We start from the raw sequence: 40,592 nt of genomic DNA on the forward strand, positions 1-40,592 counted from the left end.
TTCGCCTTGCCGAAGGAGTTGCGGTTGCAGTTGATCGTTTGAGCCGCGGGACGGTCGGATGTCCCGACCGTCCATGTTCCGCCGTCCGCATTGCCGCCTGGATGATCGTCGTCGATACGATCGCTTCGGCTTGCTTGGTCGCCTGCGCCATGCATTCGCCCGCGCCGCGCTCGCTGCGAGCGCGGCGCGGGCGCTTTCACCAGCGGTAGCCGATGCTGAGGTCGGCGCTATGCGCTTCGACCCGGCCGGCATGCTGGTAGTCGTAACCGATTGCCAGTTCCAGTCCGCCTTCGCGGCTGGCCTTGAAACCCAGGCGGGCCTGGCCGCGGTCGGGCGAGGCCGACAGTCCGTCGATCCGGCTCCAGGCATCGGGCGTGCCCGCCAGCGCCATTTCGCCGAAAGCCGTGGTGTCTCCGCTGTCGTGCAGCCAGCGCAGTTCGGCGGCCGGTGCGAAACGCCAGGCGCCTTCGCCGTATTGGCCGCTCCAGCGCAGGCCAGCGCCGACGGTGGTGCGATCCAGGCGCTGCGCGCGCGCGACCAGATCCAGGTCCTGCGCGCCGCGCTCGCGGAAGCCGTCGCTGTTCAAGCGCACATGCTCGGCGCTGAGCAGCGGCTGTAGGGTCGAGGCGCCCACGGCGAAGTTCAGTCCGGCCTCCGCATACAATGCGGTACGGTCGCTGTCGTATTCGGCGTGGGTCTGGCGACGGATCGAGCCGACCGAAATCTCGCGATCGACCTTGTTCTTGGCGCGGGCGAAATCCAGGACACCGCGGACGTAAGCGCGTTCGTTCTGGAACGCCGAGTACAGGCTCGCGCTCTTGATCTCCGATTTGGCGCGATCGGGACCTTCGAAATCCAGCGTGTTGCGACCGGTGCCGAGGCTGCCGCCGAGCAGCCAGCGCTCGCCCAGCCACGAGTCTGCGCCGAAGGTCGCGCCGCTCGCGCTGAGGTCGTAGCCGCGTGCGTTGCCATCGCCGTCGTATCGGGCGTCGGCATCGCGCGCCTGCAGCCACACACCGCTGCGACCGTCCTCGCGCGAGTTCAGGCCGCTGAGGTGGCGCGCGATTGCCGAGGTCGCGCCGCCGAGATTGCCGAGTGCGGCGCCGGCGAGGCTGGCGTGAGCTTCGCCGGTCATCGTGTCCAGGCCGGCCATGGCCTGAGCTGCGCTGAGTGTGGTCATCTCGTCGACCACGGTCTTCATGTCGTCGCTGAGCGCACCCGAATCGCTGGCGCCGTCGATGTTGCGGGCGAGCTGGCACTGATTGAAGCCGGTGCAGACATCGGCAAAGCGGGTGCGGCTGCGAAGAATGTCGAGGTAAACGTGGTTGCTGTCGTAGGCCAGGTGCAGGTTGAGGAACGGCAGGTCCTGGGTCAGCGCGGCGAACTCGCCGGTCACCCCCTGGGCGGCGTTGATCAGGGTATAGCGTGCGCTGTTGGCGTACTGCCCCGGGACTTTGCGGATGTCCACGGTGCCGCCGAGCAGGATCGCGCGGCCCTGGGTCTGGATCAGGTCGACGCTGGTGGGCGTCAGCGCGGCCGACAGCGTCGCGCCGTTGCGATGGGTGTAGTCGCCGACCAGAAAAATCGCGCTCGTCGACGGCGGTAGGTTGGGGTCGTTGATCGCCAAGGTACCGTAGTTGTCCAAGTCGACGGCGCGCCCGATGCTGCCGAACAACAGCGCGCCGGGACGAATGAGCACCGAACCGTCGGTGTTGGCCGACAGACGGACCCTCCCGGACTCGGCCACGACGGTGCCGGTGAAACGCTCGCCTCGACCGAGGATATAGTCGAGCAGGCTCAAATCGAACCCGTCGCTGCTGCCCGCGGCGACTTGCACCTGGCCGGCGCCGTAGATCTGCGAGGCATGGCCGCTGCCCTCGAAGCGAAGCACCGCATTGGCGGCGACTTGGGCCGGCCCGGTCAGTTCGCGGGCGATCAGGGTGCCGGAGTCGACGGACCAGTAGGACGATGAGGACGAGAGCAGGCGCAAGGTGCCGGCGCCGCTCTTGGTCGCATAGGCGGTGATGACGGCGCCGTCGAACGCAGCGTCGGTCGCCTGCGCGAACTCCACCCGTTGACCAGCGACTCTGCCGCGAATCGAATCGGCATTGCCGACCACCGAGCCTGAACTGATCGACAGGCCGTCGTAGCTGTTCTTGCCGGTCAGAATGAGCGTTCCGTTGCCGCCGACCGTCAGCCGGCCGCCGGAAATCGCAGCGTCGATGCGCGCGGAGCCCGAGGCGACGTCGATGATGGTGCCGAGCGGATCGGCCGAGGTCAGGCGCAGGCTGCCGCCGCCGTTCGAGCCCAGCGTCGTCGCCGATTGCAGCCTGAGCCCGCCGATGGCCTGTTCGCCGACGATGTCGACCGTGGCCGGACCGCTGAACACGGCCACTGCGCCGGACTGCCAGGCCTGGTTGGTCGCGCCGGTTGCGGTCCAGTTACGGCCCGAGCTGTCCCATACGCCGTTGCCGCCATCGACGACGCCGTTGTCGTACTTGCCCGGATCTGCGCCATCCCAGGACAACTGCTGCGCCGAGGCGGCTTGCGGCAACGCAAGCGCCGCGCTCAACAGCAGGGCGGCGTGGAGTGCGTGATCTATCGCGCGGGCCAGGTGGGTCGGGCGGGGTGAGGGGATAACTGCCATTCCTTTGATCCTTGGTAATGCTTGGTGATCGTGTCGGCGCGATGTTGAACGCGGCGCCGGTCGCTTCTATGGAGGCTAAGGACGGCGGCGTCCATGCGCCCCGGCAATGGTAGCGGAGGCGGCAACGGTTCGTGCGGCCGAGCCATGATCGCGCAAGCCGGATGCGTAGGTTGAGACGGTGCGACGCGCTCGACAGACCGTAAATCCGTCTGCCGCCATCGTCGATGCGCGTATCCGAAGCGCGCGCATCCACCGAGCCGACAACAGTGCGCGCAGCGATGCGCACCAGCGCACCTCTTTACCCGATGCCGGACGGTCGGGCCGGTACGCGCCGCGTACCTCTGCTGCGCGGCGAATCCGATTGTGCTCAGGCGGTCGCGAACCAGCGGTTCCCACCGAAGCCGAAACAGCAGAGGGGATCGATGCGATCGCAGCGGCGTCGGGGCTGTCGGATCGCAGGCATGCGTTCGCTCTTTCGGGAGCGCACACAGCCCGAGCGCGAGTACAGCGCGACGCAGCGAGTCGGAGCGCGCACGACCGGAGATGCGTGGCGGCGGCCGGACCCGAAACCCGGCCGCTGCACGTTAGATGGTCGAAACGCTCAGCGCCCCGGCAAGATCTTGCAGGCCGGATCGTTCATGCGCGCGTCCACCAGGCCGTACGTCGCCGGCGCGCTGCCGAGCTTGCTGACGTTGGCGAAGCCGAAGCCGCGCACGTCGCCGGTGACGGCGAAGGCGTCGACGCGATACGCCGCCGGCGCCGGCCCGCCGGCGCTGAGCGCGCGCCCGGCCGGTTGGCCCTGCGGCTGCACCGAGCGCAGCCGCCCCTTCGCCAGCAGGCCCTGGCCGCTGCCGCCGATGCCGCTGTCGATGGTCGCGAACCAGCCGCTTTCGCTGAAACCGATCCAACGGCCCGGGTTGACCGGGTCGGCCAGGCAATAGGTGGTCGCCGCGACCCGCGCCAGGCCGATGCGGTTTTCCTCGCTGAGCCACGCGGCCACCACCATGCGGCCGCCGCCGGGCACGGCGAGGTCGATGAAGTAGTCGTCGTTGCCGCCGAAGTCGATCGGCGCGACCGCGAAGGTGGTATCGACCGAACCGTCCGGGTTGACCCGCTGCAGGCGGCCGGGCTTGGGCGCGGCGCCGGCGAGGTTGCCGACCACCAGCACGCGGCCGTCGGACTGCGGCGCCAGGCGGCCGGAGATGTCCAGGTCGGGGCGGTGGTAAGTGGTATCGAGGCGGCCGTCGGCGTTGTGACGCAGCAAGGTGCCGCGCACGCCGCTGCCGGCCACGATCGGATGGCTGGACAGGAACTTGCCGTCGGTCTGCAACACCAGCCCCTGCGCGCCGGCGTTGAGGCCGGTGATGCGGTCGACGGTGCTGCCGTTGTTGCCGAAGCCAGGATCGGGGCGGCCGTCGGCGAGATAACGCGCGATCAGGTTCCAGCGCCCGCCGCCGCCGGCGACGACGATCTTGCCGTCGCTCTGCAGCAGCACATGCTGGGCGCCGGCGCCCAGCGCCTGTTCGGGATGCGGCGTCACCACCACGCCCTTGCGGCCGAAGCCCGGATCCAGGCTGCCGTCGCTGCGGTAGCGCGCCAACACCACCGCGTCCTGGCCGGTATCGGCGTCGAAGCGCTTGCCCGCGGCGACGATGCGGCCGTCGGCTTGCTGCGCCAGGCCGTAGAACTCGTCCAGGCCGCCGACATCGAGCGTCTGCACGCCGTCGCGCGAGAAGCGGCGGTCGGGCTTGCCGTCGGCGAGGAAACGCAGCAGCAGGGCATCGCCCTTGTTGCCGCCGGCGACCAGGATGCGGCCGTCGGCCTGCACCGCCAGCGCGCGGCAGGCAGCCGGCTTGGCGTCGGAGCGCAGCTTGATCCGCACTTCGCCGCCGTTGCCGAAGCCGGCATCGAGCTTGCCGTCGGCGCCGAAGCGCAGCAGCCGGCAATGCAGGTAATCGCGGTGCAGCGGATCCTCGCCGCCGCCTTCGCCGATGGTGAGGATCTTGCCGTCGGCCTGGATGGCCACGGCGCGGACGAAATCGTCGTTGACCGGGAAATCGGTGACGACCAGGCCGCGGCGGCCGAAGGCCGGGTCGAGCGCGCCGTCGGGCAGCTTGGCCAGCGCCGACGGCGCGAGCGCGGCGAGCGACAGACCGCAGGCGATGGCGAACGGCAGCGTGCGCGGGATTAGGGACGAACGGATCATGGGGGCTCCTGCTGCGAGAGATGGGCAGCGGTCGGCGGCCCCCTGCATCCCCGACCGCGCGGCGAGACTCGGCCATCGCCCCGGCGCGCGCAACCGGATCCGGCCGCAAAACTGCACATTCGGGTGGGGCAATGTGCCGAAGCGGCAAGGCGGTCGCGGAACCGGCGTGCCCGCCGAAGCGCCCCTGCGCGGGCATGGGCGCGACGTGGCGTGACCGCTTAAGCGCTGTGGCCCGGGGCAGGACAGGCGAGCGCCGGATCCGATGCGGGCGGCAGGCGGGCAGGGCCTGCCACGGTTGGGTCCGAGCCGTTTGACAACGTTGTCAATTTTGCGCGAGATTGGCCCGTTGCTTCAGTCGCGCACGATTGGCCACGAACAAAGGACGGCACCATGGGACGGCAGCGTATTTTTCTAGTCAGCGTTCTCGCAGCCGCGGCGGCCGCCGCCGGCTGCGCGGCGAAAACCGAAACCGAAACCGCCAGCGACAAGACCGCGGCGGCCGCGCCCGCCGAGGCGGCCGCGCCGGCCGCGGCGCAGGCGCCGGTGTTCTTCGACGATTTCAGCTACCCCGACCTGGCCGCGTTCCAGGCCAACGGCTGGAAGGTGCGGACCGAAACCGGCCATCCCGGCATCAAGGGCGCGGCCTGGTCGGCCGAGGGCGTGTCCTTCCACGCCGACATCGCCGACACCCAGGGCGGCGCGGTGCGGATGAGCTCGGTCACCAACGGCAAGGCCGACAAGACCCGCCAGACCCAGTTCTGCCACGCGCGCAAATACCGCGAAGGCACCTACGCCGCGCGCATCTTCTTCCGCGACCAGCCCAGCTACGGCCCGGACGGCGACGAAGTCATCCAGACCTTCTACGCCATCAGCCCGCTCAAGGCGCCGATGGACAAGAACTACAGCGAGACCGACTTCGAATACCTGCCCAACGGCGGCTGGGGCGAAAACGCCAAGCCGGCGATGTGGACCACCACCTGGGACACCTTCCAGCTGGAGCCGTGGACCAAGGTCAACGAGTTCTCGCGCACGGAAGGCAGCTACGCCGGCTGGCACACGCTGGTGCTGACCGTCGCCGACAAGAAGGTGAGCTACTACGTCGACGGCAAGCCGTTCTCGGTGCACAGCAGCGCCGTGTACCCGGAAGACTTCATGTCGATCAACTTCAACCTGTGGTTCATGCCCAAGGGCGCGGACGGATCGCTGGGCCCGGTGGATTCGCCGGAGCTGCGCGAGTACCAGGAAGACATCGACTGGGTGTTCTTCCAGGAGGGCACGGCCCTGGCCACCGCCGACGTGGAAGCGCAGGTGGCGGCGCTGCGCGGCAAGAAGCTGGCGCATGTCGATACCGTGAAAGAACAGAACCCGCCGCTGGCGTCGCCGTGCGGGCTTTGATCGGCGCCGGGGCGCGCGCTGCGATTCAGGCGTGCCCGAGCCTGGCTGCGGCGTGCGCTGCCGGCCCGGCGCGGCCCGCGCCCGTGGCGCACCCGTAGCGCGCCGCGGCAGGCCCAACGCCGGGCGCGGCGGCGAATACCGCCACGACGCCCGGCGCGATCGGGTGCCGCCGGCGCAGGCCCCAGAATTGACCGCTCAGGCCCCGGCCGCCTAGAATTGCCGTCCTCGCCGGAATAGCTCAGTTGGTAGAGCGGCGCATTCGTAATGCGTAGGTCGCAGGTTCGACTCCTGTTTCCGGCACCAGAGATATCGATACGAGAACGCCCGGCCTGCGCCGGGCGTTCTTGTTTTGCGTGTGGGAGGTTCTCAGGGCGAGGGCGTCGGGATCGGTTCGTAGCCGGGTTGGTAATAGCCGCGCGCGCCGGATTCGCCGCTCAGCTCGCCGCCTTGGCAGCGGTAGCTGTTCTCGTCGTAGGAAAAGGTGGTGACGATCGCCGAGCGCGTTTCGTCGCGGCGGCGGAATTGCGCGCCGATCTGCGCCCGGTACGCGGCCTGCTCGCGGCCGGATTCGGTTACGCCGTCGCTGATCACCAGCATCTGCCGGGTGACGCCGGGCTCGGTCTCGCGCGGCTGCGCTTCGGCCCGGGCGCGGTCGTCGCGCGCGGTTTGTTCGAGGAAGGCTTTGCACGCGGCGTAGTCGGGGAAGCTGCGCGGCGGGATCGGGAAGCCGGGCAGGTGGCCGCTGGCGAAGGCGCCGGGCGCGGCGGCGAGCGACAGCGCGAGCAACGCGGCCAGCGGCCGGCCCAGACGGCGGCGATGAGATCCGCAAGAACGCGCGGCGACGGCTTCTTCCATGAGCGTGGACTCCCGATGCGGCGCGTGCGGGAGCACGCGGCGTCCGCGCAGTATCGCAGCACCGCGGCCGCACGCCACCCGCAGGCGCGCGATTCGGCAATCGCCCGCGCGCCGCAGTGCGGCGCGCGGGCGGGACGCTCACGGCGTCGGCATCGGCTCCAGCAGCACCGTGGTCTGCAAGCCGGGCCAACCGATCGCGGCGGTCTCCAGGAGGTACTCGCCGGTGGCCGGTAGCGGCGGCAGTTCCCAGGTGCCGTTCGGCGCGGTGCTGAAGGCGTCGAAGTCGGACAGGCGTTCGCCCGGGCGGCGCACGCCGTAGTACGCCTGATAGCCCGCCGGCAGGGTGGCTTGTCCCGATACCGTCAGGCGCAGACGTTGCCGGTAGGTGCCTTGGAAACTCAGCAACACGTTCTGGCCGCTGCGCAGGTTCAAGGTTTGCGGCGTGCCCAGTTGCAAGGCGGCCTGGTAGGTGGTGCTCAGGGTCGCGCGCACGCGGAACTGCATCGGCCGGATCACCGACTTCTGGCTCACGCTGATTTCGTAGCGGCCGGCCTGCTGCGTTTGCACCGAGTGGGCGCAGCCTTGCTCGCTGTCGCTGATGTAGCACGAACCGCCGTCGACGGCGAAGCCGCCTTCCGGCGCCGGGCCGTCCGGGGCGATGCCGAAACGCAGCTTGGCGCCGGCCGGAGCCTGGAAGCTCACGCGCATCGGCGCGCCCGGCTGCGGCGAGGCGAACACCACCGCATCGCCGTCGATCTCGATGCCGTCGAGCGGCTGGTTGCGGCCGAGCCAGATCTGCGCGCCCAAGGCGTCGCCGAGCGGCGGATCGATGGACAGGGTGTATTCGCCGCTCTGGGTCAGATCGGCAATGCGCATCGACACGCCGTCGGAGTGGCTATAGTCGCGGATCGTCTCGCCATCGGGCCCGCGCAGCGTGTACTCGATGTAGCGGAACATCGGCCCCGGCGGCGGCGGCGCCAGCCGCTGCACGTCGGCGACGGCGAGATACAGATCGTCGCCGGGTCCCGCGTTGAAGCGCAGGCGTACGTTGCGGCCCCAGCGGTCCTGCTGCAGCGCCAGCGTCTGGCCCAGCGTCAGCGGCAGTTCCAGGTCGGAGCTCAGCGTCGCGCGGAAACTGTAAGGCCCTTGCTCGCTGGGCGGATCGATCTTGAGCGTGTAGCGGCCGCCGGCCAGTCCGTCGAGGTTGAACGCGCAGCTCTTGTCCATCTCGCGGCACAGCTCGCGGCGCACCACGCTGCCGTCGGCGGCGGACAGGGTCAAGTCGAGCGGGAACGATTGCAGGCCGACGAGCCGGTCCATGCCCAGGCCCAGGCGCGCGCCGGGTTCGACCTGGAACGACAGCCGCACGGTCTGGTCGAGCAACTGCGTGGCGATCTCGCGCGGCGGTCCGTCGACGACCAACTCGTCGGCGAAGTCGTCGATCATCGCCACGCGCGCGGACATGGTCGCGCCGTACTCGGGATCGATGCGCACGCGGTGGCGGCCGGCGGCGACGCTTTCCCGGCTGATGCCGCCGCTGCCGTTGGGGCCGATCGAATTCCTGGCGATCTCGTAGCCGGCCGGAACCTGCAGGGCGTAGCGAACGAAGCGGCCGATCGGCGCGGTGATCTGGCCGCTGACGGCGACGTTGAGGTTCTCGCCGGCGGCGGCGTCGTACTCCAGCGTGGCGTTCTGGCCGATCCGCGCGATCTGCAGCTCCAGCGGCTGCGAACGCGACAGCGGCAGCACCAGATCCTCGCTGACCGCCGCGCGCAGGCTCAGCGTGCCCTGGCCGTCGTGCGGGACGATCTCGACCGTGTACACATCGGCAGCGAGATCGCGCAGGTCGATATCGCAGCCGCCGCGCGCGGCGTCGGCGTGGCATTGCTCGCTGGCGACGACGGCGTTGCGCGAGTTGCGCACGGTGGCGTCGGCGTACGACGCGCTGCCGGTCAGTTGCAGCTCGGCGATGCCGATGCCGAGATCGCTGCGGCGCGGATTGGCGAAGCTGAAACTCGCGCGCGCGCCGGAGGCCTGGGTGGACAGCGCCACCGGTTCGGCGCCGATCGCGGTGGAACCGCTGGCCTGGGTCAGGGTGGCCTGCACGGTCGCGAGTTCGCCTTGTTGCGGATCCACGTACCAGGCGTAGCGCCCGGCCTTGGTCGCGGCGGCCACCAGCGTCTGCGCGCCGGCGGCGGGCGGCTTGACTAAGTAGGTCGTGCCGTCCGGGCCGACCAGGCTGTAGCCGATCGGGCGCTGCGCCGGGGTCGTGTCCGGCGACACATTGAGCTGCAGCACTTCGTTGGCGGCGAGATCGAACGCGAAGCGGCCGTTGCGGCCGTAGCGGTCCAGGCTCAGGGTGGCGCTGCCGCCGACGGCGATATCGGCCGTGCGTTCGCTGCTCAGCGCGGCGCTGAAGCGGGCGGTGGCGCCGGCCGGCGGCGTGAGCACGGCGGTGTAGATGCCGGGCGGCAGGTAACTGGCGTACACCGCCAGCGATTGATCGCAGCCGCCGTTGGCCGGCAGACACGGTTTCGACGGCAGTGCCGAGCTGCCGTTGGGCTTGAACACCTGCAAGCTGGCCGGCTGGGCGCTGCCGGCGATGCTGAGGTTGCCGATGCCCAGGCCGAGCGGACGCCCGGTTTCTAGCGCGAACTGCATGCGCAGCGGCAGGCCCGGTTCGGAGACGAAGTCGCGCACTGCGCCGTCGGCGACCAGGATGTTGGCGGCGCCGTATCCGGCCGCGAGCGTGGCGGTGTAGGTCGCGCCGTGGTCAGGATCGATGCGCAGGCGGTAGGTTCCGCGCTCCAACATGACTAGGTCGACCACTCCATGCGCGTCGGCGAAGGCGAAGCTTTGCGCGATGCTGCCGCTGGGTGAGTACAGCGCGTAGCGCACCTCGCGCCCGGCCGGTTGCGTGGTTTGCGCGCTCAATTGCAGATGTCTGGGGACGGCGATGCTGATGGTTGCCGTCGCGTTGCGCCCACGGCGGTCGAGGGTGATGGGGATGCCGTAGCCCGAGCTCAGGTTGGTGGACAGGTCGCGGCTCAGGGTCGCGGCGAAGCGCAGCGTCGCGCCGGACGGCGGCTGCACGCGCGCGGTGTAGCGGCCGGCGGCGAGCGCCGGCAGGTTGGCGCCGCAGCCGTCGTCGGCGGCCGCGCAGGACAGGCTCGCGACGCTGCCGCCGCTGCCTTGCACGGTCAGCGTCGCCGGCGCCGCGGAGCCGGGCGTGGTCAGGCCGGATAGGCCCAGTCCGTAGTCGCCGGCTTGGGCGATGTCGAAGCCGAATTCGATCGCCTCGTCGGCGCTGTCGGTTTGCACCGACAGCGAGGCGCCGTCGACGACGACATCGGCCGCGACCAGCGCCGCGCGTGCGCTGGCGTTTTTGGGCTTGGCCGGCGCCATCGCGCGCGTGGCGACGGACGATGCCGGCTGCGATGCGCGCACCGCGGCCGCGACGCGCGCCGGCTTCGGCTGCGCGCCGTCTTGCTCGCGCTGCGCGTTGTTCGCGCCGGCCGTTGCCGGCGCCGGTGGCAGCGCCGGCGCCGTATCGGCGCGCGCCGCGCCGGTGGCGAAGTCGATCAGGGTCGGCGCCAGCGGTCGGCCGCTGCGCGCATGCGCGCCGTCGACCAGCAGCGAGTAATCGGCGTTGGTTTGCAAGCGCTGGCGCGGCGTCACGAACAGCAGGCGCCCGGCTTCGGCCGGCGTCACCTGCACCGCGGCGTAGCCGTCGGGACCAAGCAGGGTGACGCTGGCGGCGTTGAGCTCGCCTGCGCGCAGCGGTTCGCTGAAGCGCAGCGACAAGCGCGCGTCGGTGGCGACGCCGGATTGTCCGTGGCGCGGCGAGGAGTCGCTCAATCGCGGTGCGCTCGCGCCCGTCGCCGCTTCGCCCGCGGCGGCGCTGGCGGCGCCGCGCGCCGGGTCGTAGAGCTGGTCCTGCGTCAGCGCGCGGCCGTGCGCGTCGACGCCTTCGAACAGGCGCACGCGGCCGTCGGCTTCGACCCGGGCGCGGTGCGCCAGGCGCATCGGTGCCGGTGCCGCGGGCGCCGCGCGGCCGCCGCGCTCATCCCAGACTTCGGCGCGCGCGCCGGCATCGGCGGCTGCGGTCCAGCCGCCGGTGAGCAGCAGGCGTCCGTCGCTGAGCACGCTGGCGGCATGGCCGGCGCGCGCGGACAGCGGCACCTCGAACGCGGGCGTCAGCGTGTAGGCGGCCGGATCGAACCACAGCCCGCCGGCTTGCAGGCGATTGTCCGCATCCACGCCGCCCCACAGCAGCGCGCGCCCGCTCGGCAGCAGGCTCAGGCTGGCGTAGCGGCGCGGCGAGGGCAGCGGCCAGCGCCGCAGAGTGCGGCCGTCGGTGCGGTCTTGCACGCGCTTGAGCGCGCGGCCGTCGCGTTCGAGCACCAGCCAGCTGCCGTCGGGCAATTGGGTGCGCGCTTCGCGCGGATGCAGCGCGAGCGTGCGCGCCAGTTCGGGCGGCAGCGCCTGCAACGCCGCGTCGGCGTCGCCGGCGTGCAGCGCGGCCACGGTTACGCCCAGGCCCAGCGCCGCGAGGGCGCCGCACCAGGTCCACGGACCGGATGAGGGTTGCGATGACGATGGCATGTCGTTTCCTTCCTTAGAAAATGCCGTTGAAGCGGTGCCGCGCGCGAGCCGATGCGCCGTCGCCTGGTGGCGACGGCGCGCTCGTTGCGGCTCAGGGCGTGGGGTCCACGCGCAGCTGAGTCTGCACGGAGATACCCGGTGCGGTTGTGACTTCGACCCGGTAATCGCCGTCGGCCGGCAACGCCGGCAGCGGCCGAGCGAAGGCCGCCTCAAGGGACTGGAACGCGTCCAGCACGCTGCCGTCTGGCTTGCGCAGCAGGTAGGCGACGTTCGCATTCGCCGGCGTGGTGGCCTGGCCGCTCGCCGATACGGTCAGGCGCTGGCCGGCGCTGCCGGACAGGCGCAACTGCGCGGGCTGGCCGCTGCGCAGTTGCAGCGGGTAGGGCTGTTGCAGGACCAGGTCGCCGCGGTGCAGCGCGCTCAGCGTCGCATCGATGGCGAACTGCTGCGGCGCGCCGGGATCGGTGCTGCTGACCGCCGCTTCGTAACGTCCGGGCGCCAGCGCGTTCAACGGCAGCGTGCAGCCCAGCGCTTGCTCGCCGCATTCGATCTCGATGCTCGGCATGCCGGCGCGCATCACCCGCAGTTCGAAACCCGGGCCCTGCACCGGCGCGACCGCGGCCACGTCCAGCGACAGCGCGCTGTCGGCGGCGCCGACATCGAAGGCGAAGCGCAGCTTCTGGCCCGGATATTGGGTGCTCATGCGCAGCGCCGCGCCGTCGATTTCGAGCAGGCCGAAGTCGGGGTTGAGGTCCAGCCGCACCTGCGCGCTCATTGCATCGCCCAGCAGCGGGTCGACCCGCAGGTAGTGGGCGCCGGTTTGCGCGAGCGGGCCGAAGTTGAGGAACTGATCGCCCTCGCTCTCGCCCATCGACACGATGCCGCCGTCGGGCCCGTAGACGGTGTAGCGGAAGCGATGCGCGGGCAACGGCCCCGGCGGCTGGCCTTGGTGGCTGTGGCCGGAGATCGCCAGGCTCATGTGCTGCCCGGTCTCGCCCTGGAACCACAGCCGCGCGTTCTGGCCCCAGCGTTCGAGGTTCAACGCCAGCGGTTGGGCGAACGCGAGCGAGTGTTCCTGATCCGAACTCAGGGTGACGCGCGCGCTGTAGGGCGGCTGGCTGGCCGCCGGTTCGATTTCGACCGCGTAGGCGCCCGCGTCGATGCCGTCGAGGTCCAAAGCGCAACTGCCGTACAGCGTGTCGCAGCTTTTCGCGGCGATCAGCGCGCCGGTGGCGTTGCGCACGCGCACCATCGGCGGGATCGTCACGCCGTCGAGCTGGTCGATGCCCAGGCCCAGCCGCGCGCCTTGCGCTGCCTGGAAATTCAGCCGCACCACTTGCCCGGTCAACTGCGTGCGCAGCGCGAACGGATCGGCGTCGGCGACCAGGTCGGCGCTGAAGTCGTCGATGATCGCCAACTGCGCCGACACCGCTGCGGCCTGGGCCGGATCGACGAACACTTCATAGCGGCCGCTGGCGGGCAGGTTGCGCACGCTGATGCCGCCGACGCCGTTGGCGCCGACCGAGTTCTGCGCCAGCACGTTGCCGTTGGGCGCGCGCACGGCGTAGGCGACCAGTTGCCCGGCCGGGTCGGTGAGCTGGCCGGACACGCCCAGGTTGAGCGTGGCGCCGGCCTGCGCGTCGACCGCGATGCGCGCGTTCTGGCCGCGGCGCGGGATCTGCAGGTTCAGCGGCTGCGCGGGCGAGAGCGTGGCGGCGACGTCTTTGCTGAAGCTCAGCAGCGCGCGCATCGCGGTGGCCGCGGCGGGCGGCGTCGCTTCCAGGTCGTACTCGCCGCGGGCGAGCGCGGGCAGGTCGAGTTCGCAGGCGTCCGCGCCGGCGCTGGGCGTGCAGTCCAGCGCCGCCACCTGCTGGCCTTGCGCGTTCTTGAGCTTGAACTGGATCGGCCCGGCGGCGCCGCTGAGGCTGACGCCGGTAATGCCCAGGCCGATGTCGGCCAGGCTCGGATTGGCGAAGTGCAGCGTGGCCTTCATGCCGGCGGCCTGGGTGCGCAGTTCGACCTCGCCCGAATCGATCGGCGAGTTCGTGTAAGGATCGCCGAGGCTGGCGCGGCTGCTCCAGGTTTCGCCGTAGGGCGCGTCGATGGTCAGGGCGTAGCGGCCGGCCGCCGCGTTGTCCACGGTGAAGCTCTGCGCGCCGTTGGCGGCGACGGTGCGCACGATGGCGCCGGTCGGCGAGTACAGCGTGTAGATCAGCGCGCCGGCCCACTGCGGAGCCACCACCGGCGCGGCGATGTCCAAGCGCACGGCTTGCGCCGCGGTCGCGTCGAATTCCAGGCGCGCGACCTGGCCGGGCCGGTCGATGGCGATGTCGGTGGCCTGGTCTTGGCTCAGCAGCACGGTCTTGGGCCGGCTCAGGGTCGCGGTGTAGCCGTAGGGGCCGCGGCCGCCGCTGGACAGGCGCACATCGGCCACGTGCACGCCGGCCGGCGGCTTGGGCAGGTTGAGGTCGCAACTGCCGCGCGAGACGTAACAGGTGGTCGCCTGGACCAGTCCGTTGACGCTCAAGACCAGGCTCGCGCCGTCGAGCACGCTCAGCCCGCTCAGGCCCAGGCCGAGGTCGCTGCGGCCGTCGCTTTCGAAGGTCAGGATCGACGGGCTGATGAGGTTGGCGCGGACCAGCGCATCGCCGTCGGCTTCGATCATGTTGCTGGGGCCGAGCGTAACCGTCGCGTTGGCGAGTTCGCCGTAGCGCGGGTCGACCAGCACGCTGTAGCGGCCGGCCGCGGGCAGGGTCTGGCGCATCAGGCCGTCGCGCAGGCTCACGGTTTTACGCTGCAGCACGCTGCCGTTGGGGGCGATCACGCTGTAGTTCACTTCGCGCCCGGGCGGTTCGACCGATTGCGCGGACACGCGCACGCCCAGCACCGTGTTGGCGGCGGCGTCGAAGGAGACGCGCGCGTTCTGGCCGCGGCGGACGATGGACACGGCAGTGTTGGAGCCGGAGATCTGCGCCGAGTAGGCGCGGTCGCGGCTGAGCCCGGCCTTGAAGCTCACGCTCGCGCCGGCCGGCGGTTGCAGGGTGACGGTGTAGCTGCCGCGGGTCAGGCCCGCCAGGTCGATGCTGCAACCGCCGTTGGCCGGCGCGCAGGACACCGCCACCGGCGGGCGGCCGGGCAGCGGCGGCGTGGTCGCGATCAGCGGCTCGCTCGAACCGGTAATGCTCAGGTTGCTCAGGCCGATGCCGTAGTCGCCTTCGGCGGCCGGCGCGAGCAGGGTGAAGCTCAGCTTCACCGGCTGGTCGGGCTGGGTGGCGATGGTCGAGGGCGTCGCTTCCGGCGTCAGCGTCACCGAGAGCGGCATGGGTGCGGCGGCGGCCGTCGTTCGCGCGCTGCCGGCGGCGGCGCGGCGCGGCGGCGCTGCGGAGGCGGGCGCGAGTGCGGCGGCGCTTGCCTTGGGCGTGCGCGGCGGCGCGGCATCGGCATCGGCGCGTGCGCCGCGCTCGGCCGCGGTGGCGAAGTCGATCAGCACCGGCGCCAGCGGCCGGCCGTCGCGCGCGTGCGCGCCGTCGACCAGCAGCGAGTACTGCGCATTCGCCTGCAAACGCTGGCGCGGGGTGACGAACAGCAAGCGCCCGGCCTCGGCCGGGGTGATCTGCACCGCGCTGAAACCGCGCGGGCCGAGCAGGGTGACGTTGCCGGCGTTGAGTTCGTCCGCGCGCAGCGGCTGGCTGAAGCGCAGCGACAGGCGCGCGTCGGCGGCGACGTCGCGGGCCTGGTGGCGCGGCGAGGAATCGCTCAGGCCAGGCGCGGCCGCGGCGGCGCTGGGCACTGTGTCGGCGGCGACGAACGCCGCTTGCGCGGGGTCGTACAACTGCTCGCGGACCTGCGCGCGGCCTTGTCCATCGACGCCTTCGGACAGGCGCACGCGGCCGTCGGCTTCGACCCGGCTGCGATGGCCCAGGCGCGCGGGCGCCTGCGCGCCGGCCGCGGCGGCGCCGCTGCGTTCGTCCCACAGCTGCGCGCGCGCGCCGGCGTCGGGTGTCGGCGCCCAGCCGCCGGTGAGCAGCAGGCGGCCGTCGCTGAGCACGCTGGCGGCGTGGCCGGCGCGCGGCGACAGCGGCACGTCGAACGCCGAGGTCAGGCTGCGCGCGGCCGGATCGAACCATAGGCCGCCGGGTTGCAGGCGATTGTTGCCGTCGACGCCGCCCCACAGCAGCGCGCGCCCGCTCGGCAGCAGGCTCAGGCTGGCGTAACGGCGTGGCGAGGCCAGCGGCCAGCGCCGCAGGGTGCGCCCGCCGACGCGGTCCTCGACCAGTTTCAGCGCGGCGCCGTCGCGTTCGAGCACCAGCCAGGCGCCGTCGGGCAACTGGGTGCGCGCTTCGCGCGGGTGCAGCGCGAGCGTGCGCGCCAGCTCGGGCGGCAGCGCCTGCGCGGCGGCGTCGGCCGCGCCCTGCAAACCCAGCGCCAGCATCAGGCTCAGGCCCGATACCGCGCCGCAAACGATCCAGGGCCTGCGCCCGGTGGGTGTAGACGTTCCCATGTCGATGACTCTCCTGCGACGGTGCGGTAGGCCGGCGCGCGCCGCGGTGCGACGGCGACTGCGCGGCGGCGGGGTGGGCAAGGGCGCTCGGCCCTGTCCCCGGGGCCTGCGCTCCAACGCTGCGCAGCATAGCGACAGCGTGATCTGTTTAAGCAATAGACATCGCGCGCACTGCGACTGGCGGCACACGTCCGCAGCGGTTGCGGTGCGCGCGCGCAGGCGGGCCACCCCCGCCCGCGGCGCCGGCCGGCTGCGGCAGTTTTTTTGCGTTCGCAGCATTCGCCCGGCGGCCGCCCGCGCCGCCGTCTCCGGTCTTGCGACGGCCGTGGCGGACGCTGTGCGCACCCCGGCGGCTGTCATCGCCGTGCATAGAAGGTGAACTCCAATTGCGCGACGGTTCGGATTTCACCAATTGGCCATTCCTTCTTCACTCTTTTTTATCGCTCCGATGGACACCATGCGCCGGCCCGCGACACAGGCGACACAGGCAATGACGAAAATGCGCGTAGACGTATTCGTGGTAGGCGACAACGAGGGGTATGTGGTCGCACCGTCCGACAGCTGGCTGCCCCTGGACGAAATGAAAGCGCTCGGCGCGCTGCGCTTCGGCTGGACCATCGACACCTCGATGGCGAGGCCGCGGCTGGACTGGCGCGCGATCGGCAACGACATCGACGCGCGCGGCTACAGCATCGTCGCGTCCAGCGACGTCGGCGGGCTGTTGGCGATGCCGCAGCAGCATTTGCGCGCGATCTATCCCGAGCAGCATCGGCCGATCGCGGCTTGAGTGTTGGGGTAGGGGCGCCGCAATTGGTTGGCGGCGTCGTGTGCGTGGTGTCGCAGTCGCGGCTTGCGCCGCTCCTACAGGTAGCCCGGATCGATCCGCAGCCGCTGTAGGAGCGGCGCAAGCCGCGACCACGAAGCATCCGCTCGCGCCGAAACCCGCCACGGCCCGTTCCCGCCCGGCGTAGGAATCCGCCGCGCCGCCGCGTCCCGTCTCGCACGCTGCGACGATCAGCGGCTAAAGTGCCGCTTTACCCGCGCAGTCGCCTTCCGCCATGTCCAAACCCACCGCCAAATCCGCCGCGTCCAAGGCGCGCACCGCCTACGTGTGCTCCGAGTGCGGCGCCGACTACAGCAAATGGCAGGGCCAGTGCGGCGAATGCGGCGCCTGGAACACGCTCAGCGAGTTCGTGGTCGAGCCGGCCGCCAAGGGCGGCGCGGCCAATGTCGCCGCCAGCCGCCGCACCAGTTGGGCCGGCCGCGCCGACGCGCCGAAGGTGACCGCGCTCAAGGACGTCACCCACCAGGAAGAGGCCCGCGTCACCACCGGCATCGGCGAGTTCGACCGCGTGCTCGGCGGCGGCCTGGTCCACGGCGCGGTGGTGCTGGTCGGCGGCGATCCGGGCATCGGCAAGTCCACGCTGCTGCTGCAGGCGATCACCCGCATGGCCCAGACCCTGCCGGGCCTGTACGTCACCGGCGAGGAGTCGCTGTCGCAGGTCGCCGGCCGCGGCGCGCGCCTGGGGTTGCCGCTGGACGGCGTGCACGCGCTGGCCGAGACCTGCGTGGAGCGCATCCTTGAGCATTCCTCGAAGATGAAGCCGGCGCTGATCGTCGCCGATTCGGTGCAGACGCTGTGGACCGAACAACTCGGCGCCGCGCCCGGCTCGGTCAGCCAGGTCCGCGAAAGCGCGGCGCGGCTGGTGCGCTACGCCAAGGAAACCGGCACCGCGGTGTTCCTGGTCGGCCACGTCACCAAGGAGGGCGGCATCGCCGGCCCGCGCGTGCTCGAGCACATGGTCGATGCGGTGCTGTACTTCGAAGGCGAGAGCGGCAGCCGCTTCCGCGTGCTGCGCGCGTTCAAGAACCGCTTCGGCGCGGTCAACGAACTGGGCGTGTTCGCGATGAGCGACAAGGGCCTGCGCGAAGTGCCCAACCCCTCGGCGATCTTCCTGTCCGGCAGCCGCGCGCCGCAGCCGGGCAGCTGCGTGATGGTGACCCGCGAAGGCACCCGGCCGCTGCTGGTGGAAGTGCAGGCGCTGGTGGATTCCTCGCCGCTGTCGAACCCGCGCCGGGTCGCGGTGGGCATGGAGCAGAACCGCCTGGCGATGCTGCTGGCGGTGCTGCACCGCCACGGCGGCGTCGCGGTCGGCGACCAGGACGTGTTCGTCAACGTGGTCGGCGGCATCCGCGTGCAGGAAACCGCGGTCGACCTGCCGGTGCTGCTGGCGGTGCTGTCCTCGCTGCGCGACCAGCCGCTGGCCGAGCAGACCATCGCCTTCGGCGAGGTCGGCCTGTCCGGCGAGATCCGTCCGGTGCCCAACGGCGAGGACCGATTGAAGGAGGCCGCCACCCACGGTTTCAAGCGCGCGATCGTGCCCAAGAGCAACGCGCCGCGCGGCGGCCGGGTGGGGGAGATGGAAGTAGTGGCGGTCGAGCGTCTGGCTGAGGCGATCGACGCGATCTGAGCGGGCTTGCATCGGGCTACGAGCGCTCGGCATTGGCTAAGCCCGCCTGCGCCGGCGATACGAGCGTGCCGCATCGACTGAGCCGGCCCGCGTCGGCGACACGAAAGCACCGGCCCGGCCCGCGTCGGCAGGCTTCGCCGCGAGCCTGGCGCAACGACCCGCGCGCAAGGTCCGTTCGCGCGCCGTCCGTCAGCGCCACCGCGCCGCAGCGTCATCGAAGTTCCGCGCCTGCGTTCGCAGTTTGCGCAAAGGCCGTGGCGATACTGGTGCGGCGACGCCCACGTCGCCTCGACACCTCATCGCAAAGGACGCACGCATGAACTCCCGCATCATCTTGTCCGCCGCGCTCATGGCCCTGGCCGGCGCGGCTCAGGCGCAATCCCCGGTCGTGGAATGGACCTCGCCGCGCCTGGACGGCGGCACCGGCCTCAACGGTTGGTCGTGTTGTCGACCGGAGAAAACCAACGTCATGGCCACCGACGCCGCCGGCAACGCCTACATCGTCGGCTACCGCCCGCTCGGTCCGGCCATGGTCTGGTCGGTCAGCAAGGTCGACGCATCCGGCGCGCTGGTCTGGCAGGCGAGCAATGCCGGGCCGGAACGGCGTTTCGATTACGCGTACGCCGTCGCGGTCGATGCCCACGGCGATCCGGTCGTGACCGGCCGCTCGTCGCAGGGCGGCTGGTCGAACATGCTCACCATCAAGTACTCCGGCGCCGACGGCAGCCTGCTGTGGGAGCAGCGCTTTCGCGGCCCCGAAGGCGGGTCGGGCAGCGCCGTGGCGATCGATCCGGCCGGCGACGTGATCGTCATCGGCACCCAGCGAGGTCGCTACATCGGCGACGACTACGCCACGGTCAAGTATCGCGGCAGCGACGGCGCGCAGCTGTGGGCCAGCGGCTACGGCCGGGTCAGCAACGAGTCCGACACGCCGAACGCGGTGGCGGTGGACCGCAGCGGCAACGTGTTCGTGACCGGCTCCTCCGGCCGCGATCAGTTCAGCAATTTCGCCACGATCAAGTACGACGGCGCGACCGGCGCGCAGCAATGGGTCGCGCTGTACGCGCCGCAGGTGTGGGGTTCCTCGGTGGCGCATTTCGCGCTCGACCTGGCCGTGGACAGCCGCGGCGATCCGGTCGTGACCGGCAAATCCGACGGCGCGCGCAACAACGATTTCGCCACCGTCAAGTACGACGGCGCGACCGGCGCGCAGCGCTGGGCCGCGCGCTTCGATTCCGGCCCTTCAGGCGCGATCTACTACGGCGACGAGGCCAAGGCGGTGGCGATCGACGGCAACGACGACGTGTACGTCACCGGCGGCACCGCGGGCGTGCGCGGCTACAACTGGCGCATGGCGACGGTGAAGTATTCCGGCGTCGACGGCAGCGAAGTCTGGCGCGCGATCAGCCAGTTGCCGTGGTCGACCAAGGACAGCGCCTACGCCCTCGTCGTCGATGCGGCCGGCGTGCAGGTCGCGGGCTGGGCCACCGATGCCGCCGGCAAGTATTACCCCACCGCGATCGCGTACTCGCCGGTCACCGGCGCGCAGCTATGGACGGCGACTTTCGATCAGGCCAGTTCGGACAACACCTCGGTGTCCGCGCTCAAGCCGGCCGGCGACGGCGCGTACTACCTGGGGATCGATCACTACTACACGCGCGAGGCGCACTTCATCAAGCGCTATCACGTGGCGCCGTAATTCGCGAAGGTCCGGCGGCGGCTGAGGCCGCCGCCGGTCTGAAGCTCGGGCCTCAGGCCTTCTTGCCGTGCTTCTCCAACAGTTCGACCAGCTTGGCCTCATCGAAGCCGCGCATGCTCTGGTCGCCGATGTAGATCACCGGCACGCTCTTGATCTTGAGCCCGTCGGCTTCCTTGCGCGCGACTTCGTCCTTGTCGATCACCCGCTCGACATAGCGCACGTTGCGCTTGTCCAGCAGTTCCTTGGCCTTGTGGCAGAACGGGCAGGTCGACAGCGAGTACAGCACGATGTCGCCGCCGGCCTTGGCGTAGACGGCCGAGTAGTCGCCCTGTTCGACTTCCACGCCCTTGCCGCCGCCGATCAGGCCGGAGTTGCGGACCAGATAGCCCGCGCCCACGCCCAGGCCCAAGGCCAGGACTACGACCGCAATGGTGGTCAGGATCGACTTGAAGTTCATTCCGTGTCCTCGATGGATCGTCTGATGATGATGGCGATGCGCGGCGCGCACGCCGCAGTCGGAAATGCAGGAAAGCGCTCAGTGCGCGGCGGCGCGCGGCTCAGCCGCGGCAGCCGCAGGCGTTGACGCAGGCCTGGCGTTCGCGGAAGCAGGCCGAGCCGCCGCCCTCGGCGCGGCATTGCTCGTAGCGGGCGATGCAGTCCTGCCAGCACAGCGTGCATTGCTCGGGAGTCAGCGCGGCGGACGCGGCGAGCGAGAAGGCCAGGCCGAAGCAGAACGCGGCGCCGGCCAGGCGACGGGCCGCGGATGCGCGGCGCAAAACGGCAGTCAACATCACTGTTCCTCCTTGTGCCCGTCTGTGGGCGCTTGCGGGTTATAGCACCGCGCCGCGCGCGTTCCATGTCCCGTCGGCACGGCAGATGTGATGCCGTTTGCGAAAGCCCTGCGCATCCTGTCGATTCCGACAGGCGCCGCCGGTACGCGTCGGGTGTGCGGCCGGTCCGTGCGCGCTTTGCGTTGCGCTGCGGCACGGGTTTGCGCAAGCGCGGCCGCGGCGGCCGCAACGGTCGCCGCCCCTCGCGACCGCGCGCGGGGCGGGCGGACGATCGCCTGCGCCCGGCCCGCGCGCGCCGTCGCGTCGCTCAGACCTGGCAGCCGCAGGCCTTGGTGCAGGTGCGCAGAGTGGCCTTGCAGAACGGATAGCCGTCGGAATTGCATTGCTCGTACTGCTCGTAGCAGGCGTCGTTGCAGGACTGGCAGTCCTGCTGGGCGAAGGCGGCGAACGAGAACGCCAGACCGAAACAGAACGCGGCGGCTACGGCGAAGCGGTTGCGCTTGAACATGGACGTCTCCTGGATGGGCGTGGCGGCTCAGGGAAGCTGGCAATTGCAGCGGCGGCGGCATTCGACATACGCCGCCAGGCATTGCTCTTGCGGCGTGCCGGCGGCGCGGCACGCCGAACGTTCGACGAAACAGTTTCGATAGCAGTCTTCGCAGGCGCTGGCGAAGGCGCTCAGCGAGAACGCCACGCCGAAACAGAAGGCGGTGGCGGCGAGAACGCGGCGGGATGGGGCGAACATCGATCTCTCCTTGGGCGATGGGGCGGACGCTCGTCATGAGCGGGCGGCGGCCGGCGCGCGGCGCGGCGGGTCGCGACGCAGCGCGACGGCTTGGGCGAACGCGATCCGCAGCGAAGGCCGGCCACCGCACGGCACTTTCGAGACGACTTTCTTGTGGAACGGCGATGAGCGTCGAAAAAACGCAAGGCCGCTGCGATGCAGCAGAAATTTGTGATGTCCGCTCATGTTTATGAACATTCATTGGCACACATTCGAGCCTTCGTCGTGACAGGGGGATGGACCATGTCGCTGCGCATCGTGTTTCTGTGCACCGCGTTCAATGGGCTGGCTCAGCGCGCCTGGGCCGAACTCACCGAGCTGGGCCACCAGGTCGCGGTGCAGGTGGCTTCCGACCCGGACACCATGCGCGCAGCGGTCGCGCGCGAGCGGCCGCAACTGATCGTCGCGCCGATGCTCAAGTCGGCGATCCCCGAGGACATCTGGACCCGCCACACCTGCCTGATCGTGCATCCGGGCATCGTCGGCGACCGCGGCCCGTCCTCGCTGGACTGGGCGATCCTGGAAGGTGAAACCCAGTGGGGCGTGACCGTGCTGCAGGCCGCGGCCGAGATGGACGCCGGCGACATCTGGGCCAGCGCCGGTTTCGCCGTACGCGGCGCCGGCAAGAGCGAGCTGTACCGCCACGAAGTCACCGACGCGGCGGTGCGCGCGCTGCTGCAGGCGGTGGAACGCTTCGAAGCCGGCGGTTTCGCGCCGCAACCGCTGGACTACGCCGATCCCGAGGTGCGCGGCCGGCTGCGCCCGAGCATGCGCCCGGGCGACCGCGCGCTGGATTGGGACATGGACAACGCCGCGCTGCTGGCGCGGATCCGCTGCGGCGACAGCGCGCCGGGCGCGCGCGCCGAGCTCGCCGGCCTGCGCTGCCAGGTGTTCGGCGCGCACGTGGAGCCGTCGCTGCGCGGCCGTCCCGGCGAACTGCTCGGCCGCCGCGAAGGCGCGGTGTGCGTGGCCAGCGGCGACGGCGCGCTGTGGCTGAGCCATCTGCGCGACAAGGACGGGATCAAGCTGCCGGCGACCCAGGTGCTGGGCGAGGCGCGCCTGCGCGGCGTGGCCGCGCGCGCGCTCAAGCCGGCGACCTCGGTGGCCGGGCGCCGCGACCACGGCTATCGCCAGATCCGCTACCGCGAAGCCGGCGCGGTCGGCTACCTGCATTTCGATTTCTACAACGGCGCGATGTCGACCCTGCAGTGCGACCGCCTGCGCACCGCGTTCCTGCACGCGCGCCAGCGCCCGACCCGGGCGATCGTGCTGCTCGGCGGCAGCGACATCTGGTCCAACGGCATCCACCTCAACACCATCGAGGCCGCGGCCGATCCGGCGCTGGAATCCTGGCGCAACATCCTGGCGATGAACGCGCTGGTGCGCGAGATCGTGCTGACCGACTCGCACCTGGTGGTCTCGGCGATGCAGGGCAACGCCGGCGCCGGCGGGGTGATCCTGGCGCTGGCCGCCGACCACGTGTGGGCGCGCCGCGGCGCGGTGTTGAACCCGCACTACCAGGGCATGGGCGGTCTGTACGGTTCGGAATACTGGACCTATCTGCTGCCGCGCCGGGTCGGCGCCACGGTCGCGCAGGAACTGACCGAAGGCCTGCGCCCGATCGGCGCGCCCGCGGCCGAGCGCATCGGCCTGATCGACGCGGCCTTCGGCGCCGGCGGCGCGGACTTCATCGCCCACGTCGAACAGCGCGCCGAACGCCTGTCCGAGCCCGGCGCCTGCCGCCGCGCGCTGACCGCCAAGCGCAAGCGCCGCGCCGACGACGAGCGGCGCAAGCCGCTGGAAAGCTACGGCGCCGAAGAGCTCGCGCACATGTACCGCAACTTCTTCGGCCCCGACCGCAGCTATCACGATGCGCGCCGGCGCTTCGTGCGCAAGCAGGCTGTGGCGCTGTGCGAGGCCGGCGAGAGCTTCGCCGCCGAACGCGCCGCCGCGCAGCCGGTGCGCGCCAACGCCTGAGCGCGGCGCGGCGCGGCGCTGCGCGCGGACCCGCGTGCACGCCGACGCGGCAGGCCGGTCGCGCCGGCCCGCCGCGGGCGTTGCCGCGATCGATCAGGGCATGTCGCAACCGCAGCCCTTGCCGCACTGGGTGAACTGCGAGGTGCAGGCCCAGCCGTCGCCGTACTGCTGCTTGCAGTCTTCGAACTGGGCGATGCAGCGGTTCCAGCAGGTGTTGCACACACCGGCCATCGCGCTCATCGAGAACGCGAAACCGAACGCCATGGCGGCGAACGCGAACAGGCCGAGTTTCCGCGACCGGGTCTTCATGAAGCTCTCTCCTGAGTGCATTGGCGCGCCCCGGAAGTGGGTGCGCGCGGTCGGCACCGGCCGCGCCGCGAAACCGGGCGACGCCGTGGGGGCGGTTTCGCGGTCGCGGCTTGCGCCGTTCCTGTACTCGCAGCGCGCGGGGAAAACGGATCACGCGCGGGGAATTGGCCGCCGTCGGCTCGCCGCAGACGCACAAAAGCGAACGGGCCGGATGACCGGCCCGTTCGCATGCTGCGATGTCGCGCGGCTCAGTGCCCGCCGGCCGCCGCGGCGCCGCCGCCGACCTTGGCGCTGAACGGCGGCTTGGCCATCCACACGAACGCGGTCACCACCACGAACAAGATGCCGATCAGGTACAGCATCTCGTTGAAGCCGATCTGCGCGGCCTGTTGCGAGATCATCTGGTTCAGCACCAGCGCCCCGCGGGTCGGGTCGCCGCGGCCGAGCTGGTCCACGGTCTGCTGGATCTGCGGATCGTAGGCGCCGATGTGCTCGGTCAGTTGGGCGTGGTGGATGGTGCTGCGCTGGTTCCAGGCCCAGGTGGTCAGCGAGGCGGCGAAACTGCCGCCGAGCGTGCGCACGAAGGTGGCCAGGCCGGAACCGGCGGCGATCTCGTGCGGCTCCAGGTCCGACAGCAAGATCGTCAGCACCGGCATGAAGAACAGCGCCACGCCCAGGCCTTGCCACAACTGCACCAGGGCGACGTGGTGGAAGTCCACGTCGAGGTTGAAGCCCGAGCGCACGAAGCTGGTCGCGGCCATGACCAAGAACGCGCCGGTGGCGACCCAGCGCAGGTCGAAGCGCGCCGCGTACAAGCCCACGAACGGCGTCAGCAGCACCGGCAGGATGCCGATCGGCGCGGTCGCCAAACCCGCCCAGATCGAGGTGTAGCCCAGGTTGCGCTGCAGCCACAGCGGCACCAGCAGGCCGATGGCGAAGAACGCCGAATAGGCCAGCACCATCGCCGCGGTGCCGCTGGCGAAGTTGCGGTGGCGGAACAGGCGCAGGTTGACGATGGGATCGCGTTCGGTCAGTTCCCAGATCACGAATACCGCCAGCGCGACCACCGCCACGATGGTCAGCACGACGATGGTGGTGGAGTTGAACCAGTCCTCGTCGTTGCCCAGGTCGAGCATGATCTGCAGCGCGGCCACGCCGATCACCAGCATCGCCAGGCCCATGTAGTCCATCTTCGGCTTGTCCAGCCGCTCCGGGCGGCCGCGCAACTGGTTGCCGACCACGATGCTGGCGAAGATGCCGATCGGCACGTTGATGAAGAAGATCCACTCCCAACTGTAGTTGTCGGTGATCCAGCCGCCGAGGATCGGGCCGGCGATCGGCGCGACCACGGTCACCATCGCCAGCAGGGCGATGGCCTGGCCGCGTTTGTGCGGTGGATAGATCGAGATCAGCAGCGCCTGGGTGACCGGATACATCGGCCCGGCGACGAAACCCTGCAGCGCGCGCGCGGCGACCAGCAGGCCCATGCTGTTGGCCAGGCCGCACAGGAACGAGGCGATCACGAACAGCAGCGTCGCCCACATGAACAGCTTGCGCTCGCCGAACTTGCGGGTGAAGAAGCCGGTCAGCGGCAGCGCGATGGCGTTGCTGACGGCGAACGAGGTGATGACCCAGGTGGCCTGGTTGGCGCTGCCGCCGAGGTTGCCGGAGATGGTCGGCAGCGACACGTTGGCGATGGTGGTGTCGAGCACCTGCATGAACGACGCCAGGGCCAGGCCCAGCGTGGTCAGCGCCATGTTCGGCGGCTTGAAGGCGGCTTGCGGCTGCGCGGGCGCGGCGGGGCCGGCATTGGCGGTGGTGGCGGACATGGAACGTGCCTGTGTGTTCGGAAGCCTGAAGAGTCAGGACGGGCCGCGTGGTGGGGGCGCGGGGCCGCGAAGCGGGGTGGTGCGGCGCGGATCGCGTAGCGTTCGCGCCGGAGTTTTCCGTTCCGTCGTTGCGGCCAGAGCCGGAACGGCGATCTTTAGGCGGCGCAACTTCGGTCGCAGCGCTGGAGTCGCTTGGCTCCGATCGCCACGACAAAGAGAGGAAGCGCAGGCGAGAACGACGTGGGGGAGGTGCTCGCCTGCGCCTTGCGGCGGCGGAACGCTTTCGCTTCGATCCCGATCGGGGGGAGGGGACATCGGCCGATGCGAACGCGGCCCGCGCCGCAATGCGGGCGGACGCGCCTCACGCGCGTCCGTCCGCTTCCATGCTCAACCGTGCTGCACGCCCGGCAGGTTCTCGCGCACGATCTTGTCGATCATCGCGTCGGCGTCGTGCAACTGCTTGGCGTAGGCCTGGGTGCTCAGCACCGGCTTGGCCGGCGGCGCGCTGGCCAGCACCGCGCCGTTCTGGTCGCGGATGCCGACGTCGACGTGCATGCTCAGGCCCAGGCGCAGCGGGTGTTCGGCCAGTTGCTTGGGATCGACCTCGATGCGCACCGGCACGCGCTGGATGATCTTGATCCAGTTGCCGCTGGCGTTCTGCGCCGGCAGCAGCGAGAACGCGCTGCCGGTGCCCAGGCCGAGGCTGACGACCTTGCCCTCATAACGCACCTTGGAGCCGTACAGGTCCGAGTGCAGGTCGACCGGCTGGCCGATGCGCATGTTGGCCAGCTGGGTCTCCTTGAAGTTGGCTTCCACCCACACTTCGCTGAGCGGGATGATCGTCATCAGCGCGGTGCCCGGCGCGACGCGCTGGCCGAGCTGCACATTGCGCTTGCCGACGAAGCCGCTGACCGGCGCGACGATGGCCGAGCGCTGCAGGTTCAGATACGCCTGACGCAGCTGCGCGGCGGCGGAGGCGACCTGCGGCTGGCGCGCGATCGTGGTCGCGTCGACCAGGGCGCGGTTGCGCGCCAGGGTGCCGCGCGAGGACGACAGCGACGCTTCGGCCGAGGCCAGTTCGTCGCGCGCGTGGGCCAGCTCTTCGGCCGAGACCGCGCCGCCGGCGACCAGCCCTTCGCGCCGCTTGACGTCGGCGCGGGCCTTCTGCACCGCGACTTCGCGCGCCGACAGATCGGCCTGGCCGGCATCGACCGCGCTGTACAGGCCGCGCACCTGGCGCACGGTGTTGGCGAGGTTGGCCACCGACTGGTCGTAGGCGACCTGGGCGTCGTTCGGGTCGAGCTGCACCAGCACCTGGCCGGCCGTCACCTTCATGCCGTCGTCGGCGCCGATGCTGACCACGGTGCCCTGCACCTGCGGGGTGATGTTGACGACGTTGCCCTGCACGTAGGCATCGTCGGTGTCCTGATGCCAGCGCAGCACCAGCAGGTAGTAAGCCGTCCACGCGATCGCGGCGACCACGACCACGGTGAGCAGGATCAGCAGCGCCTTGCGGCGCTTGCCGTTCTTCGGCGGCGCGGCCGGCGCCGCCGCGGCGGCGTTGGGATTGACTTCGGTGGTCATGGCGTGGGGGCCTTGGCGATGGCGTTGTTATCGGAAGAAGCGTTGGGGACGGTGGCGGCGACCGGGTCGGGCGGGCTCAGCTGCAAGCCGCCGCCGAGCGCGCGGTCCAGATCGATGCGCGCGGCCAGGCGCTGCGCGCGCAGCGTGGTCAGTTGCTGGTCGAGCTGCAGCAGCGGGCGCTGCGCGGTCAGCACGTCGATCTGGGTGCCCAGGCCGGCGCGGTAGCGGGTGGTGGCGATCTGCCAGGCCTGCTGCGCGGCGTCGCGCGCCTGCTGCGCCGAGACCAACTGGCCGTCGAGCGAGCGCGAGGACTGCACCGCATCGGCGACTTCGCGCAGCGCGCCGATCAGGCTCTGGTTGTAGTTGGCCACGGCCAGGTCGTAGTCGGCGTCGCTGCCGGCCAGTTCGTTGCGCAGCCGGCCGCCGTCGAAGATCGGCATGCTGATCGCCGGGCCGCCCTGGTACAGGCGCGCCTGGCTGGTGAACAGGTCCGACAGGTGCGCGGTGGCCAGGCCGACGATCGCGCTGAGGTTCACGGTCGGATAGAAATCGGCCTTGGACGCCTTGATCCCGTGCGAGGACGCTTCCACGCGCCAGCGCGCCGCGACCACGTCGGGACGGTGGCCGAGCAACTCGCTCGGCAGCACATCGGGCACGCCGGCGGCGTTGCCGGCCAGCAGGGTCGGGCGGGCGATCTGCAGGCCGCGGTCCGGGCCCTTGCCCAGCAGCGCGGCGAGCGCGTTGCGCGCGGCGTCGATCTGCTGCTGCGCGGCCTGGATCTGCTGGTCGGCGCTGGCGCTGGCGCTCTGCGCGTTGCGGATCTGCAACTGGTTGTCGAGGCCGGCCTTGACCCGTTGTTGGCCCAGGCCCAGCAGCTTGTCCGAACGCAGCTTCTCGGCCTTGGCCACGTCCTGCGCTTCGAACGCCTGGGCCAGCGAGACGTAGCTGCGTGCGATGTTGGACGACAGCGTCAGGCGCGCGGCCTGGGCTTCGACTTCGGCCGCGCGCGACTGGCCCAGCGCGGCCTGCCAGCGCGCGCGCTTGCCGCCCCACAGGTCGGGCGAGTATTTGAAGCTCAGCATCAGCACGTCGGCGCCGAGGTACTTGCCGCCGATGGGCTCCGGCGCCAGGGTCTCGGGCAGGTGCGCGCCGGAGTACTGCGCGCTGGCGCCGAGGGTGGGCTTGCGCGCCGCGTCGGCGAGGCCGGCCTGGGCCACCGCCTGGCGCACGCGCGCGTCGGCCGCGTCCAGGCTCGGCGAACCGGCCAGGGCTTCGGCGATCAGGCTGTCGAGCTGGGCGTCGCCGAACGCGGTCCACCAGTCGCGCTGCGGGAACTGCGCGGGCGAGAGGTCGGCGGCGGCGAGGCTGCGCTTGGCTTCAAGGCTGTCGGCGTCGAGCGCGCGGCCCGACGGCTCCAGGCCGCGGGTGCTGGCGCAGCCGGCGAGGATCAACGCCGCGGCCAGCGGCGCGAGCACGTATTGCAGCCCGCGGCGCGGGCGAGTGTCGTTGACGGACATGGCTCAGGAACCGGAGAGGGAAAGGTTGTCGCGGACCTGTTCGAGCAAGCGGTACAGCTGTTCGCGGTCGGCATCGCTGAGGCCGGACATCGCGCGCTCGCGCACGCGCCGGCCGCACTGGTCGATGTCGGCCCAGATCGCGGCGCCGGCTTCGGTCAGGTGGATGTTCAGCGCCCGGCGGTCGTCCGGATCGGCGACGCGCGCGACCAGGCCGCGGCTTTCGAGCTTGTCGAGCAGGCGGGTCATGGCGCCCGGATTGAGCTGGGCCGCTCGCGCCAGTTCGGTGACCCCGGCGGTGCCGATGGCCAACTCCTTGAGAGTGATGAACTGGCTGAAGGTCAGATCGTGGCCTGCCTGGGCCAGCTCGCGCTCCATCTGCGCCCACATCGCGTCGCGCACTTGGCGGAACAGCAGGCCGAGGTTGGAGGTGGAGCAGGGCTGGGTGGGGGTCGGGGTCGTCATGGCGCGGCATGGTGCTCGCCCGCGCAATAGTTGTCAATGCAAATATTGAGCTGACAATAGCCCCGTTCAGCAAGTGCCGACCGGCCGTGCTTAAATCGGTTCGTCCCGCTGCGAATCAGTAAATAATTGATCGGAAATAGTATTTTCCCGGCGCGCGAAGCTGTGACGTCGGCGGTCGAATACTCACCGCAACGTCGCCGGGACGATTTGTTGCGCCGCAACACGCCAAAGACGATCAAGTCGGCGACGAACGGCGCCGGCGCGCAGGGCCGACGGAGGCGGTCGAACGGGTCGGCGCAGGCGCCCGGCCGGCCGTAATCAGCGCGCGAACAGCGCCAGCGCGTCGAGCGCGATATGCGCCACCACCAGCGGCCACAACCGGCCGGTGACCGAGTACAGCCAGGCGAAGGCCAAGCCCATCGGCACCATCACCGCGCCGGCCTCGCCTTGGTAGAGGTGGTAGCTGGCGCGGATCGCGGTGCTCAGGTGGATCGCGGTCCACATCGACGGCCGCTCGCGCAGCGCCGAGACCAGATAGCCGCAGACCAGGGCTTCCTCGAAGAATCCGTTCACCGCCGAGGCGGCGAACATCAGCCGCCAGTCCAGGTCCGGCGCGACCCGCACCGAGTCGTCGGCATCGGCCGGCAGCAGGCCGGTGAGCGCGGCCGCGGCATGAAACACCCAGAACCCGACCAGGGTCGCCGCGGCCAGCCCGAGCCCGTGCGGCAGGTCGCGCCAGCGCGGCGCCGGCCCGAGCCGCGCCCAGGTCCAGCCGCGCAGGTACAAGAAGGCGCCGATGATCGCCAGCGTCGCCAGTTGCGTGCCCATCAGCCCGCTCAGGCTGGCGTTGTCGAACACCGCCGTCAGCGGCTGCGGCGACAGCGCCATGCTCAGGCTCTGCCAGATCGACGCGCCGAACGCCAGCGTCAGCACACCGACGAATTCGCTGCGCTGCGACAGCGACTTGATCCAGTTCACCATCGTGCGTTCCCTGCGCCGGCCGCGCCGGTCAAACCCGCCGCAACACCAGTTCCAGCACGAACTTGCTGCCGAAGAACGCCAGCACCAGCAGCGCCATCGCCGCCAGGGTCCAGCGCACCGCGACCACGCCGCGCCAGCCGTAACGCCAGCGCCCCAGCAGCAGGCCGCCGAAGGCCAGCCACGACAGCACGCTGAGCACGGTCTTGTGCACCAGGTGCTGGGCCAGCAGGTTCTCCACGAACAGCACGCCGGTCAGCAAGGTCGCGGTCAGCAGGATGAAGCCGACCGCGATGGTGCGGAACAGCAGGCTTTCCAGCTCCACCAGCGGCGGCAGCGCGCGCAGCCAGCCGTGGAACTCGCGCCGGCGCAGGGCGCGTTCCTGCAGCCACAGCATCATCGCGAACAGCGCCGCCACCGCCAGGGTGGCGTAGGCCAGCAGCGCCATCCACGCGTGCAACTGCAGGCGCCAGTCCAGCGGCTCGGGATGCTGGACGTGGCCGTAGAGCTGATAGGCCAGCAGCATAAGCGCCGACAGCGGGAACACCACCACGCCCAGCGCGGCCATGCGTCCGGCCGCGCCGACGATCGCGGTCAGCACCGACATGCCCAGCCCCACCAGCGACAGCGCGGCGAAGAAATGCAGGTCGGCGCCGCCGGCGACGCGCCAGGCCAGCAGGTGGGCCAGCCCGTGCAGCAGCACCGCGAAGTTGGCCGGCAACAGCCAGCCGCGCGCGCCGCGGCCGCCGTCGCGGCGCACCGCCGAGACCAGCAGGCCGGTGGCGCTCAGGTACAAGGCGATGGCGATGAGAACGATTGTCATCGCCGCAGTGTGGCATAGCGGCGCTGCGATCCGTAGCGCCGAACGCCGCCGGTTGCGCGGCGCGACGCCGCAGCGGCGATGGCCGCCGTCGCCGCGGCCGGGCGAAAAGACTGGGCCGCAGGGCAGGGCGTGCCTGCGCGCGAGGCCCGCGCCCCACACCCTAGTAGGTTCGCGCGACTGAGCCCGCGCCCGCGCGACCGCCAGGGCAAGACAACAGTGGGGATGGCCTATACTTCCCGCCCCTTGTAGTCCTGCCCCATTCGGCAAGGCGCCCGGCCCCGTCCCGGCCGCGTCGGCCCCGCATTCCAGGTAAGCGCCATGTTCGAATCCCTGACCCAACGCCTCTCCGGCACCATCGAACGCCTGCGCGGCCGCGGCCGCCTGACCGAAGAAAACATCCGCGAAGCCACCCGCGAGGTGCGCATCGCCTTGCTCGAGGCCGACGTCGCCCTGCCGGTGGTGCAGGCCCTGATCGAGCGCATCAAGGTGCGCGCGGTCGGCCAGGAAGTGCTCAAGTCGCTGACCCCGGGCCAGGCCCTGATCAAGGTCGTGCGCGACGAGCTGACCGCGGTGATGGGCTCGCAGGCCGCCGACCTCAACCTCAACGTGCCGGCGCCGGCGGTGATCCTGATGGCCGGCCTGCAGGGCGCGGGCAAGACCACCACGGTCGGCAAGCTCGCCAAGCACCTCAAGGAACGGCGCAAGAAGAAGGTGATGGTGGTGTCCGCCGACATCTACCGTCCGGCCGCGATCGAGCAGCTCAAGCAGCTCGCCGAACAGGTCGACGTGCTGTTCTTCCCCTCGGCCGCTTCGCAGAAGCCCGAAGAGATCGTGCGCGCCGCCATTGCCGATGCGCGCAAGTCCTTCGTCGACGTGCTGCTGGTCGACACCGCCGGCCGCCTCGCCATCGACGAGGCGATGATGAGCGAGATCAAGGCGCTGCACGCCGCGGTCTCGCCGGTGGAAACCCTGTTCGTGGTCGACGCGATGACCGGCCAGGACGCCGCCGCCACCGCCAAGGCCTTCAGCGAAGCGCTGCCGCTGACCGGCGTGGTGCTGACCAAGACCGACGGCGACGCCCGCGGCGGCGCCGCGCTGTCGGTGCGCTACATCACCGGCAAGCCGATCAAGTTCATCGGCGTGGGCGAGAAGCCCGACGGCCTGGACGTGTTCCACCCCGACCGCGTCGCCAGCCGCATCCTCGACATGGGCGACGTGCTGTCGCTGGTCGAGCAGGTCGAGCAGCAGGTCGACAAGGACAAGGCGCAAAAGCTCGCCGAGAAGGTCGCCAAGGGCAAGAAGTTCGACCTCAACGACATGAAGGACCAGCTCGAGCAGATGCAGAACATGGGCGGCCTGAGCGGGCTCATGGACAAGCTGCCGGGCATGGGCCAGATCCCGGATTCGGTGAAGAGCCAGATCACCGGCAAGGAAGTGCCGCGCATGGTCGCGATCATCAACTCGATGACCAAGAAGGAACGGCGCAACCCGGCCCTGCTCAACGGCTCGCGCCGCGCGCGCATCGCCAAGGGCGCCGGCCTGACCCCGGCCGACGTCAACAAGCTGATGAAGCAGTACCAGCAGATGGAAAAGATGATGAGCAAGCTGTCGGGCGGCGGCATGAAGGGCCTGATGCGCGGCATGCGCGGCATGATGGGCGGCCGCGGCGGCATGCCGTTCCGCTGATCGCGTTCTCGCTTCGAACTCGCTCCACGACGGCGGCCCACAAGGCCGCCGTCGTCGTTTCAGCGCCCACGTAATTCCGCCGACTACCTGTAGGAGCGGCGCAAGCCGCGACCGCGCCACCGCGGCCACGACGCAACCGCCGATCCCTTCGCCGCCGCAAGCGCCGCGATAAATCCGCATTGATTCCCCGCCGCGCGCCGCCGCTATCCAGCCGCGCCGACACCCGCGTCGCGCGCACCGAGACGCCGCCGCCCACGCATCGCCGACCGACGGCCTGCCGCATTCTCTTCGCGCGAGATGCGCGCGCGGCAAACTTCTCTCCGCACCACGGCAAGCGCATCGCCCAGCACTGCATCGCGAAGTACCCATCGCAACCAACGCAGCACGCCCGCGCCGGCTTCCGCCGCGCGCCGTCATCGCATCGCACGCATCGCAACCGCAAGGACCGGCCGCGCATCCGCGCGGCCGCACACAGATCATGGAGATCGCGCAATGACCCGACTCACGACGATGGGCCGCGCCCTCGCGCTGGCCGTCGCCGGCCTCGCCGCCGCGCCCGCGGCCCTGGCCGAAACCTCATATTCCTTCGTCAGCGAAACCGGCGACTACATCGGCCAGGGCCAGACCCGGGCCTACACCGGCAACGATTCGACCATCTCGGTCAGCGGCAACGCGCAGCAACTGCAGATGAGCGTGCGCAAGGGCAACGACTACTGGTACGCCGAACTCAGCGCGCCGCGCGGCCAGCGCCTGCAACCGGGGCGCTACTACTTCGCCGAACGTTCCGCGTTCCGCAGCGGCCGCTCGCCGGGCATCGACATCGACGGCAACGGCCGCGGCTGCAACCGCATCTGGGGTTCGGTCTACATCCAGCAGATCGAATTCGGCGCCAACGACGCGGTCACCGCGCTGGAAGCCACCGGCCTGCAGCGCTGCGAACGCGACAACGCGCCCTTGCTTACCGCCACGTTGCGCTACAACGCGCAGCCGCTGTCGCTGTCGTTGAACAGCGACGTCGGCGACTACGTCGGCCAGGGCGTGCGCAAGGACTACGCCGGCGACACCAGCACCTTCGCCGTGTCCGGCAACGACGGCTACCTGATCTACAACGCCTCGGGCCAGCGCGATTCGTGGTCGGCGATCCTGCGCCCGCCGACCGGGCAGACTCTGCGCCCGGGCACCTATCCGATCAGCCGCTTCGGCGACGCCAACAGCTTCGGCTTCGATTTCTCCGGCAACGGCCGCGGCTGCAACCGGGTCTCGGGCACGGTGACGATCCAGGCGGTGGACGTGGATCCGGCCACGCGTTTGGTCACCGGCCTGGCGGCCGATTTCGAGCAGCACTGCGAAGCCGGCGCGACCGCGCTGCGCGGCAGCATCCGCTACCGGCGCTGAGGCGCGCCGCAGGCGAGGCAGACGCCGCGGCCGGCGTCGGGGGCGATCCGGCCGCGGCCGGGCGGTGCCGGGACGGCGCCGCCCGTGCCGCCGACCGCAGCAGGCGGACGGCGCAAACAGGGCAGGGCAGGGAAGCCCGACGATGCGGGCCGGAACCGGGCGATCGACCGCCCGGGGACGGCCCGGATCGGCTTTGCGAGGGCTTGCGGGCGGGGGCCAGGAGGGCCGAAACGGCCGCGGCGCAGCGCCGCGCCCACAGGGGCGGGTTGGCCTGGCTGGCTCGATGGGCTAGAATCGGCGGCTTACCCCGTCATTCCGACGGCTGGGCAACACAGGAAAACGACCCCATGGTCAAGATTCGACTGACCCGCGGCGGCGCCAAGAAGCGTCCGTTCTACCACATCATCGTCACCGACAGCCGCAGCGCCCGCGACGGCCGCAACATCGAGCGCGTCGGTTTCTACAACCCGGTCGCCGCCGGCAACGAAAAGCGCGTCGAGCTCGACCTCGATCGCGTCAAGCATTGGGTCGCCAACGGCGCCCAGCTGACCGACAAGGTCGCCGACCTGTACAAGCAGGCCGTCAAGGCCGCTCCGGCCGCCTGAGCCGGCGGGCCGCGCGCCCCGCGCGCGGCCCTCTTTCACGCATATGAGCGAATCCTCGCGCCGCATCCTGTTGGGCAGGGTGCTTGGCGCGTTCGGCATTCGCGGCGAAGCCAAGCTCGAGTCCTGGACCGAGCCGCGCGCCGCGATCTTCCGCTACCAGCCCTGGATCGTGCGCGATCCGCAGGGGCGCGAGCGCGAACTGTCGGGCGTGCGCGGCCGCGAAAGCGGCAAGTACCTGATCGCCAACCTGCCGGGCGTGACCGACCGCGAGGCGGTCGAAGCGCTGCACGGCACCGAAATCTATGTCCCGCGTTCGGCCCTGCCGCCGCCGCGCGAGGGCGAGTTCTATTGGGTCGACCTGGAAGGCCTGGACGTGGTCACCACGCAAGGCGTCGCCCTGGGCAAGGTCTCGCACCTGTTCGCGACCGGCGCCAACGACGTGCTGGTGGCGCGCGACGACGAGCGCGAGCGCATGATCCCGTTCGTGATCCCGCAGTACGTGCTGTCGGTGGATTTCGAAGCCCGACGGGTGACCGTCGATTGGGATCCCGATTTCTAGGAGATAGCGGATAGGAGTTGGGAGATAGCGAAAAGCTAAGCTCCAGACTCTTGCTATCTCCTAACTTCTATTCGCCATCTCCTAGCCCCATGCGCATCGACGTCATCAGCCTGTTCCCCGAGTTCGTCGCGCAATGCGCGGCGTTCGGCGTGGTCGGCCGCGCCGGCGAGCGCGGGCTGCTGACGATGCACGGCTGGAATCCGCGCGATTACGCCGAAGGCAATTACCGCCGCGTCGACGAGCGTCCGTTCGGCGGCGGTCCGGGCATGGTGATGCTGATCGATCCGCTGCGCGCCGCCATCGCCGCGGCGCGCGCGGCCGATCCCGCGCCGGCGCGGCTGATCTATCTGAGCCCGCAAGGCGCGCGCCTGGATCAGGCCAAGGTACGCGAGCTGGCCGGCCACGAGCGGCTGATCCTGCTGTGCGGCCGTTACGAAGGCGTCGACGAACGGCTGATCCGCGCCGAGGTCGACGAGGAACTGTCGATCGGCGACTACGTGCTGTCCGGCGGCGAACTGGCCGCGGCGGTGGTGGTCGACGCGGTCGCGCGCCTGCAGGACGGCGCGCTCGGCGACGCCGAGTCGGCGGTGCAGGACAGTTTCGAGGACGGGCTGCTGGACTGCCCGCACTACACCCGCCCGGTCGAGCACGAGCTGGGCTCGGTGCCGCAGGTGCTGATGTCGGGCAACCACGCCCGCATCGCCCAGTGGCGCCGCCAGCAGTCGCTGGGCCGGACCTGGCAGCGCCGCCCGGACTTGCTGAACGAGGCCGCCCTGTCCAAGGCCGACCGCAAGCTGCTGGAGGCCTATCGGGCCGAACTGGCGGCGCAGACGGCCCGGGAAACCGATTCCAGCCCCGTTTCGGCCGGCCCTGCGGGCCCCGATCCGGAGCCGGCCGGCCAGGCCCTAGCCACGGCCAAAAAAATCCCGTTATAATTAGTCGCTTAGCTGTACCCATAGCTGTATCCATGCCATGACGCGGGTCCACGTGCACTCGCGCAACAACTAATCCAACAGGCCATAGCCATGAACAAGCCGTCCATCCATACGCTGGTCCAGAATTTCGAAGCCGAACAGGTACAGCGCAAGCTGCCCGAGTTCAGCCCGGGCGACACCATCGTCGTCAACGTCAAGGTCAAGGAAGGCAACCGCGAGCGCGTCCAGGCCTATGAAGGCGTGGTCATCGGCAAGAAGAACGCCGGCCTCAACTCGTCCTTCACCGTGCGCAAGATCTCGCACGGCTACGGCGTCGAGCGCGTGTTCCAGACCCACAGCTCGGTGATCGACTCGGTCGAAGTCAAGCGCCGCGGCAAGGTCCGCGCCGGCAAGCTGTACTACCTGCGTGGCCTGGAAGGCAAGAAGGCCCGCATCAAGGAAGACCTGGCCGCCTACGCGCGCGCCAAGAACGCGCCGGCCGCCGCCGAGTAATCGGCCCGCCCGAGCAGCGTCGCGAACGGCCGCCGAAAGGCGGCCGTTTGTTTTTGCGCGCCGCGATACGAACGGCCGGCAGTTGACGATGGTCGGTGCCGGCGTTCGCGTCTCGCGCATCTGCGCTCGTCGCGTTTTGCGGTTGCGCGCCGTAACTACTGCGACGCCGACGTTTCTCCGTGGACTGAAGTTGCGCCCGAAGTTTCGAGCGTCGAATACCGCGCCTCGAACGTTTCGAACGGCGCGGCCGCAGCGGGAACTGCGCGCATGACGAGCGCAGCAGCCGGAAGTTTTCGCGCGGCGAGCGCCGCACTTGCGCGCCTCCCGCGACGTCGGCCCACGCTCGCTCCTCACTCCTGCGTATTCCTGCGCACTCGTTTCCACCGTGGCCGCGAACGCCCCGCGCCCTGCCCTGGCCGCCGCCGCCCGCTGTGCGCTCGGCGCGAATCGCGCTAGATTCGCCACGCGGCCCTGCCCGCCGCATTCCCCGAACATCGCGCCGCCCCCGCGGCGGGAGCGTCCATGAATCCTGGCCTGTCCGAAGGCGACATCTGCACCTATCCGCGCAGCGACGGCACCTGGGGCTTTTTCTGGGTGCAGCGCATCGACGCGTTGCCGGACGGGCGCGACGCGTTCTCGCTGCGCAAGTTCGACACCCACACCGCCGACGAGGTCCGCCGCGAGGACGAGGCCGATGTGGCCGAACTCAAGACCATCCGCCTGCTCGGCCATTTCCCCATCGTCGGCACGCGCGTGGCCGAGGCGCATCCGCGCGTGATCGGGCGCCTGCCGGTGCGCGAGGAAGACCTGGAGGGCTACCGGATCTGGCGCGAAGCCTTCGACCAGGGCGAAGCCGGGGTGTTCACCCTGGCGCTGGAAGAAATCTGATCGCTGCGACGGGAGCACGCCCAGGCCCAGCGCTGGCTTGCGGATCGAGACGACGAAGCCAACGCATGACGCTTGCGCTTGCGCTTGGGCGAGGGCCTTCAGGCCCGATGCTTTCCGTTGCGATGACCGCGCTCCGACACAAGAGCATCGGGCCTGAAGGCCCTGCCACCGCAGCGCTCAACTGCGCTCGCGCGAGACCGCCACGGTACCGTCGTCGGGACTGGCATCGGCCACCGGCGCCGGCGTCTGCGCCGGCACTTCGGCCGGCGTGGCGATGGTCTGGGTCGCCACCGGCGCGGCCACGCGCTCGGGCGGCGCCATCATCCTGGCTTTGCGCCAGCCGCCCCAGCGGTAGTACGCCATCGACATCAGCATCGAGCACAGCGCGCTGACCGGGAAGCTCCACCACAGCGCGTCCAGGCCCAGCACCGGCTGCAGGAAGGTCGCGAACGGCACGCGGATGCCCCACAGCGCTGAGCCCAGGATCAGCAGCGGCGGAATCACTGCGCCGGTGGCGCGGACCACGCCGGAGATCACGAAGGTCACGCCGAAGAACAGGAACGAGAACACCGCGATGTGGTTGAGGTGCCGGGCGATCTCGAACGAAGCGCTGCCGGTGGGCAGGAACAGCGCCAGGGTGTAGCGGTCGAACAGAATCAGCGGCGCGATCAGCGCGCCGGTCATGAGGAAATTGAACAAGGTGCCGGTGCGCGCGGCCGCGTCGACCCGGTCCCAGCGCCCGGCGCCGACGCTCTGCGCGGCGATCGAGGAGCACGCCGCGCCGATCGCCATCGCCGGCATCTGCACGTAGGTCCACAACTGCAGCGCCGCGCCGTAGCCGGCGGCGATTCCCGTGCCGTGGGCGTTGACCAGGCGGATCATCGCGATCATCGCCAGCGAGATCAGCACCATCTGCAGGCCCATCGGCACGCCCTTGACGACCAGCGCGCGCAGCACGGTCGGGTCGATCTTGAGCAGGTGCGCATCGCCGCGGCCCAGCCACAGCACGTGGCGCTTGCGCCGCAGGTGGATCAGCAGCGCGGCCAGGCTGGCGCCCTGGGCGATGAAGGTCGACAACGCCGAGCCGGCGATGCCCATCGCCGGCACCGGGCCCCAGCCGAAGATCAGCAGCGGGTTGAGCACGATGTCGAGCGCCACCGACATCAGCAGGAAGCGGAACGGCGTGCGCGAGTCGCCCAGGCCGCGCAACGCCGAGGACAGGAAGGCGAAGGCGTAGATGAAGGGGATCGACAGAAAGATCACCCGCAGGTACTGCTCGGCCAGCGGCTGCGCCGCCGCGGGCGTGCCCATGCCGCGCAGGATCGCGTCGGCGAAGAACCAGCCGATCGCCGCGATCAGCACCGACAGGCCGATGAAGAAACTGGCGCTGGTGCCCATGACCTGGCGCGCGCGGGCGATGTCGCGCGCGCCGGTGGCCTGGCCGATCAGGATGGTCGCGGCCATGCCGATGCCGAACATCGAGCCGATCAGGAAGAACATGATGTTGTTGGCGTTGGCCGTCGCGGTCAGCGCGGCCTCGCCGAGGTAGCGGCCGACCCAGATCGAGTTGATCGAGCCGTTGAGCGATTGCGCGGCGTTGCCGGCCATGATCGGCAGGGCGAAGGAGACCATGGTGCGGCCGATCGGGCCTTCGGTCAGCAGGTGGCTGCCGCGGGGAGCGCTGGGGGCCATGTCGGTTCCGGGCGGGGCGGGCGAGGCGGCAGTATGCCGCGCGTGGCGGGCAGGAGCGGCGCGGGGCGAGCGAGTGCGCAGTATGCCGCGCGCCGGGGGGGCGCGGCGTCGGCGATTGCGCGGGGTGTGGCGTAATCGGTCGAAATCTGCACGCGCCGCGGCGGCCGTGCGGCGGCGACGGACGGCCTGGCGGCGTCGCATCGGCGGCGCGCGCGCGGTGGTATCTTTCGCGCCGATGAGCAAGCAAGACGAAACGACGAATGCGCCGGCGCAGGCGACGGTGCGGTTGGACCTGTGGCTGTGGGCGGCGCGCTTCTACAAGACCCGCAGCCTGGCGCGGCAGGCGGTGGAGACCGGCAAGGTCGAAGTCGGCGGCCAGCGCGCCAAGGCTTCGCGCGCGGTGCGCGTGGGCGATGCGCTGAAGGTCGCGCGCGGCGAAGAAATTTTCGAGATCGCGGTGACCGGGCTCAGCGACACCCGCGGCCCGGCCAGCGCGGCGCAAACGCTGTACGCCGAAACCGAGGCCTCGCGCGTCGCGCGCGAACACGCGCGCGCCCTGCGCGCGGCCGAGCGCAACGGCTACCGCGCGCCGGAGACCAAGCCGGACAAGCGCGCGCGACGTTTGATCAAGGCGTTGGGGGATATCGACGCACTGTGAGGCGGGTGGGGCGCTGGCTGAAGGCGGTGTGCTGGCCTTGAGTGCGGCGTCTGTTCTGTTGCGTCCCTTCCAAATCGTCGTTCCCGCGAAGGCAGGGAACCAGAGACTTCAGAGTCATGCTTCGGTGAAGCCCTGGATACCCGCGTTCGCGGGCATGACGGTAGGTGGGGTTCGCGGTGTCTCTTCCCGTGGGAATGGCGGCAGGCGGATTCACCGCGCCACTCCAAGCCGTCATCCCCGCGAAGGCGG

General features: G+C 70.5%; 32 protein-coding genes, 1 tRNA gene and 2 pseudogenes (1 of these 35 cut by a window edge). 16 read left to right on the forward strand and 19 right to left on the reverse strand.

What is annotated here, in order from left to right:
- On the forward strand, positions 1–42 hold the final stretch of the coding sequence (ispH, locus tag BLU84_RS10805; RefSeq protein ID WP_074866340.1) for a 4-hydroxy-3-methylbut-2-enyl diphosphate reductase. Its footprint begins 909 nt before the window's first position; 42 of the gene's 951 nt are visible here — the last part of the coding sequence; the start codon falls outside the window, past its left edge; the stop codon is at positions 40–42.
- A 154-nt stretch (positions 43–196) separates the two neighbouring features.
- Here ispH and BLU84_RS10810 read toward each other — a convergent pair whose 3' ends face one another.
- Complete coding sequence (locus BLU84_RS10810; RefSeq protein ID WP_083382489.1) at positions 197–2,647, reverse strand: autotransporter outer membrane beta-barrel domain-containing protein; 2,451 nt, start codon at positions 2,645–2,647, stop codon at positions 197–199.
- Between the two features lie 601 nt (positions 2,648–3,248).
- Positions 3,249–4,853 carry a hypothetical protein gene (locus BLU84_RS10815; protein ID WP_074866346.1) on the reverse strand — a complete coding sequence of 535 codons (1,605 nt, stop codon included), beginning with the start codon at positions 4,851–4,853 and terminating at the stop codon, positions 3,249–3,251.
- A gap of 390 nt (positions 4,854–5,243) precedes the next feature.
- On the opposite strand from BLU84_RS10815, the gene BLU84_RS10820 reads away from it, so the two are divergent.
- The gene (locus BLU84_RS10820; RefSeq protein WP_211664522.1) at positions 5,244–6,248 is read left to right on the forward strand and encodes a glycoside hydrolase family 16 protein; all 1,005 of its coding nucleotides are present in this window, start codon (positions 5,244–5,246) and stop codon (positions 6,246–6,248) included.
- A gap of 227 nt (positions 6,249–6,475) precedes the next feature.
- Positions 6,476–6,551: transfer RNA gene (locus BLU84_RS10825), tRNA-Thr, on the forward strand.
- A gap of 63 nt (positions 6,552–6,614) precedes the next feature.
- Here BLU84_RS10825 and BLU84_RS10830 read toward each other — a convergent pair.
- From BLU84_RS10830 to BLU84_RS10840, 3 genes are all read right to left on the reverse strand, one after another.
- Positions 6,615–7,103, reverse strand: coding sequence for a hypothetical protein (locus BLU84_RS10830; RefSeq protein WP_074866349.1), 489 nt, complete (start codon positions 7,101–7,103; stop codon positions 6,615–6,617).
- A 138-nt stretch (positions 7,104–7,241) separates the two neighbouring features.
- Positions 7,242–11,708, reverse strand: a complete 4,467-nt coding sequence (locus tag BLU84_RS10835; protein WP_139174914.1) for an Ig-like domain-containing domain — start codon at positions 11,706–11,708, stop codon at positions 7,242–7,244.
- A gap of 91 nt (positions 11,709–11,799) precedes the next feature.
- Positions 11,800–16,209 carry an Ig-like domain-containing domain gene (locus BLU84_RS10840; RefSeq protein ID WP_170849142.1) on the reverse strand — a complete coding sequence of 1,470 codons (4,410 nt, stop codon included), beginning with the start codon at positions 16,207–16,209 and terminating at the stop codon, positions 11,800–11,802.
- 412 nt (positions 16,210–16,621) lie between these two features.
- On the opposite strand from BLU84_RS10840, the gene BLU84_RS10845 reads away from it, so the two are divergent.
- The 3 genes from BLU84_RS10845 (at position 16,622) to BLU84_RS10855 (ending at position 20,379) form a co-directional block, all read left to right on the forward strand.
- Positions 16,622–16,996, forward strand: coding sequence for a hypothetical protein (locus tag BLU84_RS10845; RefSeq protein WP_139174916.1), 375 nt, complete (start codon positions 16,622–16,624; stop codon positions 16,994–16,996).
- Positions 16,997–17,267: 271 nt separating this feature from the next.
- Complete coding sequence (gene radA / locus BLU84_RS10850; RefSeq protein ID WP_074866363.1) at positions 17,268–18,680, forward strand: DNA repair protein RadA; 1,413 nt, start codon at positions 17,268–17,270, stop codon at positions 18,678–18,680.
- A 316-nt stretch (positions 18,681–18,996) separates the two neighbouring features.
- Positions 18,997–20,379 (forward strand): outer membrane protein assembly factor BamB family protein, encoded by a 1,383-nt coding sequence (locus tag BLU84_RS10855; protein WP_074866366.1) that lies wholly within the window; start codon positions 18,997–18,999, stop codon positions 20,377–20,379.
- A gap of 52 nt (positions 20,380–20,431) precedes the next feature.
- Here BLU84_RS10855 and BLU84_RS25500 read toward each other — a convergent pair whose 3' ends face one another.
- The 5 genes from BLU84_RS25500 to BLU84_RS27155 form a co-directional block, all read right to left on the reverse strand.
- Positions 20,432–20,836: a glutaredoxin family protein gene (locus tag BLU84_RS25500; protein ID WP_083382492.1), complete on the reverse strand. Its 405-nt coding sequence runs from the start codon at positions 20,834–20,836 to the stop codon at positions 20,432–20,434.
- 100 nt (positions 20,837–20,936) lie between these two features.
- Entirely contained in the window at positions 20,937–21,170 is a 234-nt protein-coding gene (locus BLU84_RS10865; protein WP_074866369.1) for a hypothetical protein, read from the reverse strand.
- A 307-nt stretch (positions 21,171–21,477) separates the two neighbouring features.
- Positions 21,478–21,678 (reverse strand): hypothetical protein, encoded by a 201-nt coding sequence (locus BLU84_RS10870; RefSeq protein WP_074866372.1) that lies wholly within the window; start codon positions 21,676–21,678, stop codon positions 21,478–21,480.
- 27 nt (positions 21,679–21,705) lie between these two features.
- Positions 21,706–21,915, reverse strand: coding sequence for a hypothetical protein (locus BLU84_RS10875; RefSeq protein WP_074866375.1), 210 nt, complete (start codon positions 21,913–21,915; stop codon positions 21,706–21,708).
- Between the two features lie 33 nt (positions 21,916–21,948).
- Positions 21,949–22,140, reverse strand: coding sequence for a hypothetical protein (locus tag BLU84_RS27155; RefSeq protein WP_170849143.1), 192 nt, complete (start codon positions 22,138–22,140; stop codon positions 21,949–21,951).
- A gap of 57 nt (positions 22,141–22,197) precedes the next feature.
- Between BLU84_RS27155 and BLU84_RS10880 the strand changes: the two genes are divergently transcribed.
- Positions 22,198–23,931, forward strand: coding sequence for a hydrogenase maturation protein (locus tag BLU84_RS10880; protein WP_170849144.1), 1,734 nt, complete (start codon positions 22,198–22,200; stop codon positions 23,929–23,931).
- 93 nt (positions 23,932–24,024) lie between these two features.
- Here the strand turns inward: BLU84_RS10880 and BLU84_RS10885 are convergent, their stop codons facing one another.
- The 7 genes from BLU84_RS10885 to BLU84_RS10915 all read right to left on the reverse strand — a co-directional run bounded on the left by BLU84_RS10885 (position 24,025) and on the right by BLU84_RS10915 (position 31,433).
- Complete coding sequence (locus BLU84_RS10885) at positions 24,025–24,240, reverse strand: hypothetical protein (RefSeq protein ID WP_074866377.1); 216 nt, start codon at positions 24,238–24,240, stop codon at positions 24,025–24,027.
- A 248-nt stretch (positions 24,241–24,488) separates the two neighbouring features.
- Positions 24,489–26,069, reverse strand: a complete 1,581-nt coding sequence (locus BLU84_RS10890; RefSeq protein ID WP_074866380.1) for a DHA2 family efflux MFS transporter permease subunit — start codon at positions 26,067–26,069, stop codon at positions 24,489–24,491.
- A 387-nt stretch (positions 26,070–26,456) separates the two neighbouring features.
- Positions 26,457–27,653: an HlyD/EmrA/EmrK family protein gene (locus BLU84_RS10895; RefSeq protein ID WP_074866385.1), complete on the reverse strand. Its 1,197-nt coding sequence runs from the start codon at positions 27,651–27,653 to the stop codon at positions 26,457–26,459.
- Entirely contained in the window at positions 27,650–29,170 is a 1,521-nt protein-coding gene (locus tag BLU84_RS10900; RefSeq protein WP_074866387.1) for an efflux transporter outer membrane subunit, read from the reverse strand. The genes BLU84_RS10895 and BLU84_RS10900 overlap by 4 nt, the downstream gene beginning before the upstream one ends.
- 3 nt (positions 29,171–29,173) lie before the next feature.
- Positions 29,174–29,632, reverse strand: a complete 459-nt coding sequence (locus BLU84_RS10905) for a MarR family winged helix-turn-helix transcriptional regulator (RefSeq protein ID WP_074866390.1) — start codon at positions 29,630–29,632, stop codon at positions 29,174–29,176.
- A 318-nt stretch (positions 29,633–29,950) separates the two neighbouring features.
- Positions 29,951–30,613 (reverse strand): CPBP family intramembrane glutamic endopeptidase, encoded by a 663-nt coding sequence (locus tag BLU84_RS10910; protein ID WP_074866394.1) that lies wholly within the window; start codon positions 30,611–30,613, stop codon positions 29,951–29,953.
- 28 nt (positions 30,614–30,641) lie between these two features.
- The gene (locus BLU84_RS10915; RefSeq protein WP_074866397.1) at positions 30,642–31,433 is read right to left on the reverse strand and encodes a cytochrome C assembly family protein; all 792 of its coding nucleotides are present in this window, start codon (positions 31,431–31,433) and stop codon (positions 30,642–30,644) included.
- A gap of 318 nt (positions 31,434–31,751) precedes the next feature.
- Between BLU84_RS10915 and ffh the strand changes: the two genes are divergently transcribed.
- The 7 genes from ffh to BLU84_RS10950 all read left to right on the forward strand — a co-directional run bounded on the left by ffh (position 31,752) and on the right by BLU84_RS10950 (position 37,993).
- A complete protein-coding gene (ffh, locus tag BLU84_RS10920; protein ID WP_074866400.1) occupies positions 31,752–33,119 on the forward strand; it encodes a signal recognition particle protein in 1,368 nt (455 codons plus the stop codon).
- Positions 33,120–33,611: 492 nt separating this feature from the next.
- On the forward strand, positions 33,612–34,514 hold the full coding sequence (locus BLU84_RS10925; RefSeq protein WP_139174918.1) for a hypothetical protein: 903 nt from the start codon (positions 33,612–33,614) through the stop codon (positions 34,512–34,514).
- A gap of 347 nt (positions 34,515–34,861) precedes the next feature.
- The gene (rpsP, locus tag BLU84_RS10930; RefSeq protein WP_074866406.1) at positions 34,862–35,119 is read left to right on the forward strand and encodes a 30S ribosomal protein S16; all 258 of its coding nucleotides are present in this window, start codon (positions 34,862–34,864) and stop codon (positions 35,117–35,119) included.
- A gap of 43 nt (positions 35,120–35,162) precedes the next feature.
- On the forward strand, positions 35,163–35,678 hold the full coding sequence (gene rimM, locus BLU84_RS10935) for a ribosome maturation factor RimM (RefSeq protein WP_074866409.1): 516 nt from the start codon (positions 35,163–35,165) through the stop codon (positions 35,676–35,678).
- Between the two features lie 89 nt (positions 35,679–35,767).
- The gene (gene trmD / locus BLU84_RS10940) at positions 35,768–36,613 is read left to right on the forward strand and encodes a tRNA (guanosine(37)-N1)-methyltransferase TrmD (protein WP_083382493.1); all 846 of its coding nucleotides are present in this window, start codon (positions 35,768–35,770) and stop codon (positions 36,611–36,613) included.
- A 90-nt stretch (positions 36,614–36,703) separates the two neighbouring features.
- Positions 36,704–37,105, forward strand: coding sequence for a 50S ribosomal protein L19 (rplS, locus tag BLU84_RS10945; RefSeq protein WP_074866412.1), 402 nt, complete (start codon positions 36,704–36,706; stop codon positions 37,103–37,105).
- A 522-nt stretch (positions 37,106–37,627) separates the two neighbouring features.
- Positions 37,628–37,993, forward strand: a complete 366-nt coding sequence (locus BLU84_RS10950; protein WP_074866413.1) for a hypothetical protein — start codon at positions 37,628–37,630, stop codon at positions 37,991–37,993.
- Here the strand turns inward: BLU84_RS10950 and BLU84_RS28525 are convergent.
- Positions 37,968–38,162 carry a DUF6053 domain-containing protein gene (locus BLU84_RS28525; RefSeq protein ID WP_425479359.1) on the reverse strand — a complete coding sequence of 65 codons (195 nt, stop codon included), beginning with the start codon at positions 38,160–38,162 and terminating at the stop codon, positions 37,968–37,970. The two genes, BLU84_RS10950 and BLU84_RS28525, sit on opposite strands and share 26 nt — an antisense overlap.
- Between BLU84_RS28525 and BLU84_RS28530 the strand changes: the two are divergent.
- Positions 38,095–38,385 (forward strand): annotated as a pseudogene (locus tag BLU84_RS28530) (hypothetical protein); the annotation flags it as partial. The gene BLU84_RS28525 and the pseudogene BLU84_RS28530 overlap by 68 nt on opposite strands.
- A gap of 25 nt (positions 38,386–38,410) precedes the next feature.
- On the opposite strand, the pseudogene BLU84_RS10955 reads toward BLU84_RS28530, so the two are convergent.
- Positions 38,411–39,886: pseudogene (locus BLU84_RS10955) on the reverse strand (MATE family efflux transporter); the annotation flags it as partial.
- 34 nt (positions 39,887–39,920) lie between these two features.
- On the opposite strand from BLU84_RS10955, the gene BLU84_RS10960 reads away from it, so the two are divergent.
- The gene (locus BLU84_RS10960; RefSeq protein WP_074866418.1) at positions 39,921–40,343 is read left to right on the forward strand and encodes an RNA-binding S4 domain-containing protein; all 423 of its coding nucleotides are present in this window, start codon (positions 39,921–39,923) and stop codon (positions 40,341–40,343) included.
- Positions 40,344–40,592: the final 249 nt, after the last annotated feature.

This window comes from Lysobacter enzymogenes (assembly GCF_900106525.1).
Lineage (GTDB): Bacteria > Pseudomonadota > Gammaproteobacteria > Xanthomonadales > Xanthomonadaceae > Lysobacter > Lysobacter enzymogenes.

What these genes read in the sequence shown, in the direction of transcription:
- BLU84_RS10810 (WP_083382489.1), bottom strand. Translation starts at nt 2,647, where the DNA reads ATGGCAGTTATCCCCTCACCCCGCCCGACCCACCTGGCCCGCGCGATA.
- BLU84_RS10835 (WP_139174914.1), bottom strand. Translation starts at nt 11,708, where the DNA reads ATGCCATCGTCATCGCAACCCTCATCCGGTCCGTGGACCTGGTGCGGC.
- BLU84_RS10960 (WP_074866418.1), top strand. Translation starts at nt 39,921, where the DNA reads ATGAGCAAGCAAGACGAAACGACGAATGCGCCGGCGCAGGCGACGGTG.
- BLU84_RS10880 (WP_170849144.1), top strand. Translation starts at nt 22,198, where the DNA reads ATGTCGCTGCGCATCGTGTTTCTGTGCACCGCGTTCAATGGGCTGGCT.
- BLU84_RS10915 (WP_074866397.1), bottom strand. Translation starts at nt 31,433, where the DNA reads ATGACAATCGTTCTCATCGCCATCGCCTTGTACCTGAGCGCCACCGGC.
- BLU84_RS10855 (WP_074866366.1), top strand. Translation starts at nt 18,997, where the DNA reads ATGAACTCCCGCATCATCTTGTCCGCCGCGCTCATGGCCCTGGCCGGC.
- BLU84_RS27155 (WP_170849143.1), bottom strand. Translation starts at nt 22,140, where the DNA reads ATGAGCGGACATCACAAATTTCTGCTGCATCGCAGCGGCCTTGCGTTT.
- BLU84_RS10865 (WP_074866369.1), bottom strand. Translation starts at nt 21,170, where the DNA reads ATGTTGACTGCCGTTTTGCGCCGCGCATCCGCGGCCCGTCGCCTGGCC.
- BLU84_RS10870 (WP_074866372.1), bottom strand. Translation starts at nt 21,678, where the DNA reads ATGTTCAAGCGCAACCGCTTCGCCGTAGCCGCCGCGTTCTGTTTCGGT.
- BLU84_RS10830 (WP_074866349.1), bottom strand. Translation starts at nt 7,103, where the DNA reads ATGGAAGAAGCCGTCGCCGCGCGTTCTTGCGGATCTCATCGCCGCCGT.
- BLU84_RS10875 (WP_074866375.1), bottom strand. Translation starts at nt 21,915, where the DNA reads ATGTTCGCCCCATCCCGCCGCGTTCTCGCCGCCACCGCCTTCTGTTTC.
- ffh (WP_074866400.1), top strand. Translation starts at nt 31,752, where the DNA reads ATGTTCGAATCCCTGACCCAACGCCTCTCCGGCACCATCGAACGCCTG.
- BLU84_RS10885 (WP_074866377.1), bottom strand. Translation starts at nt 24,240, where the DNA reads ATGAAGACCCGGTCGCGGAAACTCGGCCTGTTCGCGTTCGCCGCCATG.
- trmD (WP_083382493.1), top strand. Translation starts at nt 35,768, where the DNA reads ATGCGCATCGACGTCATCAGCCTGTTCCCCGAGTTCGTCGCGCAATGC.
- BLU84_RS10815 (WP_074866346.1), bottom strand. Translation starts at nt 4,853, where the DNA reads ATGATCCGTTCGTCCCTAATCCCGCGCACGCTGCCGTTCGCCATCGCC.
- BLU84_RS10895 (WP_074866385.1), bottom strand. Translation starts at nt 27,653, where the DNA reads ATGACCACCGAAGTCAATCCCAACGCCGCCGCGGCGGCGCCGGCCGCG.
- rplS (WP_074866412.1), top strand. Translation starts at nt 36,704, where the DNA reads ATGAACAAGCCGTCCATCCATACGCTGGTCCAGAATTTCGAAGCCGAA.
- rimM (WP_074866409.1), top strand. Translation starts at nt 35,163, where the DNA reads ATGAGCGAATCCTCGCGCCGCATCCTGTTGGGCAGGGTGCTTGGCGCG.
- radA (WP_074866363.1), top strand. Translation starts at nt 17,268, where the DNA reads ATGTCCAAACCCACCGCCAAATCCGCCGCGTCCAAGGCGCGCACCGCC.
- BLU84_RS10925 (WP_139174918.1), top strand. Translation starts at nt 33,612, where the DNA reads ATGACCCGACTCACGACGATGGGCCGCGCCCTCGCGCTGGCCGTCGCC.
- BLU84_RS10840 (WP_170849142.1), bottom strand. Translation starts at nt 16,209, where the DNA reads ATGGGAACGTCTACACCCACCGGGCGCAGGCCCTGGATCGTTTGCGGC.
- rpsP (WP_074866406.1), top strand. Translation starts at nt 34,862, where the DNA reads ATGGTCAAGATTCGACTGACCCGCGGCGGCGCCAAGAAGCGTCCGTTC.
- BLU84_RS10910 (WP_074866394.1), bottom strand. Translation starts at nt 30,613, where the DNA reads ATGGTGAACTGGATCAAGTCGCTGTCGCAGCGCAGCGAATTCGTCGGT.
- BLU84_RS10820 (WP_211664522.1), top strand. Translation starts at nt 5,244, where the DNA reads ATGGGACGGCAGCGTATTTTTCTAGTCAGCGTTCTCGCAGCCGCGGCG.
- BLU84_RS10890 (WP_074866380.1), bottom strand. Translation starts at nt 26,069, where the DNA reads ATGTCCGCCACCACCGCCAATGCCGGCCCCGCCGCGCCCGCGCAGCCG.
- BLU84_RS25500 (WP_083382492.1), bottom strand. Translation starts at nt 20,836, where the DNA reads ATGAACTTCAAGTCGATCCTGACCACCATTGCGGTCGTAGTCCTGGCC.
- BLU84_RS10950 (WP_074866413.1), top strand. Translation starts at nt 37,628, where the DNA reads ATGAATCCTGGCCTGTCCGAAGGCGACATCTGCACCTATCCGCGCAGC.
- BLU84_RS10900 (WP_074866387.1), bottom strand. Translation starts at nt 29,170, where the DNA reads ATGTCCGTCAACGACACTCGCCCGCGCCGCGGGCTGCAATACGTGCTC.
- BLU84_RS10905 (WP_074866390.1), bottom strand. Translation starts at nt 29,632, where the DNA reads ATGACGACCCCGACCCCCACCCAGCCCTGCTCCACCTCCAACCTCGGC.